The organism is Bacillus sp. AM 13(2015) (assembly GCF_001518755.1).
In the GTDB taxonomy this organism is placed as follows: Bacteria; Bacillota; Bacilli; order Bacillales; family Bacillaceae; genus Bacillus; species Bacillus safensis.
Genome location: NZ_LKCP01000085.1, coordinates 1 through 57,671 on the forward strand (window position 1 = coordinate 1; position 57,671 = coordinate 57,671).

50 protein-coding genes, 1 pseudogene and 1 riboswitch (1 of these 52 running past the window's edge) are annotated in these 57,671 nt (G+C 40.9%); of the genes and pseudogenes, 21 read left to right on the forward strand and 30 right to left on the reverse strand.

Annotation, left to right across the window (positions count from 1 at the left end; translation table 11 throughout):
• The first annotated feature begins 226 nt into the window (after window positions 1–226).
• The 6 genes from AOQ70_RS16060 to AOQ70_RS16085 all read left to right on the forward strand — a co-directional run bounded on the left by AOQ70_RS16060 (window position 227) and on the right by AOQ70_RS16085 (window position 8,644).
• On the forward strand, window positions 227–1,492 hold the full coding sequence (locus AOQ70_RS16060) for an extracellular solute-binding protein (protein WP_058838405.1): 1,266 nt from the start codon (window positions 227–229) through the stop codon (window positions 1,490–1,492).
• Between the two features lie 146 nt (window positions 1,493–1,638).
• Window positions 1,639–2,877: a carbohydrate ABC transporter permease gene (locus tag AOQ70_RS16065; protein ID WP_047203725.1), complete on the forward strand. Its 1,239-nt coding sequence runs from the start codon at window positions 1,639–1,641 to the stop codon at window positions 2,875–2,877.
• Window position 2,878: 1 nt separating this feature from the next.
• Complete coding sequence (locus AOQ70_RS16070) at window positions 2,879–3,721, forward strand: sugar ABC transporter permease (RefSeq protein ID WP_039182698.1); 843 nt, start codon at window positions 2,879–2,881, stop codon at window positions 3,719–3,721.
• Between the two features lie 11 nt (window positions 3,722–3,732).
• Entirely contained in the window at window positions 3,733–4,941 is a 1,209-nt protein-coding gene (locus AOQ70_RS16075) for a glycoside hydrolase family 53 protein (protein WP_039182699.1), read from the forward strand.
• A 23-nt stretch (window positions 4,942–4,964) separates the two neighbouring features.
• Entirely contained in the window at window positions 4,965–7,031 is a 2,067-nt protein-coding gene (locus AOQ70_RS16080) for a beta-galactosidase (protein ID WP_059377304.1), read from the forward strand.
• Between the two features lie 284 nt (window positions 7,032–7,315).
• Window positions 7,316–8,644, forward strand: a complete 1,329-nt coding sequence (locus AOQ70_RS16085; RefSeq protein ID WP_058838401.1) for a CitMHS family transporter — start codon at window positions 7,316–7,318, stop codon at window positions 8,642–8,644.
• Window positions 8,645–8,685: 41 nt separating this feature from the next.
• On the opposite strand, the gene AOQ70_RS16090 is transcribed toward AOQ70_RS16085, so the two are convergent.
• The 7 genes from AOQ70_RS16090 to AOQ70_RS16120 all read right to left on the reverse strand — a co-directional run bounded on the left by AOQ70_RS16090 (window position 8,686) and on the right by AOQ70_RS16120 (window position 15,439).
• On the reverse strand, window positions 8,686–9,114 hold the full coding sequence (locus tag AOQ70_RS16090) for a DUF4064 domain-containing protein (protein ID WP_039182706.1): 429 nt from the start codon (window positions 9,112–9,114) through the stop codon (window positions 8,686–8,688).
• A gap of 24 nt (window positions 9,115–9,138) precedes the next feature.
• The gene (locus tag AOQ70_RS16095; protein ID WP_059377306.1) at window positions 9,139–10,089 is read right to left on the reverse strand and encodes an ABC transporter permease subunit; all 951 of its coding nucleotides are present in this window, start codon (window positions 10,087–10,089) and stop codon (window positions 9,139–9,141) included.
• On the reverse strand, window positions 10,086–11,015 hold the full coding sequence (locus tag AOQ70_RS16100; protein ID WP_082700869.1) for an ABC transporter ATP-binding protein: 930 nt from the start codon (window positions 11,013–11,015) through the stop codon (window positions 10,086–10,088). The genes AOQ70_RS16095 and AOQ70_RS16100 overlap by 4 nt, the downstream gene beginning before the upstream one ends.
• Before the next feature lie 319 nt (window positions 11,016–11,334).
• Entirely contained in the window at window positions 11,335–11,673 is a 339-nt protein-coding gene (locus AOQ70_RS16105) for a zinc ribbon domain-containing protein YjdM (protein ID WP_024423969.1), read from the reverse strand.
• A gap of 92 nt (window positions 11,674–11,765) precedes the next feature.
• Window positions 11,766–12,905: a glycerate kinase gene (locus tag AOQ70_RS16110; protein WP_059377312.1), complete on the reverse strand. Its 1,140-nt coding sequence runs from the start codon at window positions 12,903–12,905 to the stop codon at window positions 11,766–11,768.
• A gap of 31 nt (window positions 12,906–12,936) precedes the next feature.
• On the reverse strand, window positions 12,937–14,208 hold the full coding sequence (locus tag AOQ70_RS16115) for a GntP family permease (protein WP_059377314.1): 1,272 nt from the start codon (window positions 14,206–14,208) through the stop codon (window positions 12,937–12,939).
• A 118-nt stretch (window positions 14,209–14,326) separates the two neighbouring features.
• Window positions 14,327–15,439: a CdaR family transcriptional regulator gene (locus AOQ70_RS16120; protein WP_059377317.1), complete on the reverse strand. Its 1,113-nt coding sequence runs from the start codon at window positions 15,437–15,439 to the stop codon at window positions 14,327–14,329.
• A 159-nt stretch (window positions 15,440–15,598) separates the two neighbouring features.
• On the opposite strand from AOQ70_RS16120, the gene AOQ70_RS16125 reads away from it, so the two are divergent.
• The 4 genes from AOQ70_RS16125 (at window position 15,599) to AOQ70_RS16140 (ending at window position 20,671) form a co-directional block, all read left to right on the forward strand.
• The gene (locus AOQ70_RS16125; protein WP_059377319.1) at window positions 15,599–16,249 is read left to right on the forward strand and encodes a TetR/AcrR family transcriptional regulator; all 651 of its coding nucleotides are present in this window, start codon (window positions 15,599–15,601) and stop codon (window positions 16,247–16,249) included.
• A gap of 69 nt (window positions 16,250–16,318) precedes the next feature.
• Window positions 16,319–17,572: an MFS transporter gene (locus tag AOQ70_RS16130; protein WP_059377321.1), complete on the forward strand. Its 1,254-nt coding sequence runs from the start codon at window positions 16,319–16,321 to the stop codon at window positions 17,570–17,572.
• A complete protein-coding gene (locus AOQ70_RS16135; RefSeq protein ID WP_059377323.1) occupies window positions 17,569–19,893 on the forward strand; it encodes an FtsX-like permease family protein in 2,325 nt (774 codons plus the stop codon). Before AOQ70_RS16130 ends, AOQ70_RS16135 begins: the two co-directional genes overlap by 4 nt.
• 16 nt (window positions 19,894–19,909) lie before the next feature.
• Window positions 19,910–20,671 carry an ABC transporter ATP-binding protein gene (locus AOQ70_RS16140; protein WP_059377326.1) on the forward strand — a complete coding sequence of 254 codons (762 nt, stop codon included), beginning with the start codon at window positions 19,910–19,912 and terminating at the stop codon, window positions 20,669–20,671.
• Between the two features lie 32 nt (window positions 20,672–20,703).
• Here the strand turns inward: AOQ70_RS16140 and AOQ70_RS16145 are convergent, their stop codons facing one another.
• Entirely contained in the window at window positions 20,704–20,916 is a 213-nt protein-coding gene (locus tag AOQ70_RS16145) for a hypothetical protein (protein ID WP_058838595.1), read from the reverse strand.
• Between the two features lie 411 nt (window positions 20,917–21,327).
• On the opposite strand from AOQ70_RS16145, the gene AOQ70_RS16150 reads away from it, so the two are divergent.
• Window positions 21,328–22,506, forward strand: a complete 1,179-nt coding sequence (locus tag AOQ70_RS16150; protein ID WP_059377328.1) for a Rap family tetratricopeptide repeat protein — start codon at window positions 21,328–21,330, stop codon at window positions 22,504–22,506.
• Between the two features lie 94 nt (window positions 22,507–22,600).
• Here AOQ70_RS16150 and AOQ70_RS16155 read toward each other — a convergent pair whose 3' ends face one another.
• The 5 genes and pseudogenes from AOQ70_RS16155 to AOQ70_RS16175 form a co-directional block, all read right to left on the reverse strand.
• Window positions 22,601–23,449 carry a PRD domain-containing protein gene (locus AOQ70_RS16155; RefSeq protein ID WP_059377331.1) on the reverse strand — a complete coding sequence of 283 codons (849 nt, stop codon included), beginning with the start codon at window positions 23,447–23,449 and terminating at the stop codon, window positions 22,601–22,603.
• A gap of 30 nt (window positions 23,450–23,479) precedes the next feature.
• Window positions 23,480–24,946, reverse strand: coding sequence for a glycoside hydrolase family 1 protein (locus AOQ70_RS16160; protein ID WP_059377333.1), 1,467 nt, complete (start codon window positions 24,944–24,946; stop codon window positions 23,480–23,482).
• A gap of 4 nt (window positions 24,947–24,950) precedes the next feature.
• On the reverse strand, window positions 24,951–26,810 hold the full coding sequence (locus AOQ70_RS16165; protein WP_059377336.1) for a beta-glucoside-specific PTS transporter subunit IIABC: 1,860 nt from the start codon (window positions 26,808–26,810) through the stop codon (window positions 24,951–24,953).
• A gap of 341 nt (window positions 26,811–27,151) precedes the next feature.
• Window positions 27,152–28,094 (reverse strand): annotated as a pseudogene (locus AOQ70_RS20135) (hypothetical protein).
• A 209-nt stretch (window positions 28,095–28,303) separates the two neighbouring features.
• Window positions 28,304–29,197, reverse strand: a complete 894-nt coding sequence (locus tag AOQ70_RS16175; protein WP_059377339.1) for a hypothetical protein — start codon at window positions 29,195–29,197, stop codon at window positions 28,304–28,306.
• Window positions 29,198–29,351: 154 nt separating this feature from the next.
• Here AOQ70_RS16175 and AOQ70_RS16180 point away from each other — a divergent pair, with 154 nt between their 5' ends.
• Window positions 29,352–29,903 carry a PadR family transcriptional regulator gene (locus AOQ70_RS16180; RefSeq protein ID WP_047203745.1) on the forward strand — a complete coding sequence of 184 codons (552 nt, stop codon included), beginning with the start codon at window positions 29,352–29,354 and terminating at the stop codon, window positions 29,901–29,903.
• 4 nt (window positions 29,904–29,907) lie between these two features.
• On the forward strand, window positions 29,908–30,390 hold the full coding sequence (locus tag AOQ70_RS16185) for a DUF4188 domain-containing protein (protein WP_039182747.1): 483 nt from the start codon (window positions 29,908–29,910) through the stop codon (window positions 30,388–30,390).
• Window positions 30,391–30,401: 11 nt separating this feature from the next.
• On the opposite strand, the gene AOQ70_RS16190 is transcribed toward AOQ70_RS16185, so the two are convergent.
• Window positions 30,402–31,025, reverse strand: coding sequence for an NUDIX hydrolase (locus AOQ70_RS16190; protein ID WP_059377409.1), 624 nt, complete (start codon window positions 31,023–31,025; stop codon window positions 30,402–30,404).
• A gap of 171 nt (window positions 31,026–31,196) precedes the next feature.
• Between AOQ70_RS16190 and AOQ70_RS16195 the strand changes: the two genes are divergently transcribed.
• Both AOQ70_RS16195 and AOQ70_RS16200 read left to right on the forward strand, forming a co-directional pair.
• Complete coding sequence (locus AOQ70_RS16195; RefSeq protein WP_003215336.1) at window positions 31,197–31,403, forward strand: helix-turn-helix transcriptional regulator; 207 nt, start codon at window positions 31,197–31,199, stop codon at window positions 31,401–31,403.
• Window positions 31,400–32,080, forward strand: a complete 681-nt coding sequence (locus AOQ70_RS16200) for a DUF3169 family protein (protein WP_059377341.1) — start codon at window positions 31,400–31,402, stop codon at window positions 32,078–32,080. The genes AOQ70_RS16195 and AOQ70_RS16200 overlap by 4 nt, the downstream gene beginning before the upstream one ends.
• 47 nt (window positions 32,081–32,127) lie before the next feature.
• Here AOQ70_RS16200 and AOQ70_RS16205 read toward each other — a convergent pair whose 3' ends face one another.
• On the reverse strand, window positions 32,128–33,474 hold the full coding sequence (locus tag AOQ70_RS16205) for an amino acid permease (protein WP_059377343.1): 1,347 nt from the start codon (window positions 33,472–33,474) through the stop codon (window positions 32,128–32,130).
• Window positions 33,475–33,636: 162 nt separating this feature from the next.
• Window positions 33,637–33,716, reverse strand: a riboswitch (glycine riboswitch).
• A gap of 264 nt (window positions 33,717–33,980) precedes the next feature.
• On the opposite strand from AOQ70_RS16205, the gene AOQ70_RS16210 reads away from it, so the two are divergent.
• The 3 genes from AOQ70_RS16210 to AOQ70_RS16220 all read left to right on the forward strand — a co-directional run bounded on the left by AOQ70_RS16210 (window position 33,981) and on the right by AOQ70_RS16220 (window position 37,541).
• The gene (locus AOQ70_RS16210) at window positions 33,981–35,000 is read left to right on the forward strand and encodes a LacI family DNA-binding transcriptional regulator (RefSeq protein WP_039182756.1); all 1,020 of its coding nucleotides are present in this window, start codon (window positions 33,981–33,983) and stop codon (window positions 34,998–35,000) included.
• A gap of 438 nt (window positions 35,001–35,438) precedes the next feature.
• Entirely contained in the window at window positions 35,439–36,620 is a 1,182-nt protein-coding gene (locus AOQ70_RS16215; RefSeq protein ID WP_039182759.1) for an MFS transporter, read from the forward strand.
• Between the two features lie 18 nt (window positions 36,621–36,638).
• A complete protein-coding gene (locus AOQ70_RS16220; protein ID WP_024423990.1) occupies window positions 36,639–37,541 on the forward strand; it encodes a shikimate dehydrogenase in 903 nt (300 codons plus the stop codon).
• A gap of 41 nt (window positions 37,542–37,582) precedes the next feature.
• Here AOQ70_RS16220 and AOQ70_RS16225 read toward each other — a convergent pair whose 3' ends face one another.
• The 7 genes from AOQ70_RS16225 to AOQ70_RS16255 all read right to left on the reverse strand — a co-directional run bounded on the left by AOQ70_RS16225 (window position 37,583) and on the right by AOQ70_RS16255 (window position 46,521).
• Complete coding sequence (locus AOQ70_RS16225) at window positions 37,583–38,776, reverse strand: MFS transporter (protein WP_059377345.1); 1,194 nt, start codon at window positions 38,774–38,776, stop codon at window positions 37,583–37,585.
• 306 nt (window positions 38,777–39,082) lie between these two features.
• On the reverse strand, window positions 39,083–40,558 hold the full coding sequence (locus AOQ70_RS16230; RefSeq protein ID WP_058838379.1) for a glycoside hydrolase family 1 protein: 1,476 nt from the start codon (window positions 40,556–40,558) through the stop codon (window positions 39,083–39,085).
• An 18-nt stretch (window positions 40,559–40,576) separates the two neighbouring features.
• On the reverse strand, window positions 40,577–41,419 hold the full coding sequence (gene licT / locus AOQ70_RS16235; protein ID WP_059377348.1) for a BglG family transcription antiterminator LicT: 843 nt from the start codon (window positions 41,417–41,419) through the stop codon (window positions 40,577–40,579).
• A gap of 35 nt (window positions 41,420–41,454) precedes the next feature.
• Window positions 41,455–43,332 (reverse strand): beta-glucoside-specific PTS transporter subunit IIABC, encoded by a 1,878-nt coding sequence (locus AOQ70_RS16240; protein ID WP_059377350.1) that lies wholly within the window; start codon window positions 43,330–43,332, stop codon window positions 41,455–41,457.
• A gap of 554 nt (window positions 43,333–43,886) precedes the next feature.
• Complete coding sequence (locus AOQ70_RS16245) at window positions 43,887–44,138, reverse strand: hypothetical protein (RefSeq protein ID WP_058838376.1); 252 nt, start codon at window positions 44,136–44,138, stop codon at window positions 43,887–43,889.
• Between the two features lie 2 nt (window positions 44,139–44,140).
• Window positions 44,141–45,745, reverse strand: coding sequence for a ribonuclease YeeF family protein (locus AOQ70_RS16250; protein WP_059377352.1), 1,605 nt, complete (start codon window positions 45,743–45,745; stop codon window positions 44,141–44,143).
• 356 nt (window positions 45,746–46,101) lie between these two features.
• Window positions 46,102–46,521: a MarR family winged helix-turn-helix transcriptional regulator gene (locus AOQ70_RS16255; RefSeq protein WP_059377412.1), complete on the reverse strand. Its 420-nt coding sequence runs from the start codon at window positions 46,519–46,521 to the stop codon at window positions 46,102–46,104.
• A gap of 170 nt (window positions 46,522–46,691) precedes the next feature.
• Here AOQ70_RS16255 and AOQ70_RS16260 point away from each other — a divergent pair, with 170 nt between their 5' ends.
• The gene (locus tag AOQ70_RS16260) at window positions 46,692–48,212 is read left to right on the forward strand and encodes an MDR family MFS transporter (protein ID WP_059377354.1); all 1,521 of its coding nucleotides are present in this window, start codon (window positions 46,692–46,694) and stop codon (window positions 48,210–48,212) included.
• A 38-nt stretch (window positions 48,213–48,250) separates the two neighbouring features.
• Here AOQ70_RS16260 and AOQ70_RS16265 read toward each other — a convergent pair whose 3' ends face one another.
• From AOQ70_RS16265 to AOQ70_RS16285, 5 genes are all read right to left on the reverse strand, one after another.
• Entirely contained in the window at window positions 48,251–49,120 is an 870-nt protein-coding gene (locus AOQ70_RS16265; RefSeq protein WP_047203423.1) for a class II fructose-bisphosphate aldolase, read from the reverse strand.
• A gap of 2 nt (window positions 49,121–49,122) precedes the next feature.
• A complete protein-coding gene (locus tag AOQ70_RS16270; RefSeq protein ID WP_059377356.1) occupies window positions 49,123–49,581 on the reverse strand; it encodes a PTS sugar transporter subunit IIA in 459 nt (152 codons plus the stop codon).
• Between the two features lie 15 nt (window positions 49,582–49,596).
• Entirely contained in the window at window positions 49,597–51,012 is a 1,416-nt protein-coding gene (locus AOQ70_RS16275; RefSeq protein WP_059377358.1) for a PTS fructose transporter subunit IIC, read from the reverse strand.
• 12 nt (window positions 51,013–51,024) lie between these two features.
• Complete coding sequence (gene pfkB, locus AOQ70_RS16280) at window positions 51,025–51,939, reverse strand: 1-phosphofructokinase (RefSeq protein WP_059377360.1); 915 nt, start codon at window positions 51,937–51,939, stop codon at window positions 51,025–51,027.
• A 130-nt stretch (window positions 51,940–52,069) separates the two neighbouring features.
• Entirely contained in the window at window positions 52,070–52,846 is a 777-nt protein-coding gene (locus AOQ70_RS16285; RefSeq protein WP_059377363.1) for a MurR/RpiR family transcriptional regulator, read from the reverse strand.
• 159 nt (window positions 52,847–53,005) lie between these two features.
• Between AOQ70_RS16285 and AOQ70_RS16290 the strand changes: the two genes are divergently transcribed.
• Window positions 53,006–54,412, forward strand: a complete 1,407-nt coding sequence (locus tag AOQ70_RS16290; RefSeq protein WP_059377365.1) for a phospholipase D-like domain-containing protein — start codon at window positions 53,006–53,008, stop codon at window positions 54,410–54,412.
• Window positions 54,413–54,419: 7 nt separating this feature from the next.
• On the opposite strand, the gene AOQ70_RS16295 is transcribed toward AOQ70_RS16290, so the two are convergent.
• Genes AOQ70_RS16295 through AOQ70_RS16305 form a run of 3 tightly spaced genes read right to left on the reverse strand, consistent with a single transcriptional unit; the run spans window position 54,420 to window position 56,046 of the window.
• A complete protein-coding gene (locus AOQ70_RS16295; protein WP_039179091.1) occupies window positions 54,420–54,905 on the reverse strand; it encodes a DMT family transporter in 486 nt (161 codons plus the stop codon).
• Between the two features lie 21 nt (window positions 54,906–54,926).
• Window positions 54,927–55,607: a Crp/Fnr family transcriptional regulator gene (locus tag AOQ70_RS16300; RefSeq protein ID WP_059377367.1), complete on the reverse strand. Its 681-nt coding sequence runs from the start codon at window positions 55,605–55,607 to the stop codon at window positions 54,927–54,929.
• A gap of 13 nt (window positions 55,608–55,620) precedes the next feature.
• Window positions 55,621–56,046: a DMT family transporter gene (locus AOQ70_RS16305; RefSeq protein WP_039183136.1), complete on the reverse strand. Its 426-nt coding sequence runs from the start codon at window positions 56,044–56,046 to the stop codon at window positions 55,621–55,623.
• A gap of 212 nt (window positions 56,047–56,258) precedes the next feature.
• Between AOQ70_RS16305 and AOQ70_RS16310 the strand changes: the two genes are divergently transcribed.
• Window positions 56,259–57,671: the 5' portion of an aldehyde dehydrogenase family protein gene (locus AOQ70_RS16310; RefSeq protein ID WP_059377368.1), read on the forward strand. 15 nt of this gene lie beyond the right edge of the window; 1,413 of the gene's 1,428 nt are visible here — the first part of the coding sequence; it begins with the start codon at window positions 56,259–56,261; its stop codon lies beyond the right edge, outside the window.

Sequence of the window (57,671 nt, forward strand, 5' to 3'; positions counted from 1 at the left end):
CCTAAAACTGTTCTGATTGCCTCAGAGCCTGTTTTTCGAAAAAGCACCATATAATCAACTGGAAGCCCCTCCTAATATGGAGGGCTTCTTTTCTCTCTATATGAGTAAAAAATTTTACTTAATAAATTTAATAAAATATGTTTACTTTTTTTACTTAAGTTGATATTCTCACATTAAGAAAGCGTTTTCTTATCATCTGTGAAAAAAGAACGAGAGGGGATTACCAATGAAAAAGGGAAAATGGGCGACATTATCAGCAGTCGTTGGTACTGCTGTGCTTCTGCTTTCAGCATGCGGGCCAGGAGATGACAATTCAAGCGGGAGTCAGCCAGCATCTACAGGTACAAAGACCTTGCTAGTATGGGAGGATGTCAAAAAGTCTGATGGGATTCAAGACGCTGTAAAAGAATTCGAAAAACAAAACAATGTGAAAATCAAAGTGGTCGAAAAAGCGTATGCTGACCAAATCGAAGCTCTCCGCCTTGATGGAGCAGCCGGGACAGGCCCAGACGTCATCACAATGCCTCACGATCAAATTGGATCAGCTGTCACTGAGGGGCTGTTACAGGAAATCAAGCCTGATCAAAAAGTAATCGATTCCTTTACAGACGAATCCATTCAATCACAAACGGTAGACGGCAAGCTGTATGGCCTTCCGAAATCCGTTGAAACGACTGTGCTTTTCTATAACAAAGACCTTGTCAAAAAGGCACCAACTACACTTGATGACTGGTATGACCTTTCGAAAAAGCTGACAAAAGACGGGAAATACGGTTTTGTTGCGAAATGGGATGAAATTTACTATGCACAAAGTGTGTTAGGCGGATCAGGGGGCTATATTTTCAAACAGAAAAGCGATGGCTCCTATGATGTGAATGATATTGGCCTGAACAACAATGGCGCCATCGAAGGCGGAAAATACATTCAAAAATTCTTTAGCGAAGGACTTTTCCCGAAAGGTATCATTGGTGAACAAGGAATCAATGTCCTCAACTCCTTATTCACAGAGAAAAAGGCGGCAGCTGTCATTTCTGGTCCATGGTCATTTGGTCCATATAAAGAAGCTGGAATTGACTATGGCGTAACAGAGCTGCCAACACTCCCGAACGGAAAGCATATGAGTTCATTCTTAGGTGTAAAGAGCTACAACGTCTCCTCTTATTCTAAAAATAAAGACCTTGCTGAGAAATTTGTTGAGTTTATCACGAATGAAAAAAATTCGAAGAAGCGATTTGAAGTAACAGAGGAAATTCCACCAGTGAAAAAGCTGATGAAGGATCCAATTATTACTGAAAACGTCAATGCGGATGCTGTTTCAAAACAAACGAAATATGCCACACTGACACCGAATACCCCTGAAATGGCAGAGGTGTGGAAGCCGATTGACAGCGCATTAGGCCTCATTGCAACCGGACGAACAGATGTGAAAAAGGCATTTGATGATGCGGTCAATCAAATCGACTCTCAAATTAAAGCAAATCACTCCAAATAATTATCAAACACGGGTAGCCTTTAAGTCTATCAAGCTGCCCGTATTTGATCTAATTTCATGTGAAGTAGGTGTTAGACGTGACGGGTAACCTTGAACTAGACCGCACACACATAGTGGAATCAAAGACACACCGGAGACGGGCGCTAATGTTCTCCCTTATACCCGGGATGGGGCAGATATACAATAAACAGTACGGCAAAGGGGCACTTTTTTTCCTATTCGGCGTCTCTTTTATCATCGTATTTTATGATTTATTTAATATTGGCTTCTGGGGGCTGTTCACACTAGGTACGATGCTGCCTCGTGACAACTCTGTTTTCCTTTTGGCAAAAGGGATTATTGCACTGTTAACAGCTGGTTTTGGTATCGGCTTTTACGTACTCATGATGCGTGACGCTTTTATAAACGGAAAAAAACGTGATCAAGGGGTTCCGCTCCATTCCATTCGAGCTCAATATCATCAGCTTATCGACCAAGGCTTTCCTTACTTAATGAGCACTCCTGCTTTCTTTTTACTTCTATTCTCTGTTGTCTTTCCTATTATGTTCAGCTTTGCGCTGGCTTTTACGAACTACGATCTATACCACTCGCCTCCTGCAAATCTGATTGATTGGGTAGGGATCAAGAACTTTCAAAATATCTTTTCAATTGATATTTGGAGAGACACTTTCATTGATGTACTTGGCTGGACCGTCGTATGGACGTTGGCTGCGTCGACCCTTCAATGTGCCATTGGCATCTTTCTAGCGGTTCTGCTCAACCAGAAGGATTTAAAGGGAAAACGGTTTTTTAGAACGATTTTGATTCTTCCTTGGGCTGTTCCAGGTTTTGTGACCATTTTGGTGTTTGCCGGACTGTTCAACGATACATTTGGAGCCATTAACAACACACTTTTTGCATCGATTGGGATTGATCCAAAACCATGGCTGACAGATCCATTTTGGAGCAAAATCGCCCTCATTGCGATGCAGACTTGGCTTGGATTCCCTTTTGTTTTCATTATGACAACCGGTGTTTTACAGGCGATTCCAGAGGATCTATACGAAGCTGCGACCATTGATGGGGCAAACTTCTTTCAGAAATTCCGGTCCATCACGTTACCGCTTGTCCTTTATTCCATTGCGCCTATATTAATCACGCAATATACGTTTAACTTTAACAACTTTAATATCATCTATTTATTTAATGGCGGAGGACCACCTGTGGCTGGCTCAACTGCCGGGGGAACGGACATCTTGGTTTCTTGGATTTACAAACTCACGATGCAGTCTTCTCAATATGCACTTGCTGCCGCAGTCACGATCTTACTTTCAATCTTTGTCATCGCCATTGCACTCTGGCAGTTTAAGAGAACGAATTCATTCAAAGAGGAGGACATGATGTGATATGGGATCAAAACAAAATAAGCTCATTCGCCTGAGCATCACTTATTTTATCCTTTTCATTGCCTCCATTTGTATTCTATATCCACTGCTTTGGACGATCGGTGCTTCCTTTAATCCTGGGAACAGCCTGATGAGTACCAGTATGTTTCCGAAGGATCCAACGTTCAGCCATTTCACCGAGCTGTTCTTCGGTCAGGGGGCACTTTATGCAAAATGGTATTGGAACTCAATGAAGATCAGTATTGCCACTATGGTTTTAACGCTGATTCTTGTTAGTTTTACAGGCTATGCCTTTTCCAGATTCCGCTTCAAAGGACGTAAAAATGGGCTGATGCTCTTTTTGCTGCTGCAAATGATTCCTCAATTTTCAGCGCTGATTGCGATTTTTGTTCTTGCTCAAATGCTTGGACTCATTAATAGCCACCTTGCCCTGATTTTGATTTATGCAGGTGGACAAATTCCGATGAATACGTATTTAATGAAAGGCTATCTTGATGCGATTCCGAAGGATCTCGATGAATCAGCCAGAATGGATGGCGCAGGGCATTTCCGGATTTTCATCCAAATTATTATGCCGCTCGCTAAGCCCATCTTAGCCGTTGTCGCGATCAACTCATTTACAGGTCCACTGGGTGATTTCATCATTTCCAGTGTCATTGTCCGCTCACCCGAAATGTATACGCTCCCAATCGGTCTGTACAATCTTGTGTCAGATAAAATGGGTGCCAGCTACACGACCTTTGCAGCCGGGGCTTTACTCATTGCGATTCCAGTCGCTTTATTGTTCCTTGTTTTACAAAAACAATTTGTGTCCGGCCTCACACAAGGCGGGACAAAAGGATAAGGGGAGATTTGATGAAGAAATGGTTGCTTGTCACTGTTGCCTTTTTCTTTCTGATAGGGTTAGGTGTTTTGCCTGAAGCTAAGGCAGATGCGATTTCTGTTCAGCCGATCAATGGATTGCAAGGTGATTTCATCAAAGGAGCCGATATCTCTATGCTTGCAGAAGTAGAGAAAAGCGGTGGCAGATACTACAACCAGAACGGACAGCAGGTTGATCCGCTCAAGCTATTAAAGGATAAAGGCGTCAACTATGTGCGTATCAGACTGTGGAACCATCCATATGACAATCAAGGCCGTGCTTATAACGGCGGGACAAATGATCTCAATACAGCCATCGCTTTATCGAAACGTGCAAAAGCACAAAATATGAAAGTGCTGCTTGATTTTCACTACAGTGATTTCTGGACGGATCCGGGTAAACAATTCAAACCGAAAGCGTGGGCGTCCCTCTCACAAAGTGATTTAGAAAAAGCAGTCGGCACTTACACAGGCGATGTGCTCAAAGCGATGAGAGCGCAAAATGCCTTGCCGAATATGGTTCAGGTCGGGAATGAGTTGAACTCAGGTATGCTGTGGCCAAACGGAAAAAGCTGGGGTGAAGGCGGTGGTGAATTTGATCGGCTCGCTGCTTTGCTAAAAGCTGGCACAAATGCCGTCCGCTCTGTCGATTCAAACATCAAAATCATGCTTCACCTTGCACATGGCGGAGACAATGGTGCATCCCGCTGGTGGTTTGATGAAATCACAAAACGAGGCGTCTCATTCGATACAATCGGTTTATCTTATTACCCGTATTGGGACGGCGGCTTTAGCGGTCTTACGTCCAATATGAATGATATTAGTGCCCGCTATAACAAAGACGTCATCGTGGTGGAAACTGCTTACGGCTTTACGACAGCAAACGGTGACAACCTAGATAACTCATTTAATCAAGACTCTGTCAACACAGCCGGCTATCCAGCCTCACCTCAAGGCCAGGCATCTTTTATACGAGATCTATCCGAAAAGATTTCAAAAGTAAACAACAACCGCGGAAAAGGATTCTTTTATTGGGAGCCGCTTTGGATTCCAGCGAAAGGTGCTCCGTGGTCTAGTCAATACGGGCTCGCTTATATTCAAACCACCGGTACTGTCGGAAATGCGTGGGAAAATCAAGCGATGTTTGATTTCAACGGAAAAGCACTACCTTCTCTTGATGTATTTAAACAAATGACACCGTAACTAAAAGGATAGGACGTGACAAAATGGGAAAGCGTTACCCACTCGTTCACCCAAATGTGAAAGGCTTTTTGCATGGTGGCGATTACAATCCAGATCAATGGCTCCATATGCCAGAGATCATTGACGAAGATTTTCGATTAATGAAGCTTGCACACTGTCAAACATTCTCCATCAACATATTCGCATGGAGTAAGCTAGAGCCAAAAGAAGGTCAATATGACTTTGCTTGGCTGGATGACATTATGGACCGCTTGGCAGCGCAGGGGGCACACGCCATTCTCGCTACGCCAAGCGGGGCAAGACCTGCTTGGCTGTCGCAAACATATCCAGAAGTATTGCGCGTCGAAGCGAATCGTCAGCGTAACTTACATGGACTGCGCCATAATCATTGCTTCACCTCTCCGGTTTATCGAGAGAAAACGAACACACTCAACCGGCTGCTTGCGGAACGCTACAAGGATCATCCAGCACTGATCATGTGGCACATTTCAAATGAGTACGGCGGCGAGTGTCATTGCGATCTTTGCCAGGAAGCATTTCGAGACTATTTGAAGGACAAATACAATCATGATCTTGAGGCTTTGAATCAAGCATGGTGGACAGGATTTTGGAGCCACACGTATAGTGATTGGTCACAAATCGAGTCTCCCGCACCACACGGGGAGCACATGATTCACGGCATGAACCTGGATTGGAAACGCTTTGTCACAGCGCAAACGATTAATTTTTATCAAAATGAAATTGAACCGCTGCGGGAATTGACGCCTCATATCCCAGTAACCACGAACTTTATGGGTGACTATCCACATATGCGTCCATTCCTTGGGCTGGATTATCATCAATTTGCTAAAGAGGTCGATGTGATCTCATGGGATAGCTATCCTGCTTGGCATAGCGGCAGAGAAACAACGGCCGAATTAGCATCAAACGTCGCCTTTGTACATGATTTGTATCGTTCATTAAAGGACGGACAGCCGTTTCTCGTCATGGAGAGTACGCCGAGCCTTGTGAACTGGCATGAAGTCAACAAGGTCAAACATAAAGGCATGGCACACCTTTCTGCCATGCAGGCAATTGCCCACGGATCAGACTCCGTGCTTTATTTCCAGTGGCGGCAAGGTCGAGGCGCCTCTGAGAAATTCCACGGTGCCGTTGTCGATCATTCTGGCCATGAACATACGCGCGTGTTTCAAGAGGTAGCTGATCTAGGAAAACAACTGGAGCAGTTGCAGCCAATTGCGGGCACATCCGTTCAGCCAGAGGTTGCCATCATTTACGATTGGGAAAACCACTGGGCCATTGATGATGCGCAAGGCTTAAATAATACAAACAAACGATATGTAGAGGCTTGTCAAACTCACTATCGAAGCTTTTGGAAAAAAGGCATCCCTGTTGACATTGTCGGGATGGAAAAGGATTTCTCATCCTATCGTGTGCTCATTGGGCCAATGCTCTACATGATCAAACCAGGCGTTGCAGAAAAAATTGAAGCCTTTGTCAAAGAGGGCGGCATTTTTATCGCGACTTACTGGAGCGGCATGGTCGATGAAAATGATCTCTGTTTCCTCGGCGGTTTCCCTGGTCCTCTCCGCCATGTACTTGGCATTTGGGCAGAGGAAATCAACACATTGATGCCAGATGAACATGTGTTAATGACGACAGGAAATGGACGCACCTATCATGTCGGACAATATTGCGAATCCATACATCCTGAAACGGCCTCTGTGCTAGGGCATTTTGAGAATGGCTGCTACGAAGGACAGCCAGCCCTGACTGTCCGTTCATTAGAAAAAGGGAAGGCATACTATATGGCCTCAGAAAATGAACAGGCTTTTTATGATGAGTTTTACGAAGACCTTATCGCAGGCATTGGCATACAGCCCGTCCTATCCACTGCAATTCCAGAAGGAGTCAGTGTACAAAAACGAACAGACGGTACGCAGGACTATGTGTTTTTGATGAATTTTTCAGAAGAGCAGCAGAACATGTCACTAGATTCAGAGGCAAGCTATGAGAATATACTGACTGGCCAACAAGTGCCTGAGCAGCTTCAACTTGATCCTTACGAGTACGTCATCCTGAAAAAATAATTGAAAGAAGCGTCCATTTATTGGGCGCTTTTTGATTTTAATGAGTATATATACCCATATTTATCGCTGTGAATTTATTAGTTATTTTTTATCTAAATTTTTTTGCAATATTTGATGCCGCATTACGACTGGTCACTCCATCCTTTTTTACCATTGTATAGGTATGAAAGCGGTTGCTTCATACTCATAAATTTGATAATCTTTTTTTTCAATGCACCTATGGGAGTGCATTGGATGAAAAGAATAGATAAATGTAAACGGTTTATTTGCAGGGGGAGGGGCTTATGTTAACGTTTGTTGGATTGTTGATTATTTTAACGATTGTTGTGCTGCTGATTTGGGGGAAAGCAAGTCCAATTGTCGCCATGGTCATGGTGCCTTTAATAGGGGCACTCATCGCGGGATTTGGGATCAATGACATTCAAACCTTCTTTGAGGAAGGGATTATCAAAGTATTGCCGGTGGCGACCATGTTTATCTTCGCCATTTTATTTTTTGGCATTTTGCAAGATACAGGGTTCTTTGAACCTGTAATTAAAGCTTTAATCAAGCTGACAAAAGGAAATGTTGTCACAGTTGCAATGGGAACTGCTTTAATTGGGGTTATCGCACACTTAGACGGAGCAGGGGCTACGACCTTTTTATTAACTGTACCTGCACTGCTTCCGCTTTATAAAAAATTACATATGAGTCCTTATTTGCTGCTGTTATTAATCGGGACGAGTGCCGGATTAACCAATATGATTCCATGGGCCGGACCGACTGGACGGGCAGCAAGTGTCCTGAATATGGATCCCTCTGAACTCTGGGTGCCACTCATTCCAATTCAGCTCATTGGCGTTGTGCTCGTATTAGGGATGGCATTCATTTTAGGAAAAAGGGAAGAAAAACGAATTCGGGTGAAAATTGCTGCAAATGAAATAGCTGCGGTTCAACTAGAAGGCGCAGATTGGGATCGTGCAATTCAGTCTATTAGTGAAACGGGAGATGCCTCTTTAAAGCGTTATCATCTCATTTGGGTCAACCTTATCCTATTTGTATCTGTTGTCGTGCTTCTCGTGTTGAACGTGATTCCTGCTAGTTTTATGTTTATGATTGGCCTGTCACTGGCACTATTGATTAACTTTCCGAATGTGAATCTGCAGATGGAAAGGATTAAGGCACACGCACCTAGTGCGCTGATGATGGCGGCTGTCATTTTCTCCGCAGGGTCATTTTTAGGAATTCTTGAAGGCACGGGGATGCTGAAAGCCATTGCTGTGGACAGTATTCACATTTTACCAGCCTTCTTGCTGCCATTTTTACATATCATTGTTGGGCTGCTTGGGGTGCCGCTGGATATGCTGACAAGTACAGATGCCTATTATTACGCCCTTCTGCCAATTGTTGAATCCATTACATCTGAAGTTGGCGTACCAGGCACTTCTGCGGCATATGCCATGATGATTGGGAACATCATCGGAACCTTTGTCAGCCCGCTTGCTCCCGCTGTTTGGCTCGCTGTAGGTCTTGCAGGGGTTGATATGGGGAAACACATCCGGTACTCTTTCTTTTGGATGTGGGGATTCAGTATTATTCTTCTATTCGTGGCGATGCTGATTGGCATCATTTAAAAAGAAAGACATGCGCGGATATGCGCATGTCTTTTCTATCATTATGAAGGATATTCACTTGTGTGAATGTCTGTATTCGGCTTTCTAATAAGAGACATTAATCCAATGATAAACAATAGAACCATTGGAACGAATGCAAGGCCAACTGTTCCAATTAAAAGAGTCACAGCAGAAACCAAGAAAAGAATACCTGATAGCACGGCACGGCGGTCAGTTTTCAAGAAAATCACGCCAACAATCGACAGCACAGCCGCAATTGCGGAAACGACCATGAACTGAGTACCAAATGCATGAACCGAAGCCTGAAGCGTTTCGATCGGCAATGTTTCTCCTTCCTCTTTTAACACTTCATTGATTTCATCATAAAAAGATGGACCCACAGAAAGGATTAATGCCCCAAACCCAACACCAATGGCATTGAGGACAATACTAATAATCCCCATAATTTTTTCACCTTTACGTTTCATCATGTGTAAACCTCCTAAAAAGTTAAATTAACCTGTTTTCACTTCACGCTTTTGGAAGACAATTAAGGCAATGGCTAAGAAAATAGCCCAATAGATGACTAGGACGATTAATGAGAATCCTAGAGACATACCTTCGATAAAAGTAGGTGTGTCCGCGAAATATTGTGCAGGATCGTTGGCAAACAATAAGTATTTCGCCCAATCAAAGAAGAACATCAAAATGCTTGTGATGGATGCTCCAACAATATAAGCTAACACACTAATCGCAATAGAAAGGGCCTCACTTCTAAATACCGTTGAAATGGCAAAAGAAAGTGTTCCTAGTACAACAAACATAGCACAATGTGCCAAATAATATGACACCATATTTGTAAGCTGAGATTGTTCAATGACTTTACCATTTTGATAGGACAAATACACATAATCATGATTGAGTCCAAAGAAGATCGCACCTAGAATAAATGACAGGATAAATAGGACCGCGATCAGAAATAGAGAGTAAAGTTGAACGGTAAAGTATTTAGATAAAAGAATTTTCATTCTTGATGGTGGACGGATGAGTAATAATTTAATTGTACCATGCTTATATTCAGCCGAGACAATCGTCGCTGCAATGATAATCACAAATACACCGACCAGCTGAAGCAAATCAGCATTGATCTTCACATAAGTCCATGCATTTTTACCGAATTGATCTACAGGAGGTAAATTATGCTTGATTCGATACTCATTGATTGCTATTTCGCTTTCAAGGGATCTCTTATAAAATCCTATATTATCCTCTTTCAATTCTTCCTTATTTGCTTTATTGATCGCTTGCAGTTCAGTCTTCCAATCACCTGAAGCTTGATCTTTGTCATTTGTTTTCACTGCAAAGATCAGCGTGGCAACCATACCTAAAACAAGAAGCCCAACCATAATCCAAGTACCAACACGATAACTGATCTTCATCCACTCGTTTTGAATGAGGCGAATCATACGTCTGCCTCCTTTTTACCTGTTAAGCTTAAGAACTTATCTTCTAAGGTTTGTTTTTCGATTTTGATTTCGTACAAATGAATAGACGCGCTGCTCAAATGACGAATTAATTCTGGCATTTTTTCTTCTAGCATAGAGAAAAATAAGTACTGCTCTTCTTCTCTTACAGTGATGCCTTCCTCAAATGCACCAATTAGTTTCTGTGCTTCTTCAAGCTCCCCGGCTGCTACCTTCATTCGATAATTAACCAAATCATCCTGCTTCGTCTCAGCACGTTGATCCTCAATGGCAACTAGCTTTCCTGTTTGGATAATTGCAAAGCGATCACACATCAATTCCATCTCTGACATGAGGTGACTTGAAACAATAACAGCAAGCCCTTCTTCCTTTGCAAGCCTTCTCAAGTAATCTCGTATCATTCGAATCCCCTCAGGATCAAGTCCATTGGTTGGTTCATCTAAGATTAGCAGTTTCGGTCTATGTATGAGTGCCTGCGCAATGCCCAATCGCTGTTTCATTCCTAATGAAAATGTACTCACACGTTTATGTTTCACATGCTGTAAGCTGACTAGCTCTAACAGCTCATCAATGCGCGCTTCATCCACTTTCCCATTCATTCTGGCAAAGTGAACAAGATTTTGTCTTGCCGTTAAGTGATTATACATTTCTGGGTTTTCAATAATGGCACCGACATCTTGGATGGCATGCTGATAGGAGGTTTGAATACTATGACCATTAATCAGAATGTCACCAGATGTAATGGGAGAAAGACCGACCATCATACGAATGGTTGTTGTTTTCCCTGCACCATTTGGTCCTAAGAAGCCAAAGACTTCGCCCGCTTGGACAGAAAAGCTCAAGTCTTGAACAATCTTTTTCCCGCGAATATGCCTAGATACATTATGCAGTTCTAAAACGTTCGTCACGTTACCTCTCCTTCTTTGTCTAAGTATCATCTATCATTCTATTTCCTGATAAACACCATGATCCGTCAAAAATAGAAATACACTTCCATATGGTACAGCAATGCCCAAAAGTTGTGAAGGGGATTAGCCAAAATTTAGCGAATCATCTGCCTTTTTTAAGGTGGAGTTAAGAAAACTACGGATTTTTATGTGAAAAGAGGCTTGATTTTTTTAAAAATGAACCTTTTTCAACAGGTATATATGTATGGAATTTTGTTTGAGATTATTCCTTTCACCTATAAATAAAGAAAAGAGGCCTCTTACAGCCTCCTTTCATACATTATATCTTTTTCACAAACTCTGATTTTAATTTCATTGCGCCGAAGCTAGGAATTTTACAATCAATGTTATGATCGCCTTCCACTAAACGAATGCCTTTGACCTTCGTTCCTATTTTCAAAACGGATGATGAACCTTTTACTTTTAGGTCTTTAATGACAGAGACCGTGTCCCCATCACTTAACAGGTTCCCATTCGCATCTTTGACAACAAGCTGTTCCTCTGCCGCTTGTTCTTGTTCAAGTGACCATTCATGCGCACACTCAGGACAAACCAACAGACTGCCGTCCTCGTAAGTATAAGGTGAGCTGCACGAAGGACAATTCGGTAGATTAGACATTTTTGTTTCCTCCAACTTTCTACATCATTTATATCGATTTTACCACATTTCTATAGAAGGAATGTGATAGAAAAGGAAACATTTTTCATCGTTTACTTTTTTATTCCAAATTCTAACACAGCCGCGATATTCCGAGCTGTTCTCTCTACATGGAGATTCGCATCGTGTATCGCCTCAGAAAGAGAGGTAATACCTGGAACAATACTAAAAAGTGCATCAATTCCATGATCATGTACGACTGCACTGTCTTTTGAGAGAGAGCCTGCGATGGCAATCACGGGTAGATTATACTGCTTCGCTGCTTTGGCTACGCCGATTGGCGTTTTTCCATAAATGGTCTGCCGGTCAATTCGGCCTTCTCCCGTAATGACAAGGTCTGCCTCCTTGATGATGTCATCAAAATGAACAGCTTTCAGCACAATATCGATTCCTCTTTGCAAATCGGCTTTTAAAAAGCCTAATAAACTCGCACCAAGTCCCCCTGCAGCTCCTGCCCCTGCTGCATCTTCAAAGGATATATTGAACTGCTTTTCAGCTACTCGTGCAAAATGAGCTAGGTTCTTGTCTAACACTTGAACCATTTCTTCATCTGCTCCCTTTTGAGGGCCGAAAACGGCAGACGCTCCTCTCTCACCTGTTAAAGGATTATCCACATCACAAGCCGCCTCCAGCCGGACAGATTGCAGCCTTGGATCGAGTCCAGATAAATCAATTGAAGCTAATTGATGAAGTGCCCCGCCGCCTGACGTCAGTGCATGTCCTGTTTTATCAAGGAAAGCTGCACCTAATCCTTGCATCATTCCAACACCGCCATCATTTGTTGCACTTCCGCCAAGCCCAATGATCACATGCTTCGCTCCATTATCCAGCGCTGTAAGTATTAATTCACCAGTTCCTCTCGATGTCGTCCATAACGGATTACGTTTTTCTCGCGGAACAAGGTGTAATCCAGAGGCTGCAGCCATCTCTATGACAGCAGTCTGACTGTCTCCTAACATGCCAAAAAAAGCATCCACAGGCTCACCAAGCGGGCCCGTGACCACTTGATGAACAATATGCCCACCCGTCGCATCAACCAACGATTGAACAGTTCCCTCTCCTCCATCTGCCATTGGCAGTTTGATATACTCTGCGTTTGGTAAAATAGAACGAAATCCTCGTTCAATGGCACATGCTGTCTCATAAGCAGACAAACTTTCTTTAAATGAATCTGGTGCGATCACAATTTTCATCCTATCAGCCCCTCATTTCTTATCATGTCCTTTAGCCAAACAGGTGGAAAACGCCAAAAATAATGGTCGATACAACGGTTAATGTCAAACCGATTAACGATTCAAAAGGCATGAGCTTTAAACGCTCTTTAATATCCATTTGAACACTTCCTGCTGTTGCATGGAAAAAGCTCCCGTGCGGCATATGGTCAAGCACTGTTGCGCCAGCATGAATCATGGCTGCCCCTGAAAGAGCAGATACACCAAGCCCAATCAGTGTTCCGCTAAACACACCACTCGCTACCGCCGTGCCAGCTGTTGTCGAAGCAGTAGCGGCTGACATAAATATCCCTGAAGTTGGTGCAAGTAAATATGGAGGTAAACCCGATGCATCAAGTGCCTGAATAAACACATCTTTTAAGGAAGAATTCGATACGATTCCTGCTAATGTACCTGTCCCTAATAACATAATCGCGACACCTGACATTTTATGAAGCCCCGACATCGCATAATCATTGAGAAATTTCCCTTTTTTCATGAAAAGAGCGCCTACAATCCCTCCAATTGGTAAGGCGATCATTGGATCTATATTGATTTGAAAAAGCGGCCTTAAAGCCAACAATAAAATGGTAACCAGTGGACCAGCCAGTGCTTGAAAAAAAGCAGGTATTTGAACTTTACTTTGTCCGGTTTCCTCCTCAAGAACAGGTGTCCCTTTGTTTGCAAGCTTTTTAGCTAATACATATGTAACCGCCAGCCCGAACACAGCCGGAATGACACCTGCAGCCATCATTGAAGTCAGAGGTACACCAAAAGCATCTGAAGCGGCAATGGCATTCGGATTCGGTGACATGATATTTCCTGCCTTCCCGCCTCCAATCATAGCAAGGAGAATTCCCGTTTTTGAGAGCTTTGCGCGTTTAGCAATGGCTAGTGCGATGGGCGCTACCGTAATAACCGCAACATCTACAAACACGCCCACTGCTGTTAAAATCATCGTTGCAAGTGCGAGTGCTAATAGTGCCCTCGCCTCACCAAGCCTTCTCACGATGGCCTCAGCGATCGATAACGCTGCACCCGACTCAATGAGAACACCAGCCAGTACACCTGCCGCCATAATTCTAAGGACAGCTGGAATCATGTCCTTAGCACCTTCCATCATGACGTTGACGGTCTGAACAATATCTACACCGCCAACCAAGCCGCCTATAAATGCACCTGCCAGCATGCCATAAGCAGGAGATACTTTTTTTAGAATGAGAACAATTGCGATCACAAGCGCCGCCATAGCTCCCAAAGTACTTACCGTTACATCTCCACTCATCCTCAATCCCCCTAAAAATATCTTTCTCCAATTGTAAGCGTTTACCCAAAGGGATTGTGTTGTGAATCTGGATGAACTTTTTTCATCTATCACTCTACTCAATTGTGCATTTGCACAATCAAGATAATTGATTCATTAGCTGCGCCATATAAAGCTCGATTAACTGTTTTACATGACGAGGGTCTTTTCCAGTCAATTCTTGAATTTTGTCTAAACGATAACGCAATGTATTCCGATGAATAAATAAACGATCAACAATGCTCTGCAAATCACCGCCCTCTTCAATGTAAACCCTTAATGTATGGGCGAGCTCTGCTTCTTGTGTCAGCGGCTTGTAAAAGTCAGTCCATCGACTTTTCTTTTCAGCAATCCCCGCAATCATGAATAAGCTTTCCAGCTGATAAGACTCAAAGAAATACATACTTTCTTCCGGATCAAGAGCTTTCCCTAATCTCAGGGCTTCTCTCGCATGCTGAAAAGAAATTGGCAGCTGGCTGATGTCGTCAGCGACAGTCCCTATCCCCACTAGCACCTTGCCTCCTATTGCTCTTTGCATTGTTCTTTGCAGATGACCTGCCATCTGCTTTAATTGATGTTCAGGTATGGAATGACTTAAAAGAATCAATTCATGACAAAAGGTCATACCAAGTAAATCATCCGCCTTCTTATCATATTGAATCGCATGCATCAATTTATGAACAGCATCCTCTGAGGATGGAACTGGCTGAAAAACAATAGCCCTTCGGCGCTTGTCTAAATCCATTCCCAGCCAAGCAGCTCGATTTTTCAGCTGATGATCCCCAACATCAGAATATGAAATCAACTGATTGACAATTTCACTTTCTATTCGATGACGCCATTGAACCCGTTCGAGCAGAAAAGATTGCTCTAACACCAGTTCAGCTGCCATCTTCACCAGCTCGGCATGATGCCGAATATCCTCTGGCTCACCAGTAATCCCAATCACACCAACTACTTGTTCATGAAAGCAAATAGGCAGGTTGATCCCCGGTCTCACTCCTTCTAAGCGCAAGGAGGTCTCATGGTCAATTTCCACACTGTTCCCGCTTGTCAGCACAAGTCGTGCACCATCATGTTTCTGGCCAATCCTGTTTCTTTCACCAGAACCAATAATGACACCATCTGCATTCATCACATTGATGTTTTTATGTAAAATATGCATCGTACGTTCAACCATTTCTTGAGCCAATTCTCTGGTTAAAAATTGCATGAGTCATCTCTCCTGAAGGTGTTTTCATTCAATGTATCATAGTGTCTTTGAACAATAAATGCAAAGTGTTTAAAACCAGCCATTGACAAAGACACCCTAAAAAGTGTTTAATCAAAACAAAGACCGACCGACAGTCTAGTTAAAAGAAAGGATGGCTTTATGAGAACCGTTAAACATCCTGAGGAACGTAAAAATGACATATTAAACGCAGCAGAAGCGCTTTTTTCAACCAAAGGCTATCAGAAAACAACGATTATTGACATATTAAAAGCCGTTGGCATTGCAAAAGGCACCTTTTATTACTACTTTGCATCCAAAGAAGAAGTAATGGATGCCATTATTGACAGGATCATCAAAGAAGATATCATAGTGGCAAAGCGTATTGCGGCTGATCCAGACCTTCCAGTCGTTGACAAACTATTTCGTATCATCATGGCGCAATCACCTCAGCAAGGAAGCCATAAACAGGGGATGATCGATCAGTTCCATCAGCCTTCTAATGCAGAAATGCATCAAAAAAGCTTAATTAAAGCCATTAAAGAACTATCACCAGTGTTGGCAGATGTCATTCAGCAAGGTGTAGAGGAAGGGACATTCAAAACGAAGTATCCGCAAGAGACGGTTGAATTCCTTCTCGCTTCTGCACAGGTCATATTTGATGAAGGCCTGTTTCAATGGACAGCCGAAGAAAGTATACAACGCGCTTTAGCTTTTATTGATATACTCGAATCCTCATTGCATGCAGAAAAGGGTAGCTTTTCCTTCCTGCTGAAGCGATTATCTGGTGAGCAGGATGAAAATAATCAGTGATTGGTCACTTCAATACCAATCCTGCATACATTATAGACTGACGGTCGGTCTAAAAGGAGAGTGATATTTATGAATGTATTATTCAAAAGAGATTCATCTCACTTTATCTACCTCGTTCTCGGACAGATTATTTCCGTTTTCGGATCTTCTCTCATTCGATTTGTTCTATCTTTACATGTGCTTGATATGACACAACGAGTTGATTTATTTGCCTTACTTTTCGCTTTATCCAATATCCCGTTCCTTCTCTCCCCATTAGCTGGTGCAATCGCTGACCGGTTTAACAGAAGGAACTTGATGATTTTATTTGACGTCCTCGCCGGCATCATGATTCTTGCTTTTTATTTCTGGTTATTATCTGGAAATGATTCACTCTACATGATCGGAGCTGTCATGATACTTCTTGGTGTGATGAGTACGTTCTATGCACCTACTGTGATGTCCAGCATTCCACAGCTAGTGAAAGAAGATCAATTAGAACAAGCGAACGGCATCGTCAATGGCGTTCAGGCACTTTCAGGTGTTCTCGCACCTGTTATCGGTGGTGTTCTATACGGAATGATTGGAAGTCAATTCATTATAGGTGCCAGTGCCATCGTATTTTTCCTATCTGCGTGCATGCTCTTACGATTAAAAATACCCTTCTCCTCTAGTCCGCTGACAGATTCTATGGGCAAAGTGCTCATAAAAGATATGAAACAAGGATTTTCTTATATCGGCAGCCAGCCGTTTCTAAAAAGAACCATGCTGCTTGCTGCAATGTTAAATTTCATCCTTACACCATTTTTTATCGTAGGTGGCCCAATCATTTTAAGGGTCACAATGAAAACCAGTGACATCATGTATGGAGTAGGAATGGGCTTGATTGAGTTCGCTGTCATCGCAGGTGCTCTGCTAGTTGGACTTGTAGCGAAGCATTGGCGCATTCCTACTTTATATCGCTGGATGCTTGTCATCGCCATCATCCTGCTGCCTGTGGCGTTCTCAACATCGACTATGGCTCTACAATTTGGCACTTATCCAGCTTATTTTCTCTTTTTAGCAGGATGTCTTCCAATTGCTATGCTGCTTACAATGATCTCGGTCGTTGTGATATCACATATTCAAAAGAAAACTCCAAATCAGCAATTAGGAAAAGTGATGGCCAATCTAACAATGGTTTCTCAATGTGCAGTTCCGCTTGGTCAAATGATGTATGGGTTCTTGTTTAATACGTTTTCAGCCAACATGTATGTGACTGTGTTAATCGTCAGTGTTTTCATGTTTGCCCTAGCCTACCTAACAAAAAATATGCTTCAACATGAAGGGGAATCAGCCTCATGAGATTCGCCTTTATAAAGAAAGACTTAACCCGCCACCGTCTTATTTCAATTGGTTTAACTATTTGCATCATGATGACTTCATTTCTCGCAGCAAGTGCCGCTCAAATGACAGTACAGCTGAATGGATCCATTTCTGGCCTGCTCCATTCTGCTAAAGCGCCAGACTTTGTCCAAATGCATGACGGCGACCTAAATGAAAAAGACATTGAAGCATTTTCAAGTAAGCAGTCCATGGTAAAAGCTCATCAAATCGTCCCTATGATACCAATTGAACATGCAAACATCAGGTTCGGACATGAGCCTGCCAAAGCAGGTGTGATGGATCATTTATTTGTGAAGCAAAATCGCAATTTTGATTTTCTTTTAAATCAACAAAACGAGAAGCTCATTGTCAATAAAGGTGAAGTGGCTGTCCCAATTTATTTTCAACAAAAGTATCATCTCAACATAGGTGAAACATTACTGATTGAGAAAAGAGCTAATCAATTCACCTTTCGCATTAAAGCGTTCTTGCGAGATGCACAAATGAACCCCAGTCTAGTCAGTTCAAAAAGATTTCTTCTTCATAACGAGGATTGGGACGCAATAAATCAAGTGTTTCAACAAAAAGAGTACTTAATCGAATTTTTACTGCATGATGCCGCGCAGACAGATGCTTTTCAAGCAATCTATCAATCATCACAGATGCCACAACAAGGCCCAGCTGTCACACTGCCTTTGCTGCGCATGCTGAACGCATTGACAGATGGAATGGTGATTGCCATTCTTTTGCTTGTTTGCCTGCTGCTCATTAGTATAGCCCTTCTCTCACTCCATCTTGCTATGACGGCTTCTATAGAAGAAGATGAACGTGAAATTGGCATACTGAAGGTACTTGGGATTCCTTTAACAAAAATTAAGCAATTATACGTTGGAAAGTATGCCGTGCTTGCTTGTGCAGGATGTATAGCAGGCTATGTGTTAACACTTATATTTGGTGATATGTTTACGGCCAATATTCAGCAATACATGGGGAATCAGCCTTCTTTTGATCATTTGTTAATCCCGCTTTTTGTTTCTATTGTGACTGCAATGATCGTCATCTCTTGCAGCTATGCTGTCCTAAGAAAGTTTGGTCAAATATCAGCTGCTCAAGCCCTTCAAGGTGGTATCCATTCATCGAATCATAAGAAAAAAATACCTATGCACCTCAAGAAAAGCAGGTTCTTACCGATCCACATTTGGCTTGGTTTAAAAGACCTGATATCACGAAAGAAGTTGTACACAACGATTACTTGTATTATTGCACTTTGTACATTTTTAATGCTGATGCCTATTCAGCTATGGCATACCTTACAATCACCGAATTTCATCACCTACCTTGGCTCGGGTAAAAGTGACCTTCGAATTGATATACGCCAAGGAAATCAACTAACGAAAAATACAAACGAAATAGAATCAATGATTCGTGAAGATAGGAGCATTCAAACAGCAGCCATCTATGAGACTGCTTCTCTTCAGGCGAAATCAAAGGAGAATTCATTAGAAACGCTCTATTTAGAAACAGGTGAGCTCTCAGCATTTCCCCTCACCTATTTACAAGGCCGGCAGCCTTTAAAGAATGATGAAATTGCCTTATCCGTGTTAAATGCAGATTCACTTCAGAAAAAGATAGGAGAAAGAATCACTCTCGTAACTAACGGGCATGAAACCCAAAGAACGGTGACAGGTATTTATCAGGACGTCACCAATGGAGGCAAAACAGCAAAAGCAATATCACAGCCATTTCCTCAATCAGCTCTTTGGAAAACCATTCAAATCCAACTAAAACCAGGAGTAAATATTGCAGAGAAAAAGGCGATATTTGAAAAAAAGGTATCTCCTGCAAAAGTGACAGATATGAAAGAATACGTTCATCAAACGATCGGCAGCACAGCAGCTATCGTAAAAGTCGTTGCATTTTTTGCTACATTAGCTGCTTTTGGGACCGCCAGCTTAATGCTGTTCATGTTCTTGCACATGTTAAAAGCTAAAGATTCAAGCCGGAACAACATGTTAAGAACAATTGGGTTTTCTATAACAGATATAACAGCACAATATATAACAAGTTTTATCGTTGTTCTCTCTTTTGGTGCCTTTATTGGAACAATCGCGGTCAATACAATTGGTCCTGCTTTGATGAGTGTCGGTGGAGCTTCATTAGGGGCGTCGAGCCTTCAGTGGCTGTCATCGCAATGGGTGTCGGTTGTGTATCCACTCATACTATTTATTGTCAATTTAGCTTTGATCGCCTGGTTATTGAAGACGTTTTTTTCTAGCCAAACGACAAGGCATACACTTTAATAAGGAGTTGTTTCACATGGAACACTTGATTGAAACGAAGCGATTGTCATTGCATATCAATTCATTAAAAGGACAGAAACAAACGATTCTTAAGGATATTCATTTATCGATAAAGCGCGGGGAATTCGTGACCATTATGGGACCTTCTGGATGTGGAAAAACATCCTTACTTTATCAGCTTAGCGGCATAGAAACAGCTTCAACAGGAGAGATCAAATATAAAGGCCGAACACTATCAGAAATGACAGAAAAACAGTTAAGTGCTCTGCGCTTAACTGAGATGGGATTTGTCTTTCAGCACAGCCACTTATTAAAAAATCTTAATCTATTTGACAACATCATTGCAGCAGCTTATTTAGCAAAGAAAAAGCCAAGACAAAAAGTGAATGAACGAGCTCAATATTTAATGGAAAAACTTGAAATTGATCATTTGGCAAATAGATATTTGACAGAAGTATCGGGAGGACAGCTTCAAAGAGCCGCTATCTGCCGAGCGCTCATGAATGAACCAGACATACTTTTCGCTGATGAACCAACAGGTGCTCTTAATTCCAGTACAACAAAGGAAGTGATGAATATTTTTTCAAGAATCCACTCTGAAGGAGCAACACTGCTGCTTGTTACACATGACCCCAAGGTGGCTCTTCGTTCTGAAAGAATCATGTTTATGAATGACGGAGAAATGGCAGACAGTTTACAATTAGGAAGATATGATCGTTCAACTGCCGAGAACCGAGAAATGAGATTAAATCAATGGCTGCAAAATTTAGGTTTTTAATTTGAGTAAAATCAGGCAGGAAACTGCCTGTTCTACTTTTTCTGGCACTCAAACGAGTAATCCATAGACAAACTATTTGTTTCTAAGATGATTTTGCCGCCAGCTTGTTGACAAGATTCTGTCAGCAGCTCAATTTCTTTGCTATAGAAGTATCTCTTTGACATATATAGAGTCACTAAAACAAGTAAAAGAGTCGTGATAATGACTGTAATTTGTCTGTTTAAGCTTTGAAATCTTTTTTTCATTTCAACATCCTTTCTAAAAGGTCGTAGTTTGTGTTTAATACTTACTTTTGTCGTCATCTATCAGTTTCTTATTTCATGATCTAGCAACATCATACCTGATTTTCTTTCCTAGATCGACCTTCCATTTTCCCTCTGAAATAGCTAAAACTTCTTTATTCCAAATATACGAGTGATATTTTCGTTCATTATTATAAAACCCATTGTATATATCCCTTTTTTAGATTTCCAAAAAGAGATTTTATTCATTTGTGTTAACAAGCATTCTCCCTTACAATATCGTACATCACATGACCTTAGGTCCTTTTTATTACCCCTTGTCAATCGCCTTACCGAAACGATTATATTTTACCAAAAATTGTGATATCGTTTTTTATGAAACAGGTGAAAGGATCTTAAAGAGGTGAAATTTCCATGGCTATCATTTCTGCTGAACAGGTGGGGAATCGTTTAAATGATTGGAGAATTGCAATTCGCAAGCACGATGTACACAGTGCAAAAGCAATGTATACAGAATTAAAGGAATTACTTCAAAAAATGGAAAAGAATCAGGAGGTCTTGACCTATTACTCATTGCTAGAAGGCAAGTATAAGCTCATGTTATATGAACGGAGAGGTACGAAACTGAAGGAACAGCTAGAGCCAGATTGCCCCTCTAAAACAAACGACTTAATTGAATACTATTTTTACCTATACAAAGCCCTTTACGCGTCATATAAAAGAGACTATGCATCAGCCATTGGACTGTTTAAAATTGCCGAGAAAAAACTACAACACATTCCTGATGAAATAGAAGTAGCAGAATTCCATACGAAAATCGCCAACTTATATATGCTGCTTCGTCAAAGCCTAATTTCTCTACACTACATTCAGAATGCAATTGATATTTTCAAAAGCCATGAAGGATATGAAAGAAGACTAGCTGCCGCCTTTGTCATCGCCGCTGCTAATTATATGGACATTGGCGACTTTATAAGGGCAGAAAATTATTACAAAGAAGCATTACACATCGCAGACAGTCTCAATGATCATTTTCTAACATCACAGCTTTATCATAATATCAGTATTTTGTACGCCGAAGCTGGCGAATCAAAAAAATGTATCGATGCCCTAGAAAAGGCTCTTAGTGACGAAGACTATCTCTCATCGTGTTACTTCCATCACTCCATGTACATGTTAATGAAAGAGCTGCTCTCTATCGATGAAAGGACACAAGCTCTCTATTACTTCGAATTGGTTAACCAAAAACATGAATCAGAGAAATGCCCCATCTATACAGCAAAAATGAATTTGCTTTACCATCTATATTTCACTGAAGATATGGCTCAAAAAGCTCAAGCCTGTTTCGATGAAATCAGCATTCTTAAAAAATTAAAAGATGCTGAAGGAGTCTGTGAATTAAGTGCATTAGCAGCAAAACACTTTGAAGAGCTGGGAGCAATTCATCAAGCCTATCTCTTTTTAAAGGAAGCTGATCGCATGAAACATCCTATCATTGACTGGGGGAATTCTAATGAAAAAAATGAGTTTATTGATTATCACTTTGACCATCGTTGTTTTAGGACAAACAGGGACTTTCAATTCATTAAATGATGAAAATGGTACAACAGAACGACCTATCGGAACTTAATATAAACATTTGCCAAATAAAGAACCACTCGCCTCATCAAGGCAAGTGGTTCCACATTTATTTTAGTTGCTGATAAGAAATGAGGCGGTGTATATGTACCGCAAGATAAGTCAGCTCATCATTAGGAATGACGATACTATGCACCTGTTTAATATAGTCTTTGATCTTAAAAGCAACATCCATCGCTTGAGGATATAAATGTGCAATTTGTTCAAATAACTCATTTTCCTGATCTGATAATAATTTATCAGCATAAAACCTTTCTACAAAGAATTTCACATGTGTAATGAAACGACTATAATGAATATTCTCTTGATCCATTTTCATATTCAACGTATAGCGCACAAGATTAACAATACTTCCGATCATCTTGGCGTATTTCATACCATCTTTCGACTCGGACTCTTCACCTAATGCATTAATCAAGTGGAAGGCGATATTGGCAGCTTCTTCTTTTGGTAATTGTATGCCCAATGTGTCATTGACTAACTCAAGTGCGTAATTCCCTACTTCAAATTCTTCTGTATAGTAATTTTTGATTTCCCAATACACACGATTCGTAATATTAATATTCTTTTTATGACGTTCCACTGCAAAATTCAAATGATCCATTAAGGTAAAATAAACACCTGAATTTAAAGTTGAGTTTAAACGTTTTTCTGCATATTGGACGATTTGCTGAGTTAAATCGATAAACTCCTGAGCCATTGAATCTAACAATTGAAGAAATTCTTTTGCTCTCATGTTATCGACTGACATAAAGACTTGGTCCGCTTTTTTCTCTTCTATCATTTGACCTGGTTTCTGGCCATAGCCAATTCCTCGGCCGAACAAAACCATCTCCTGTTGGTTCTGATCTTCAGCCAGGACCACGCTCGAGTTTAAAACTTTTTTGATTTTAAACATCGTCATCACCTGTTTTCATGATTGTGGTGTTCAATCAAGCGATTCACCATTTGTCTCAATGACTTTTTGGTACCAATAAAATGAATCTTTTCGAGATCGTTTTAATGTCCCGTTCCCGTCATCATCTTGATCTACGTGAATGAAGCCGTACCGTTTTGACATTTGCGATGTACCTGCACTAATAATATCAATCGAGCCCCAGCTCGTATATCCAAAGAGGTCGACGCCCTCTTCAATGGCTTCTCTCATTTGACGGAAATGCTCCTTGAAATAGTTAATACGATAGTCGTCATGGATTGAGCCATCACTTTCAACTACATCCTTTGCACCCATGCCGTTCTCGACAATGATAAGAGGTTTTTGATAGCGATCATACAATTCGATCAAAGAAATTTTCAGACCAACCGGATCAATTTGCCAGCCCCAATCAGTTGAAGGAAGATAAGGGTTTTTGACTCCACGAATGGTATTCCCTTCTGTCTCTTCTAATCCTTCTTGGGCTGATTCCGTTAAAGACATATAGTAGCTAAATGAGATAAAATCTACTGTGTTTTCTTTTAAAATGGTAAGATCATCTGCTTCCATATGAATATGAATATCTTTTCTCTCAAGCATACGCTTGATAAGTGGCGGATACTCGCCAAACACCTGAACATCTGCATAGAAATAGTTTTCTAAGTTTTGTTTCAAAGCTTGTTCTACATCATTGGGGTGGCACGTATGCGGATACGTTGTCAATTTTGTCAGCATACATCCTACCTGACTGCCTGGGATGATACGATGGCAATCTGCTGTTACGAGAGCAGATGCGACAAATTGATGATGAAGTGCTTGGTACACCGTCTCTTCTACTTTTCCTTCTGGGCAGCGATCAGGAATAATTCCCGCTGTAATGAAAGAGTGGCGGTGAATACTATCAATTTCATTAAAGGTAAGCCAATATTTCACATCATCTTTATAACGTTCGAAACAAACATTGGCGAATTTCACAAAGAGGTCAATTACTTTTCTTTCAACCCAGCCGTTATATTTCACACTAAGGGCTAAAGGCATTTCATAATGAGAGAGAGTCACGATCGGTTCTATGTTGTGTTTTTTCATTTCTGCAAAGACACGATCGTAAAATTGCAGCCCTTTTTCATTCGGTTCCGCTTCTTCTCCAGTAGGGAAGATACGACTCCATGCAATAGAAATTCGAAGTGTTTGAAATCCCATTTCAGCAAAGAGAGCCAAATCCTCTTTATAGTGATGATAGAAATCGACACCTCTGCGTTTTGGGTATTTTTTATCGTCTGGATCTTTCATCGCACGATCTATATTTTCAGTGGTAACTGCAAGATGGCCTTCATAATCTTCTACACTCAAGTTGGAACGGTACATTGCAATATCTGCAACAGACGGCCCCTTTCCATCTATATTCCAGGCGCCTTCTGCCTGGTTAGCAGCAATGGCGCCGCCCCATAAAAATCCTTTTGGAAAACCTTTGATTTTTGTCATATGATTAGCCTCCTAATTGTGTAACAACCATCAATGTATCTTGACGATTGACCTCTTGTAATGGCTGTACCTTAATATCATATTGATCTGTATTTGTGACTACAGCAAGTGTTACTGGATCATATCCTGCTTCCATGATTTTTTCTAGATCAAATTCAATCAATAAATCACCCGCTTGAACACGATCTCCAGCCTGTACTTTTGGATGGAAATACTGCCCTTCCAACTGAACGGTGTCAATGCCGATGTGGAATAATACTTCAACTCCATGGTCCGTTTTCATACCAAGTGCATGGTTTGTTTCGAACAGCAAGGTTACCTCTCCATCTACAGGTGCATAAAGTGCTCCTTTTGAAGGTACAATGGCAATTCCTTCTCCCATGACCTTTGAAGAGAAAATATCATCTTTCACTTCGGATAGAGAGATCATTTGGCCAATCACAGGGCTCTTGAATGTTTCGCCTGCTCCAATTTTTTCAGCAAACCCAGCTTGATCCTTTGTCTTTTCTTCTACTGTTCGATCTTTACCTAATACAAAAGCAGCGATAAAGGCGACAATAAACGAAATGACCGCTCCAATGATAGCAAACATCAGATTTCGCGGTAGCTCATCTGATATAAACATCGACATGCTTGCTAAACCAGGACCAACAAGCACAAAGGCTTGTATACCAACTAATCCAATGAAAATTCCGCCAACAAACGAACCAATCATGACACTTCCTAGAACTCGCTTATTTTGCAGTGTCACACCATACAGCGCTGGCTCTGTGATGCCAAAAAAGGCTGATATCCCTGCCGAAATGGCTGTTGATCTAAGTACCTTGTCTTTTGTTCGAAGTGCCACAGCGAAACACGCTCCACTTTCCGCAATATTATGCGCAAGTGATGCCGGCAAATAAAGTGCTTCTTTCCCAAGGGTTCCCATCGTTGTGACTGCATAAGGAACCATTGCTTTATGCATGCCTGATGCCACCATGAATGGGAGGACCGCTGCTAAAATGGCGACAGCTACCCAGCCTACCGTATTAAACATCGAAAGAATAATAGATGAAAAACCTTGCCCCGCTGTAAAACCAATCGGTCCTAACAGAAGTAGCGTAACTGGTACAGTAATGACCAATGACATCATCGGAACGAAGAAAATCCGAATTGGTTTTGGTGAAAACCGTGTAAAGAATTTTTCCATTTGCGCGTAAAGCAATACAGAAAGGATGGCCGGAAACACTTGATACGCATAAGCTATATTTTTCACATCGAATGACAGTAATTGTGCACCTTCTGTAAGCATCGCCGTCATGTTCGGCAGAAGAAGCGCACCGACTGCTGATAGTGCGACCAGTGGGTTTACTTTTAGTTTATTCGCCGTCGTTACAGCAACTAGTAAAGGCAGAAAGTAAAGTGGTGCGTCACCTACCATGTTCAATATTTGATAGGTTTGTCCCTTTGCATCCATCCAGCCTAATAAAGAGAAAAGGAGAAGAAATGATTTTAAAATTCCTCCGCCTGCGATAGCTGGTACAAGCGGCTGGAAGACACCGACAATGAAATCTAACAGAACTGTGCCTGCTTTTCTTTTTTCATTTGGCTGATTGGATGGCACATTCTGGCTTGATGAGCTGCCGCCTATTAAACTTGTTACCTTTTGATACACTTCAATGACGTCATTCCCAATGACTACTTGGCATTGTCCTGTCATTCTAACAGCTATGACACCCGGTGTTTTTTCCAGTGCTGGTACATCTGCTTTTTTCTGATCAATTAGTGTGAAGCGAAGTCTTGTTGAACAATGTTCAAGGTGCGCAATGTTTTCTTTGCCGCCTACATGCTGTAAAACGTCTTTGGCAACTTGTGTGTAATTCATTTTTTCTCCCCCTTTTCTCATACACGAGACCTATATTTCGGCAATAAAAAAAGGACCTAAAACGACAAATAAAAGAAAAATTCATCGTTTTTAGATCCTGCCTGCATGACCAGTCACATGTCTAATTTATTCATATTGGATTTGTTTTTAGTATATATGCATTATATGAAAGCGTCAACATTTATTTTTCTAAAAATCATTAGGGTCTATATACCTAAAATACTTTTCTCTATTCACTTATAGGAAACCTCCTACTCTTTTGTTCCTTCTATCATCAATCAACAATATTTTTCTCTACAAAAAACCAGATAAGTTGATTCACTCATCTGGTTTAAATTCATCTATTTTTTCTTTTCTTCTGCCCTCTTTTTAAATGCTTTCGCTTGTTTTTCATACTCCTTTTTCGTGACAGCTTTTAACTCTACTGAATCGCCTGTCATGATATATGGTTTAGGAATTTCTTTATATTCCTTATCCGTGAAAACTTTTAACTCTACTGTACCGTCTGTCTTTTTAATTGGCAGCTTTACTGATTTTGCATCTCGATCAGTCGAACCTATAATGACACCATCTTCAATTATAGGATCATAGCTCATTTCGAAAAATCCTGCCCCATCAGTAAAGCCCCCGACCTCTATTTTCATTTCTTTATAGGGCTTACAACCTTCTTCAGAAACAGTTGTTATTAAAACTCCATTCTCAACATGCATGCTTTCCACTTGTAAAAATAGTTGTTTATCCTCTGCCGTATATAGAAAACCATATACTTTCGCCACTTTATCCCTGAAGTGTCTCATATTTTCATAATATCTAGTTTCTGATGAATCAACTAGATTTTGATGTCGATTTTGAATCTTTTTGTTGATACGTATCTAGCTTTTTTTGATTGATTGCTTTATAAATCGTGCTTTGCTTCTCGCCTTGTTTTTTCACAGAAAGGTTTTTCCCCGAAAAATGAACTTCGTATATGATCGTTTCTTTTCCTTTTTTCATTTGAAATTCATACCCATTTTCTTTTGAATGGCCGGTTATGACATATTGTTTTTTATATAATTGAGGGTCCCACCAAATTTCTTCTATATAGCTTTCATTCAAATGACCTGTTACTTTGCCTTTATTCTCAGATATCTCGAACCAGTTCAGTCTATCCTTAGTTTTATACGCAAATGCATAGGAATGATTCAATGAATTTTTTTGTGCGATTGCTTGATATGCTGTCCAGCCGACTCCACCCAAGATGAGTATGGCTAGGATAGACACGACCCAGATTTTCAATTTGCACATACGTACCTCCTCTAATATTTAATTTGAGAAATCAACATCAACAATATTTTACCATATATTCAACTAAATTCTTATTCACTTAAAAATAGATTCTAGAAAATTTAGATAAGTATTTTCTTAATAATATTTTACATCTATGCAAATAATATCCTTTTTTCATGGAGAATTCAGATATGTTATTAACCCTTATTCACCTGGTCCAATACGATCTATTTTTTCTTTTCTTCAGCCTGCTTTTTAAATGCTTCCGTTTGCTCTTGATATTCCTCTTTCGTGACAGCTTTAAATTCTATTGTACCGCCTGCCATTTTAAAGGGAAATCTAATTGATGTTGCGTCTCGGTCAGTTTCCCCTAAAATAAAACCCTTTTCAATTGCAGGATAAGTACTCAAATCAAACATTATCCCATCTGAAACACCCCCGGCTGTATGTTTCGTTTCTTTATAAGGTGCTCCACCATCTCCTGGGACCGTTCTCATCAGAAAAGAACCTGCCCATTCAGACTGCATATACATTCGTTTTACTTTTAGAAATAGCTGGTATGAACCATCCTCCGCCGTATACAGATAACCATAAGCGCCTGTTACTTTCTTAATGAAGTTTCTTACATAATCATGAAATCTATTTTCAGTGTCCTCCATCAGTTCTTCATATAGGTCATGAATGTCCTTTTGAACAGCACGTAGTTTTGTTTGATCAACTGCTTTGTATGTGATGCTTTGTTTTTCACCTTGTTTTCTCACAGAAAGATCTTTTTCAGCAAGGTGAACTTCATATGTGACCGTCTTTTTCCCTTGCTTCACTTGAAATTCGTAACCGTTTTCAATCGTTTTGCCGGTTAATTTATATTTGTTGATAAATAGATTAGGATCAAAATGCCTTTTTGGGTTTTCCTCCAAAATGGTTTCATTCAGATGACCTGTTACTTTCCCTTTTTTCTCCGTTACTTTGAACCAGTTCACATGATTCTTGGTCTTATATGCAAAGGCGTAAGATTGATTCAATACACTCTTTTTTGCATTTGCTTGATATGCTATCCAGCTGACAGCACCCATGATTAGTACCGCTAGAATTGCCACGATCCAGATTTTCGATCTATTCATACATACCTCCACCGACAGAATTTCATTTTTTCTATCAATATATGAGTGAGTCACCTCCTTTATCGAATTTATTTTTCAACAACCCCTTGTATCTGCCACTCCCCATCATATATTATATATCTAAATGATATATCTTTTAGATAGGTGTGCTGATATGAAAAAATACAATGATACGACGTATGCGATTTTAGGTATTTTAACGACAGATTGTAAGTCAGGGTACGAAGTGAAGCAATTAATTGATAGGAGCTTGCATCATTTTTGGAAAATCAGTTATGGACAAATTTATCCAGCTTTAAAGCTAATAGTCGAGGAAGGCCTTGCGGAGGTTTCACCTGCTGCTAGCTCTGGTCGCTCAGACAAGCGGGAATATCATTTGACTGAAAAAGGACTGGACACGTTAAGAGAATGGCTGGCGCAGCCGCTCGATCAGTTACCAACAGAGCGGAATGAGGTGTTATTAAAATTATTCTTCGGTCAATATCTTTCGTTTGAGAAAAAACTAGCGCTTTTACAGGATTATGAGAGGCAGCTCCGTATTCGTTATGAGACATATGTTGCGATTGAACAAAACATTCAAGAGCTGTACCCAGATGAAGCGGATGCGAAGTATTGGCTGTTTACTTTAGATTATGGGAAAAGAGTGGCTCAAGCTGGAATTGATTGGTGCGTGGAGACATTCCATTCGATGAAGAAGGAAGGGTAAATGAATGAAAAAAGACATACGTGCTGGCAGATTTACAACGGACAATTCTGATTCGATTGTGGTGTTCATTATCGGAATGAGGATCAACAAACGCTGGGCCATTCATCAATGGATGCCTGTGTTCATGGCGATGCCTGGCATGATCAAGGAGCTGTATACCCATCAAGAGGAGCTAGGGTTTCTTGGAACAGAGAATTACTTTGGATTACGCACGACAGCGATGATTCAATATTGGAAATCAACAGATGACCTCCTTGCCTATGCCAAGATGGAGAAGCATTTGGCTGCTTGGAAAAGATTTAACCAAATGGCACGAAATAATGATGCGGTCGGCATTTATCATGAAACATATCAAATTCAAGCCGGCTCGTATGAATCCATCTACGTGAACATGCCTTCCTACGGACTGAGCCAAGCGAGAGCGCCTATTCCAATTGATAAAGGAAAACAAACAGCGAAGGAACGGCTGAATACAACAAATTCCTAGAGAGCGATTCTCTAGGAATTTCTTTTTGCAACAGATACAAAATGCTTTAATATGCGGGCTGTTAATCCCCATATGGTGTAGTTTTCATAATCATAAAACCATTCCTCAATCGACCGGCTCCCCCAGCTGTATTTTTCACCATTCATGATTTTTTCATAAGGGAAGTCCTCTCCTGGTGTTGGCTGAACGGATACATGATGTAGGTACGGCTCATATTGGCTGAGCCATGATAGAGGCACGGTAAAGGTCTCTTCTACTTCTTCTTGATTATAGGAGTGTTTCACTTTTTGCTCATCAATGATACCGACATATGGGTATACGACGAAGGATGGAGAAGCGATATAAGGACTGAGCTGTCCAAGGACATCGACCGATTCTGGCGGAATGCCCAACTCTTCATGTGTTTCTCGCAGTGCAGCCTCCTGTGCTGTTTCGCTGCCGTCGAGCTTGCCCCCAGGAAAGCTAATATCCCCCGGCTGTTTTCTCATGGTGAGCGATCGTACCTCAAATAATATATGCCATTCTCCATTTACTTGTACTAAAGGGATCAGGACTGCTGCTTTGAACGCTGTCTCTTCTCCAATGAACAACGGTTGTGATTGATGTAAGTCATTTTTTAATTGATCAATGAACACGGCCATCACCTGTTTTCTGTTTCTCTTTCCTTTAGCGTATCATGGTTCACCTTTTCAATAAAGATGATCTTTCTGACAATTATTTTTATCAACTTGACAACTTTACTTGTCAAATTGAATATAATACTTTACAATCAAGGAAAGATTTCAATTAAAACTTGAGGTGACAGAATGAAAAATCGGTTAAAAGAGCTTCGTGCGCGTGATGGTTTAAACCAAACTGAGCTTGCGAAACGTGCAAAGGTCTCTCGTCAAACCATCAGCTTAATGGAACGTGATGAATTAATGCCGTCTCTCTTGCTCGCTGTTAAGCTTTCACGAATTTTTCAGGAACCCATTGAACGTATTTTTCTATTCGAGGAGGATGAACTATCATGAAAACTGTATACAAAATGCTCTTAGGTGCTCTCCTTGGCTTTCTCGGTGCTTACTGTCTGCTGGCAGCCGAATTTGAGTTGACACTTCTTGATATTGCATTTGAAGCGACTCTTGTCATCAGCGGAGTGACAATTTTATTGATTATTTATTGTTTTTCAGGGATTTCACGTATGAAAAAAAGAGTGTCTCTTTCGGTCTCTGGAGATGAGGAAGATGAACTGGAGGCAAAGCAATATCGGACCTTTACTGATTCGACATTAGCCAATACGGTGAGTACGATTTTGTCCATTATTGCCATCGGTATAACCATCGTCACCGAGCAGCCACTCTGGTTGATTCTGGTCAATGCTGCTTTATTTATCGTCACCATTATTAGTTCTTATGCAGCGATATCCGTCCTCAAACTTGTCTATCCTAATCGCAATCTACCAAATCCGTCCGACAAAGACTATAGTAAAAAGCTGCTCGCCATTTCAGACGAAGGGGAAAAGCATGTCATGCTTGGCGGACTGTTTCACACGTATCAAATGATGAATATCCTCTTGACCGGTGCCATGTTTATTTTGATTGTGTATTCCCTCGGAGCCAATCACTCTCAACTCTTCTCAATCGTGGTCATTGGGGTTGTTTTGATCATTTTGAATGCAAATTATGTGTTGAGGATTAGAAATCGTTAAATGATAAAAAGCACAGCTCTGTCAAAAGGCTGTGCTTTTTCCGTCCGTTACGATGCACGGCGTTTCTTTCGTGCATAAATCAAAAATAAGAAACCAAACCATACCGGTGTCAATAGCAGCGCAGGACGTGTTGCATCTGCGAAGAGCATGATCACGAGAATGGCAGCAAAGAGCGCAAGAACGCAAATATTCACAAAAGGTGTGAACGGTGCTTTAAAGGTAGATGCTGCATGCAGTTCAGGCCGTGTTTTTTTATATTTCAAATGACAAATTAAAATAATACTCCATACCCAAATGAAACAAATGGCACTGATCGTCGTAACAATCCCAAAGGCTTGTTCGGGAATCAGCTTGCTTAAAAGTGCACCGACCGATACTACAATCGTTGAAACGAATAGCGCATTACTCGGGACAGCGTGCTTGTTCAAACGTCCAAAGGAAGCTGGCCCCTGCTTTTGATGACTGAGATTATACAGAATACGGCTTGTCGAGAACATGCCGCTATTACAAGCTGATGCCGCAGACGTCAACACAACAAAATTGATAAGCCCCGCTGCTACTGGTATCCCAATGAGCCCAAAGGTTTTCACAAAAGGACTTTCTGATGCACTGAGCTCAGACCATGGGTTGATACATAGTAAAACAAAGATCGCACCCACATAGAAAAATAGAATTCTTAATGGAATCTTATTAATCGCAGAGGGAATGTTTTTTTGCGGATTGGCTGTTTCTGCTGCGGATACGCCAACCAGTTCAACTCCCACATACGCAAAAATCACCATCTGGAATGACAGCAAGAAGCCTGTGACACCATTTGGGAATAACCCGCCATGAGACCATAAATTCGTTACTGTCACCGGTCCGGCATCGGTTTGAAAACCAATGATTAAAAGAACAATTCCAACAGCGATCAGTAATAGAATCGTAATCACTTTAATAAGTGCAAACCAAAATTCCATTTCTCCGAAAAGCTTCACCGTTAATAGATTCAATCCTAGTAAAATCAACAAACAAATGATAGCAGGAATCCATTGCGGGATATTAAACCAATACTGCACATACACTCCGACCGCAATGACATCCGCCATCGCTGTCATAATCCAGCAAAACCAATATGTCCACCCTGTCACAAAAGATGCCCACGGGCCGAGATAGTCCTCTGCAATATCGGTTAATGACTGATAGCCCGCCTTCGATAAAAGCAATTCTCCAAGTGCCCTCATGACAAAAAAGATGGCCATTCCGACAATTAAATAAGCAAAAATGATTGATGGACCTGCCAATTGAATGGCTTTTCCAGAGCCTAAAAACAGCCCTGTTCCAATGGTTCCGCCAATGGCAATCAATTGCACATGACGGTTTGATAAATCTCGTTTTAATTCTTGTTGTGCCAATGCTAACACCCTCCTACGACACGATCTTATACTGAAATAATGAACTCTTTAAAAAGTCCATAAAAAAGAGATTGGATGCGCTCCAATCTCACGGTCATAAAAGAATAGCAAAATAGAGAAAAGTAATACACGGCATCATCCATGCATCACAAATACAATATTTCGTACTCTTCTGTCCTTTTGCCTGAGATTGTGAACCCTTCGGCGCCGCACACACATGCGGTCTCTCCAGAAGCTGCTCCTGCTATAGTGTGACCCACAGCAATCATAGCCTTCGTTATTTAATTAAAATGTTGCTATTTCTGAATAATTTTATATTTTACGCCTCAATCAGAAAGCTGTCAATGGTAATCTTTTATGATTTACAGTGATACCCATATGTCTTCACTTCATCAATCCCCCCTAATTCATGTATAATAAACCAAAAGATGTTCGGCTCGTCTGATGGAGAAATCCCTCTTGATCATGAACAAAGTTAGGCAATCCATTGAAGTTGGTGAAGATAAATGAAAAAAATGAACAAACAGCGTGTCACATTACAGGAAGTCGCCAAGCATGCCGGTGTCTCGACTTCAACGGCATCACTCGTTGTTCGAAACAATCCTAGAATCTCTGAAGCCACTCGAAACAAAGTACTGCAATCCATGGAAGACTTAGGATACGTATATGACCGCGTTGCTGCCAACATGCGGTCAAAAAGCTCAAATATCGTTGGTGTGATTGTCACAGATATTTCTAACACCTTTATTTCGGAATTTTTAATCGGCGTGCAAACCACGCTTGAATCACTAGGCTATACCGTTTTACTTGGTACAACCTTTGACAGTGTCGACAAACAGGAGCGGCTCATTTCCACCATGGTAGAGCACCGAGTGGGCGGAATTATTTTAAACCCAGCTTCGAAAAGCTCTGCTCGAACCGTCAAACAATTAAATCAAATTCGCACCCCAAAAGTACTTGCAAATCGTGAGTTATCAGATGTGCAATGTGATTATGTCGGTGTTGATTATGAACAAGGCACTTGGATGGCCATTCATCATCTTCTTCAGAAGGGGCATCGACGTATCGCCTTCTTAGGCGGCATCAAGACCTCATCGACTTGGATTGAGCGGATGAAAGGTTTCAAAAGAGCTCATGACGATGAAAACCTGACGATTGATGATTCCCTTATTATTGATATCGTACCTACTCGTGAAGGCGGGAAAGAAGCACTCGCTCAAGTGATGGATCAACCCGAGCCTCCTACCGCTATTTTTTGTTTTAGTGACTTAGTTGCATTTGGAGTCATGCAAGCACTGTCAGCACGGGGCATCCAGCCAGGTGAAGATATTGATGTGGTTGGATTCGATAATGTTCCTGAAGCGGAGATGTACCATCCGCCGCTCACCACTGTTTCTTCATTCCCCCGATCCATCGGGGCAAAAGCAGCGAACCTTTTATATCATAAAATGAACGATCAGGATGAAGAGCTGCAGAGATTGATTTTAAAGCCTCAACTTCATATTAGAGAAACCTCTCCATCATGATGAAAAGAGAATTGTGTGCAGCAATTCTCTTTTTTTATTGAACAAGTCAACTATTTCTTTGTTTCATTTTTCTTTTTTTAAATCACAAAGTCATAAACTTGACACATTTAAAATGCAGGAGTATATTTATCTCGTTGCTTCTTTTAGTATATCGTTATACCTATTTAGTCCTATCGTTATTTCTATCAAAAAACAGTTAAAAGTGATTTTTTATGATTCTGATCAAATCATGAAGTTTCACTTCCTAATCAAGGCTGTTATTATTTTTTACATTTTAGTAGAACGATGTACTTGATTGAAGAACAGATGTATATTCATTATTTTTCATCAATAAGGGGTGTTGTGATGGGCTTCATATTATTCATTTTGAAGGAAACAATAACAAAGGGTATACAAAGAATTTGACCTTAAAGGGGTTTCAAATATAGGAGTGGGAACATGAAAAATCCTTATATTAAATCGTCACTTGGCATGTATTTAAACTACTTCATGCTTGGCATGATCAATATTATTGTAGCTTCCAACATGGACAGCTTATCTGAGCGCTACCATGTAGATATTCCGAAAATCAGCTTGCTTGTATCGGCGATCGGAATTGGTAAACTCATTGCTCTCTTTTTCTCAGGTCGGTTAGCCGATAGCTGGGGACGTAAGCCTGTCATTATTACAGGAAATTTTCTTTACTTATTATTCTTAATCGGTATTCCAACGACAACGAGTTATACACTGGCATTTATCTTTGCGATTTCAGCAGGTATTGCCAACTCACTGCTTGATTCAGGAACCTACCCTGCTTTGACAGAGTCATTTCCGAAAAAAGCAAGTTCGGCTTCTGTTTTAGTAAAAGCGTCTGTATCCATTGGGGCGACTGTTCTTCCATTTATCTTGGCGTACCTAGTGGCACATGACATCTTCTGGGGCTGGGCGTTCTTTGGACTAGGGCTTCTTTATTTACTTGTAGGAATTTACTTAATCTTTATGCCATTTCCGAACCATAAGCAAGTTTCTTCACAAGACGCTCTTCCAGTACAAGACCAGCTGAAGGAAGAACCAAAAATGCTTGGCGAAGGCTTAGCTGTTGTACTGATGGGATTCACGTCGACTGCATTGTTTGTCGTATGGCAGACATGGCTTCCGCAGCTCGGGTTAAAATTAATCGGACTTGGCACAGGACAAGCCACACAGCTTCTATCTTATTTTAGTATTGGTGCACTCGTATCTGTTCTCTTGCTTTCGATCGTCTTAGATAAATTCATTTCACCAATTATGGTGGCAATCATTTATCCAATTGGTGCGTTCCTTGCGATGCTTTCATTATTCCAAATCGAAACGTACAGCATTGTCATTGTCAGCACATTTTTCTTAGGATTATTTACAGCAGGGATCTTCCAGCTTGCGATGAGTATCATGATGAAATTGTTCCCGACAAACAAAGCAACGGCTTCATCCTATGTCAACATTGCGGCAAGCTCAGCGTTTATTCTCGTGCCGCTCATTACAAGTGGGCTGGTCAGCACGTACGATATTAAAATGACGTTATTCTTCGATATGATCATTGCGGTTATTAGCGTATTACTAGCGGTCTTTGTTCTTGGACGCATGAAAAAATTATTTAGATAACTAAAGGAGATGTCAATCATGACAAACATACATGAACGAAATATTGATGGAAAAACAAAATTAGTCGGTCTTCTTGCTACACCAATCGGACACAGCCTTTCACCACGTATGCATAACCTTGGCTATACACTAACAGGTATCAACTATGCTTACCTCGCATTTGAAGTAGGGAATGATGAACTAGAAGCAGCCGTAAACGGTATGAAAGCAATGGGTGCAGCTGGATTTAACGTCTCTATGCCGAACAAAATGAAAGTACTAGATTACTTAGACGAACTAGATGATTCTGCAAGATATACACGTGCAAGTAACACTGTAGTAAACAAAGATGGTAAGCTCATCGGCTACAACACAGATGGTCTTGGATATGTGAGAAACTTGATTGAGCATGGCGTTGAATTAGCCGGCAAAAAAGTCACACTTGTTGGCTCTGGCGGCGCGGCAACTCCGATTGCGATTCAGCTTGCACAGTCCGGTATTCGTGAAATTAGTATTTTTGCTCGTAATGACCAATACTTTGTTCAAGCAGAAGAAAATGTAAATTACATCAACAACGAAATGAAATCTTTCGGTGTCAAAGCAAACATTTTCCCACTTGAAGACAAAGACGCGTTCCGCCGTGAAGTAGCAGAAAGTGCGATCCTGGCAAACGGGACAAGCCTTGGCATGAAACCACTAGATCAACTCAGCATTATCGATGATACACTTGATGTACTTCGTGAAGATTTGATCGTGACAGATGTCGTATACAACCCGCAAAAAACAAAGCTTCTTGCACAAGCACAGGAAGCTGGCGCCAAAACGATTAACGGTCTTGGAATGATGTTATGGCAAGGAGCACTTGCTTACAAACTCTTTACTGGTGAAGATATGCCAGTTGATCAAGTAAAACAAATTCTTTTTGAAAATGACCGTTTCTAAAACAAAAAAAAGACGACTTCCTAAGCGGAGGTCGTCTTTTTTTAATCATGTACCATAACTTGACGGTAGCGATACAGGATATACAGTGCGCCGATAATGGCCGCAACAGCCACCACTGCATCGAACATAAAGATTTGTAAAATGGACGCGTGACTCTGAATTAACCCTGTTACGACCGGGATGACGATAGCCGACACGCCGCCTGCTGTGGAGATAATCCCTGTCATCGTCCCTTTGTTTTTCCAGAAGAATTCAGCCATCACAGTTAACGTCAGCTGAAAAACTCCTGCTGTTGAAAACCCTAATACAAAAGCATTGACGGTTCCTATGACTGGCGATTTCACGACCAAGAGTACACAAATAGAAACAAGTGTAATGATTGGATAAATCAGCAGTACAGTGACCGGACGGACAAAACGGCGCAAAAGAAACGCGAGCAACACAACAGACAGCAGCCCGCCCATGCTATAGTAACTGAGCAGTTTCACAGCACTGCCCGATGCCATCCCCAAGATGGCCTCACCGTACGTAGGAAGCCAAATTTGCGGCAGCGCATACAGCCCATTTGATGTAAAGCTGATTAAAATGAGTGCGATCCCTTCCCTCCAAAATGTAGGCTCTGTCGAGAAGCGCGGAAGTCCATCATGCTCCGTTACCTGGACTTGCTCCACCTTGCGATGATTCGGAAATGGCAAGGTCCACAGCATCAAGACATTCACAAGATAGATCAGAGCAGGAACAAAAAATGAAATTCCATAAAACAAATCATGCTCTGCTAAAAAGTAAATCGCCAGTGGCAAAATGGTTGCCCCAATGGAGATAAAGGCCTTCACCATCACATTCGCAGATCCCGAGTTTTGCGGAAAAGCCTCCATTAACGCAGGATACGTTCCTGCATCCATTGCCGAATTCGCGACCCCTGCCAAAATCGCAAACGCAAACGCGATTTGATAATTCGGTGACAATGGGATTCCGATGAGGAACACCGCCATCAGCACACCAGAAACCAAAATGACCGGCTTTCGCCCAAAACGATCTGACAGTACGCCTGATAAACCATACGTGAGCACCCTGCCAATGCCAAGCGCCGAAATCATATAACTAATTCCCGCACTATTGGTATCTAATTGTTTGATTAAAAATGGCATATTTGAAGCCAAAATAATATTGACCATACCTAATAAAAAGTAATTAATATACAGACTAGAAGCCGTTCTCACATACGGATTCCTCATCCTGACACACCCCTCAACACCATCGCAATGAAGTGACAAATAATGGTTACGCTTACAAGATCTCATATGTGAGGAAGAACAGCTTTGCAGCCTTCACGTTCATACATCTCATCATGTCATGCAGCTCACAGCTTACACGCCCTTCATGTATCAAGCATTTCTTCAATTTTTCACTGCTCTTATTTTATACGAATGAGAAAGGTAAAGATAGTGAATTGCTTAAATTTGAGGGGAATTCACCGATCAAGCGTATGACACCATCGATCGAAAAAAGGAGTGGTTAGCTGCCACTCCTTAACTGATGTCTCATTTCTGTTCATCGTTCATTTTCAACCCATTTTGACGAATGACTTCTTGATACCAGTAAAAGCTTTTTTTAGGTGTTCGATTTAACGTTCCGTTTCCATCGTTATCTTGATCAACATGGATAAACCCATATCGCTTTTCCATTTCAGATGACGAGTAACTAATTAAATCAAGAATTCCCCAGCTGGTGTAACCTATTAATTCGACTCCATCCTCAATGGCTTCCAGCATCTGCTGGAAATGCTGCTCATGATAGCTAATCCGATAATCATCATTTATCTTTCCATCTTCCACCTTGTCGTATGCACCTAATCCATTCTCAACTATAAATAGTGGTAGTTGATAGCGATCGTATAAGTCATTTAAAGAGATACGAATTCCAATCGGGTCGATCTGCCAGCCCCATTCACTCACTTCTAAATATGGGTTTTTCACTCCACCTATTGTATTGCCGCTGACAGTTTCCATGCCTTCACTATTTTCAGTAGCAACCAAGGAATTGTAGTAACTGAATGAAATAAAATCAACCGTATGCACCTTTAATAATTCGTCATCTCCCAGCTGTTTCTCAATGTGAATATTTTTTTCTTTAAACAGTCGATTGATAAAACGCGGATACTCACCACGCACCTGTACATCTGTGAAAAACATATTAAACTGATTGTTCTTTGATGCCTTCAGAACATCCTTTGGATTACAAGAATACGGATATGTTGTTAATTTCGTCAGCATACACCCTATTTTTGCCCCTGGGATCATTTCATGACAATATTTAACGGCCAAAGCACTTGCAACAAATTGATGATGCAATGCTTGATAAACTGCCTGTTCTACATTGTCAAAGCGCTCTGAAACGATTCCACCACTTGTAAATGGATGTCGGACAATACTATCAATTTCATTGAAAGTCAGCCAATACTTGACTTTATCTTTATATCGATCAAATACAACTCGACTAAATTTCACAAAGAAATCAACGACAATGCGATGAGACCATCCTCCATATTGATTCACTAAGTATAGCGGCATTTCATAATGAGATAACGTAACGAGTGGTTCAATATCATGTTTCTTCATCTCATCGAATAGGCGGTCGTAAAATAATAATCCCGCTTCATTTGGCTCTTCTTCATCACCGTTTGGAAAAATACGTGTCCATGCAATCGAGACACGTAACGTCTTCAATCCCATTTCTTTGAACAGCGCCATATCTTCAGGATAACGATGATAAAAGTCTACACCTCTTCGTTTCGGATAACCTTCAGCGGTATCTGCACGCATCGCTTGCTGAATTTGTTCTTCATCCACTTTGTTGTGCTTTTTATAATCAGACTTACTGAGACCTTTTTTAAAGATCGCCACATCAGCAGTCGATAGCCCTTTTCCGTCTACATTCCATGCGCCTTCTGCTTGGTTTGCCGCGATGGCGCCTCCCCATAAAAATCCTTCTGGAAATTTCCTGATTTGATTAGACATGTTTCTTCCTCCTCAAGACTATGCGTTATTTCTTTGAACCACTCGATTGACATGAATAATTAAATACATTTTTTCGTCACTGGAAATCGTGTAATCCACACTTGTTTTAATATATTTCTCGATTTTCTCCACACATTTTACTTCTTCAGGATACTTCCTCATGATTTGATCAATTAGATCGTGATCATCTGTTTCAAGCATTTTGTTCTCCAGCAAACGCTGAACAAAGAACTGTAAATGTGTTAAAAACCTGGAGTAATTAATCGTATCTGTCGGAATGTCGATCTTATAATGCATTTTGATAATATTTAAAATGTCTTTGACCATATTAGTCATCATCACGATTTGATTTAAATTATCTTTGGTCTGCTGCGCATTTACTAGATGAAATGCAATATTCGCCGCTTCTTCTTCAGGCAGCTGAATGCCTAACTGTTTTTCAATCAGCTCTAGTGCATGCAGACCAATACTGAATTCTTCGGGGTAAAATTTCTTCACTTCCCACAGCAGGCGATTTTGTATCGTTAAATTTTCCTTAAAGCGCTTCGTAGCCATGAAAAGGTGATCGGTTAAAGAAATATAAAGATGCTCATTTAAGTGTGTAGATAAACGGCGCTTCGCATAGGATATAATCTCATCTGTCATGATTAAAAATTCCTCTGGGGTCTCCCTCATAAGCTCAGCTAAATCATTAGACGTGCTTTGATCTTCTAGCACATAGATCTTTTGAATATCAGACTCTTGAATAAGACTGCCTGGCTTATTTTTAAATCCAATCGCCTTACCCATTACGATGATTTCCTTACCGTCATCTCTTTTAGCGAGAACCACACTGGTATTCAGCACTTTTATAATTTCCATACCATATCACCTTCCTGGATACATTCAAAATCGATTTATAAGACCGTTAAAAGTGGCTGCTGATGACCAGAAACAGGATTCGTTTTTCCCTCTTGGGGTAAAATTTCTAAATAATCAGCTGTATTTGTAATAATGACTGGTGTTGTTGTATCATAGCCAGCCTTTTGTATATTCTGTTGATCAAATTCAATCAGAAGTTGACCTTGTTTCACTGTATCACCTTTTTGAACATGTGAAGTAAAATATTGTCCATTTAAGTTTACAGTATCAATACCAATATGAATCAGAACTTCCACACCAAGGTTGGATTTTAAACCAATGGCATGATTTGTATGGAAAATCATTTCTACTTGTCCATCAAAAGGAGCAAATACTTTCCCTTCACTAGGTTGAATTGCTGCCCCTTTCCCCATCACTTCTTCAGAGAATACTTTATCATTCACTCTGGCTAAAGGAATGATGTCTCCTTTCATCGGTGCATAAATGACTTCACGATTTCTTGTGCTTTCTGATGTGGTGACAGGCTCATTTTTCTTCTCGATGTTTTCAGTTTCTGCATCTTTAAAGCCGATGATGTAAACAGCAATAAACGCGATGACCGCTGCCATGACTGCACCAATAATAGCAAACGTAAAGTTTGAAGTCCCTTTTTCAATAAAGATTGGCATTGTTGCAATACCAGGTGAAACCATGACAAACGCCTTTAGCTTAATCAATCCAACAAAAATACCTGAAACCCCTGCTCCAATCATACATGCGAGTAATGTTTTCTTAAGTTTTAAATGAACGCCGTATAATGCAGGTTCTGTTATACCAAATAAAGCAGAAATTCCTCCGGACATTGCAATTTGTTTTAACTTAGGGTCTTTGGTTTTAAATGAAACAGCCAAAGCACCTCCACCTTGCGCAAAGTTCGCTGCTAGCATAGCCACTCCGATAAGAGCGTCGTATCCTGGTGAAGCAAGAGAGGCGATAACAACTGGATAGAACACCTTCTGCATCCCAAACATGACGATAAAAGGTAAGAAAACGGCTAAAATAGCAACAGCTGCCCATCCCGCAGTTTGCTGGATCCATAAGACCCCTGCAGCTAAGCCTGCACCAAGATACATACCGAGCGGCCCTAAAAACAGTAAACCAATCGGAGCGACAATAATCATCGTAATTAAAGGAACCATAAAGATTTTGACAGGTCCCGGTGATAATTTATCTGCCAGCTTTTCTACATATGACATCAGCCAGACAATGAGTATGATCGGAATAACCGATGCACCATAAGAAACAGCTTTTAGTGGGATGCCCGCAAAGACAACTGGATCACCACTGCTAAACAGGGCTGTTAAGTTCGGATGTAACAAAACTCCAGCCAAAGCCATTGATACCATAGGGTTTGTGCCAAATTTTTGTGAGCTTGTATAGGCTAACAAAATTGGCAAGAAGAAAAACGCTGCATCTGAGATGATTTTCAATACCAAATAGGTTTGGCTGTCTTCTTTCATCAAATTCAGCATCGGCAATAAAATTAATAGAGCCTTCAACATTCCTGCACCAGCGATCGCAGGGATGATCGGTGCAAAAATGCCAGTGATTAAATTGGCAAAACGATTGAAATATCCTTTCAAGCTATGATCTTTGTTCTGTACAATCTGTCCGCTTGCTTCCGGATTTTGATCAATCAGTTTTGCAAACTCTTTATAAACATAACCCACATCATTTCCAATAATAATTTGATACTGACCTGCTGTATCTGCTACTTGAATGACGCCATCAAGACGGCTAATTTCTTCAGAGTTTGCGCGTGAAGAATCTTTTAAAGTCAGCCTTAATCTCGTCATACAGTGGATGGCATTTTGAACATTTTCGCTTCCGCCAATATGTTTTAGAATGTCTTGAGCTAAGTCTTTATGATTCATTAAAGTCACCGCTTTCATTTTTGATTATAGGCGCTCAGGCAACAAAAAAAGACCTGGATTGGGTGGGAATATACAAATACAGATATCCCATCCAATCTAGGTCTTGCCTGCCGAACAGTAACACGCCTTATTGAATGTACGCATTATTCTATTTTTAAATTTTCATCGTTTCATGAAACCGCTTTTAACATGTTAATATCTTTATAGTAATTAATTATCTTCACAAAAGCAATGTTTTTCTTACAAATCAAATCATAAATTTATTAAATATAGATCAAAGAGCACTAATATATCATCTAATCGTACCTTTTTAGGATTCATATTGAAGGCGAGAGGTATTGTTTTAACTAGAACAGTCAGGTGTTACATTTTTTCAGAATCCAATAAGATTTACACACTTATATTTTATCTTTTGAAATTTCTTCCTTCCATTATCACACAATCAATTAAAGTACGATCCCTTTTATTTAATTACCCTTGAAACCAAAATGAATTTTTATTTCCTTAATGAAAAAACCTTGAAAGGATATTATCCGTCAAGGTTTTTTGGAGTACTAAGATTCAAAAGCCGTTTTTTCTGGAAATATGCCACCTTCTCTTACAAGGCATACTGCCAACCTTTGAGCCGCTCGATCAAAATAAAACTCATTAGGAATATTTTGATCTGGTAAGCTCTCTAACTCTCTAAACTTCCTAGTTATTTTACTTAACTCTATTTTACCCATTATCTCTTCATTAGGTCCAAATTTGTAAACTACAGTCTCTTCATCCTCATATTCCTTTAATAATAAAACATAAGAAGCCAATTTTATTCCTCCTTTGGTGGATACCAAGGACGCCCAGATTCAACTGTTTTATCATGTGCGGTCCTGTAATCTGTCTTGAATATCCCTTCAAACTTTGATTCAAAAAGTTCGTGATTTAATAAGTCAATATCATTTTTTTTATAAGTACCTTTTTGTAACCTGTCCCAGGCTTGTGCAATTTGATAATCTGAGTCAAAACGCCCAACCCCATGTTCTTTTATATGTTCTTTTATAAATAAATGCTCCTTTATTCTTTGTATCCTGTGTTCGGGCATTCCGGTATTCTTAGATATAGGCTTTATATCAGCTTTTGTCTTTCTAAAAGACTCATACATTTCTTCTGCTTTATCAAGTTGTTTTAGATATGCATCTATTGAAAGTTCCCTACCACCTGTTTGAACTCTATCAGCACTCTTAAATCCTATTTTACCATTAAATCCTTTTGTTCCAAACGGCAAAAGCATTCCAAGTGCCGCGTTCATACTCGCTTCCTGCTGTTCTTTCGAGACCTTATTTCCAAACATATCGCGGCCTGTGATTGCTTCGCTGAAGCCGTTGGTCGCGGTGAGACCATATAAACCTTTTTGAGATGTTTTCAGGGCGTCAAAGGATTTTTGTGATGTCTTGTAGATGTCGACTGCTCTGACTGCGGCTGATGTGGCTTGGGTGGTTTTATAGACAGCCTTTCCGCCTTTGAAAATGCGTCCTGCCCAGCCAACGATTGGGATGTAACCGGCTGCTGCCATGCCTCCTGCCGCGACTCGCTGACCTGCGGTGAGTTCCTCGCCTGTGATCGGATCAACACCTGTTGCGGCACGTTTTGCATCGTTCACACCTGTCAGTTCATTGACGATATTTCCACCGTAATCGAGCGCTTTTTCATACCAAGGACGGTTGGCGAGGGCTTCTTGTTCTTTTGCGATCTCTCGGGCTTCTTCTTGTTCTTTTTTGATTTTCAGATATTCAGAAGTTTGCTTTTCAATATCGCTTTTTGCCTTGTAGATTTCGCTATTGTGATACGCTTTCTTGTCAAAATTCATAGGCGAAATCGCTTTTCCATCATTTGTCGCATTCATCATTTCAGCGTACAATGCCATTGTAGCTTGCTGCTCTGTCTCTGACAAAGCATATTCATCTTTTAAATTTTGATCAAGCTCTCTTAAATCTTTGACTGTCTTTTTTCGTTCATCTTCCGCATCTTCTATTTTTTCATCAAAGGTTTGACTATCAAATACTTCTAGAGAAATGAGATCATCAATGTCTTGAAAAATCGTTTTGAGTGCCTTTTTTTGATCCTTTACAATGCTTTTGGCATTCTTGATGCCCATATGTACTGCGTTGTCTAAAAAGTGTTCCTCTACAAAGGTATCGCCGCCAAAGCTCGTATCATCAAGTGTCCCAGAAACACCGTCATGAAAGGCTTTTTGCTTATCAATGAAGCTGATAAACATGTCTACATTTCCGGAGAGCTCTTTATAAAAGCTTTTAATGTTATCGGCACCTTTCCCAGTAAAATCATCACCAAGATTGGCAACACCTTGTAATGCCTTTTTTAAATCTACCATTTGTTCACGGAGTTCCTGATAGTGTTTTGCCCTTGTGTCCATGGCACTTGTTAGTGCTTTTGCATCAAGTATCTTGCCCAGAAGAATTCACTCCCTCCCATTCTTTGACAAGGCCAATTTTACCAATACAAAGTTTATCATTAAATAGGCATTAAGATACAAAAACAATACTGATTATGTAAATGAACATTGTTTCAATTGAAAAGCAAACTATAGAATTCATTAGCTCCACTTTTGTCATAACAATTATAATGTAGTTTTTAGAACAATCTTTTAAATAGAACATTTTTTTGAGCTACTCCATTATAAAAAAGAGTTATAGAGCACTTTTATGGTAAGGAAGATGTCACTAGTCGAGGCAATCACTTAGAAAAAGCACACCCGCATTAGTGTACTTTTTACGATTTAGACTTAAGCAATTGAAGTTCTTGCTCCATGATATCTGCTGCTTCAGTTATAAATTGAATAATTAAGTCTAATTCTTCTGGTTTGTATTCATTTGTGAGTTCCTTCGTTGATGTTGATAAGGATCGAAAGAGTTCTTTCACCTGTGATTTCCCTGCCGTTAATGGAACGATGATAACTCTTCGTTTGTCTTTTGGGTCCTTTGCTCTTTTGGCGTAGCCCGCTTTTTCAAGCCGGTCAATGAGAGCTGTGACTGCACCAGAGCTAAGACCTGTTTTTTCACTTAGTTCTCCTGCTGTAAGGGGGCCGAGTTCATTTAATAAATCAGCTGATTTGAGATCTGTTGGAAAAAGGCCTAGTGATTGGGCGGCCGCTTGGTGGAATAAAACGGTTCGTGTGGCGAGGCGCCTCATTGTATGGATGATCTGGGTTGCTCTGTCTTCAGCCTCGTTCTTTATTGACAACTTGTTCTCCTCCCTTTAAAATCAATTTATCTTGATCATCAAGATAAATGTTCTCTTACTTTATGGTTAAGTTGATCATAGCAAAAATAATGAGAGAACGTAAGCAGGAGGTAAATGAAATGAATCATGTGGATAAAGGCAAGGCATCCACTCGCTTTGTTGTCATCGGTTTGCTGTTAGGGATTTTTATGGCAGCGATGGACAATACCATTGTTGCAACAGCGATGGGAAGTATCGTAGCAGATTTGGGCAGTTTTGATAAATTTGCTTGGGTGACGGCTTCTTATATGGTGGCAGTAATGGCTGGAATGCCGATTTACGGAAAGCTTTCTGATATGTATGGTCGAAAGCGTTTTTTTCTGTTTGGACTTATTTTCTTTTTAATTGGATCAGCGCTGTGCGGTATCGCACAAACGATGGATCAGCTCATTATTTACCGAGCCATTCAAGGGCTTGGAGGCGGTGCACTTCTTCCGATCGCATTTACGATTATCTTTGACATCTTCCCCCCTGAAAAGCGCGGAAAAATGTCTGGTATGTTTGGCGCAGTCTTTGGTTTATCAAGTGTACTCGGACCGCTCTTAGGTGCTATTATTACGGATTCGATCGGCTGGCATTGGGTTTTTTATATTAACGTGCCAATCGGTATTGTCAGTGTCTTCTTGATCGCCAGATACTATCAGGAATCGCTTGAACATCGTAAGCAGAAAATCGACTGGTCAGGTGCTATTACGCTTGTCGTTGCGGTTGTCAGCTTAATGTTCGCCCTTGAGCTTGGCGGTAAATCTTATGCTTGGGATTCGGTGCAAATCCTCACACTTTTTGCTGTGTTTCTTGTGTTCGGTACGATCTTCTTTATTGTTGAGCGTAAAGCTGAGGAACCGATTATCTCATTTTGGATGTTTAAAAATCGATTATTTGCGACATCTCAAATTTTGGCGTTTTTATATGGTGGGACATTCATTATTCTTGCTGTCTTTATTCCTATTTTCGTGCAGGCGGTGTACGGTGAATCTGCGACAAGTGCAGGGTTTATTTTAACACCGATGATGATTGGATCAGTCATTGGCAGTATGATTGGCGGAACGATGCAGACGAAAGTGCCTTTCAGACGTCTTATGACCATCTCTGTCATTTCATTTTTCGCTGGGATGCTGTTGCTTGCCAATATGTCACCAGATACAGCAAGACTGTGGCTCACACTCTTTATGATGATATCAGGCTTTGGGGTAGGGTTCAGCTTCTCCCTTCTGCCGTCAGCTTCAATGAATGATCTTGAGCCGCGCTACCGAGGCAGTGCAAACTCGACCAATTCTTTTATGAGATCACTTGGGATGACACTCGGTGTCACGATTTTCGGGACAATTCAAACCAATGTGCTGACAAATCGTTTAGCTGATGCCTTTAGTGGAATGAAAGGAGCCCCTTCTCAAATAGGCGATCCACAGGCTATTTTCCAAGAAGGTGCCCGCTCACAAATTCCGACTGATATTTTAAATAAAGTCATCGATGCAATGTCACAAAGTATTACGTATGTATTTTTGCTTGCTTTATTCCCGATTGCACTTGCGGCGATTACAGTCATATTTATGGGAAATGCACGAGTACGTACATCAAATGAAATGAAAGAAAACGAATAATGTAAAAAAGCAGAGCAATTGCAGCTCTGCTTTTTTTCTTATTGATATAGCGGATGGGCTTTGCCCTCACTGCCAACGATTCGTATTTTCGATTGGACCATGTCTTTTGCTGCTTGTTTTGCTTTTTGTAAATACATACGCGGATCTAAGCTTTCAGGTTCATTTGAGAAATGATCACGTATGGCCTCGGAGTATGCATTTTTCAATTCAGTTGAGACATTCACCTTTGCCATACCAAGTGCAACGCATCGCTTCACATCCTCATCCGGTACAGCAGAACCACCGTGGAGAACAAGTGGTACATCGACCAGGTCCGCAATTTGTTCAATGCGGGCAAAGTCTATATCCGGCACCCCTTTATAAATGCCATGGGCAGTACCAATCGCAGGTGCTAAAGTGGGCACCCCAGTTTCTTCTACAAATTGGCGGCATTCTGATGGAACGGCTTTTTCAGCATCCTTTTCATCAACGACGATATCATCTTCGACACCACCTACCTTGCCTAATTCTGCTTCAACGTTCACCCCTACTTTTAATGCGAGGTCCACAACTTCTTTTGTACGGCGAACATTTTCTTCATATGAGTGCATAGATGCATCGATCATAACGGATGTATATCCGGCCCTGATACAGGTGAGAATCACATCAAAGTCTGTGCAATGATCGAGGTGAAGACCAATTGGGATTTGATATTGATCAGCCGCCGCCTTCACTGTATCTGCAATCGCTTTTGCTCCAAGAGATTGAACCGTTCCAACCGTTGTTTGCAATATCACAGGTGACTTTAATTCTGCTGCCGTTTCGAGTACCCAATAGATACTGTCAAAGGAGTGTACATTGAATGCCACAATTCCGTATTTTTCTTTTTTCGCAGCCTCAAGCATTGGTGTTGTTGAAAGTAAAGGCATGATCAAACATCCTCTCTCGTTAAAATATCCGTTTCTAATACAGCCAGTATGTCTTCATTTGTTCTTGTTTCCAGCAGTTTTTGACGTTTCGTTTCATCCATTAAGCCTCGTGAAAGGGCAGAAAGAGCCTTTAAATGAGTCGTACCTGCTTCACTTTTAGGAATCAATAAGGATAAGAAGAAAAAGCAAGGCTTCCCATCAAAAGCGTCCCATTCAATGCCTGTTTCCGTGCGGACGATCACAAGTGCTGGTTTCGTGATGGCTTCTGTTTGTGTATGCGGAATGGCAAATCCATCTTGAAAACCGGTTGTACTCAGAGCTTCTCTTTCCGCTAAGCCTTTTTTGACTTCCTCTGGTGAGGTGCAAATACCTGCTTTGTAGGCAATGTCAGCAATGGCTGCGAACACGCCAGCCTGTGAAGAAGCTGTTTCGTGAAGATTCATATAGATATGTTCCATTATTTCTCTTCCTCCCTCTTAAACTGCGGGTTTGTCTATTTTTTTACGGTAAAGTCCGTATAGAATCGCACCTACAATTGATCCGATTAGTATGGAAAACACCCATTGGAATGCACCTGTGACAACTGGAAGGACAAGGAATCCACCATGCGGAGCTGGAACCTGCACGCCAAACAAATATGTCAATATAGCAGAGATGGCGGAACCAAACATGATAATTGGCAGGACAACGACTGGGTTTTTTGCCGCAAATGGGATGGCTCCTTCTGTAATATGTGTCGCCCCCAGAATATAGTTGATTGCCCCAGCATTTCGTTCTTGTGGCGTGAAATGTTTTCGGAAAATGGTTGTAGCAATCGCAATGATAAGTGGTGGTGTGATACATGCTGCAGACACACCTGCCATAAAGTAAAGGTTGCCTTGTGCAAGTAAAGCCGTTCCTGTAACATAGGCTGCTTTGTTAAATGGTCCGCCCATATCAAATCCACACATTGCTCCCACAATTAAGCCTAAAAGCAGCGGATTTGTGGATTGTACAGATGAGAGAAAATCCATTAAGGAATTATTTAACCCTGTGATGGGAACCAATAGCGGGGTCATGACAGCCCCAATTAAGAAAATACCGATGACAGGATAGATGAAGATCGATTTTAATCCATCAAGCGATGCTGGTAATTTTTGAAGCAAGAATTGAAGCAATAAAATGATATATCCTGCTGCAAAACCTGCGATTATACCGCCTAAGAAGCCAGCACCTCCATCATTTGCAAGGAGCCCTCCTATAAAGCCGACGACCATCCCTGGGCGTCTTGCAATTGAATCAGCGATAAATGCTGCTAAAATTGGTACCATTAAGCTAAAGCCAAGTCCGCCAATGCTTTTCAAATAGGCAGCAAACGGATGATACGTTTCGTGCTGAGGATCAGCAGAGTAGATTCCGAATAGGAAGGAAATAGCTATTAAGACCCCGCCTCCAACGACAAATGGCAGCATGTGTGATACACCGTTCATTAAGTGCTTATAAATGGTGTGTATCCATTTATTTGCCGATTTTTGTTGAGAGGATGAAGGAGCAGATGGTTTCTCTGTTCCAGAAGCTCTTCCTTTCACTTGATGAACGGGAGCATCTCCATTGATAATGCTCTGAATCAGTTCAGTCGGCGTGCGAATGCCTTTGGCTACAGGCACTTCAATCAGTGGTTTGCCGTGAAAACGGTCTGTATGCACATCTTTGTCGGCTGCCACAATGACTCCATCTGCTTCCATAATGTCTTGATCAGTTAAAGCGTTTTCAATTCCTACTTGACCATGCGTTTCGACTTTGATGTCGACCCCTAGTTGCTCAGCAGCGATTTTTAATGCTTCAGCTGCCATAAATGTGTGTGCAATGCCTGTTGGACAGCCGGTTGCAGCGACAATTTTTTTACGGCTCATGTGTATTCCCCCTTATATTTTCTGTATGTGTACTTGCTCAATCAATGAATCAATGTCATGTAAATCACTTAAGCCTTTCGAAAATGCGGTAGAGGCTCCTGTTGCAATGCCGTAGCGTAAGCATTCTTCAGGTGAATGTCCTTCAAGCTGTTTACTAAGAAAAGCTGCAAGCATCGCATCTCCTGAACAAGCTGTGTTTACTACAATGCCTGTCGGTGCGTTTCCTTTTAAGACGGCGTTTTTCGTAATGAACAAAGCCCCTTCTCCCCCGCGGGAAATAAGCACTTGCTCTGCACCCATCTCAATAAGCTTTTCTCCTGATTGAATGAGTTCTTTTTCTGACAGAGGATGTGTTTTGCCGAAAAAAGCAGCCATTTCTTCTTCATTCGGTTTTAATAAGTACGGCTTGTATTGAAGCGTCTCAAGAACCGCTGCAGAGCTTGTGTCTAAAATGAACTTGACGCTTTGTTGATGGCAAATAGCTGCTACTTCTGAAAAAATGCTGGCAGGAACGCCCTTTGGCAAACTGCCTGACATGATGAGGATGCCCCCCTGCGGGATAGCTGCAATTTTCTCACGAAAGGCGTGAAGCGCTTTTTCTTCAATCGCAGGGCCCTGGTTCACGAGCTTGTATTCTTCTGTCGTATTAATAAAAACATTAATGCGTGTAATTCCCTCAACCGAGATAAAATCGGTCTGAATAGAGAGATCCTTTAAGGATTGTTCAATATAAGAGCCTGAAAACCCAGCGATAAACCCTAATGCAGTGCTGGTGAAGCCATATTTCTTTAGCATAATCGACACGTTCACGCCTTTTCCATTCGGCTGATAATCTTCATCTTCCGTACGGTTGACTGCATTTGCCCGCATTTCTTTTAATGCAATATATAGGTCAATAGCAGGATTTAAGGTGCAGGTATAAATCAATTGGTTTCACCTTCTTTCTTTTCTCTAAAGAAAGTATCTCATACGATTCAGTGAAAATGTTTTCAGAATGTGTAAAGGTTTTCATGAGAAAAAGCCTTCCAGATCAAAGTCTCGAAGGCTTTCTTATTGGTTATTTCATTCGGATCACATAGGCATCGAGTAAAATGCGGGCAATGACATGGAGAGACAGGCGGGATCTGACTTCATAATCTGGGAAGAAAGATTGTTCCCCTTTATATCCGACTAGTGTCATATCTGATATTTTGCTTAATGTAGAATCTATTCTTGTCGTGACTGTAATAGTTGTCACTTGCTTCATGCTGAGATTTTGACACGCTTCAACGAGCTCAGACGTTTCGCCATTTAATGAAACAAAGATGGCAAGCTCACTTTTTTCAATGTCTCGCGATTTCAGCCGAATGATATTCGGATCGTCGTGTACTTCACATGTTTTCCCGATGAGCTGTAACTTGATGGTCATCTCTTTGGCGATCATCTCTGAGAAGCCTCTGCCGAAAATATAAATTTTGTCTGCATTATGTATTTTTTGAACGGCATCTTCAATTTGTCCAATACTTTGCAGCTGTATCGTCTTTAAAACCTCTTCTTCATTTTTCCGAATCGCTAGTTTGATGTCTTCATCAATATTCTTGAGCTGGTCGCTTGCATCTGTCATTTTCTTTTCTTGTTTCAATCGATATTTAAAGGATGTATAGCCATTATAACCAATTTTTTTCATCAGTCTGACAATTGTGGCTGTCGATACATTGGCTCTTTCGCTTAAAGTGACAATGGATAAGGTGGAGATATCCTCTAAATGCTGGTGAATATAATTGAGTAAATAACGCTCTGTTTCACTTAACGTTTGATATACATCGCTTGGGATGTTAAATAATGATTCGTTCAATTCGATTCCCCCTTACTCATTTCATACTATAATTAAATGCCCAATAAAAACAAGATGATTCTTTTGTCATGTATTTAGGTGCAAGGCGAAAATGAGTGAAATTTTATTTTTGACATAAACTAAGGAAAAGTTGTGTCTATGTGAAAGGAGCTGATCCGTATGCTTCATCTTTTGTTTTATCTGATCCTTCTCTATGTCGTTTATGTCTTTTTGACCGCATTTGTTTTGTTTTATTTACCGATTCAAAAAACATGCAAAGAACATTGTATCTATAAAGCCTCTTCCATCTCAGGAGACGATCAGGGCACAAATCAAGTGATGCTTCTTGACGATGGATTTGAGTCTGGCCAGGCCAGAATTCAAATGATTCGTGAGGCAAAGAGGATGATCCGTCTTAGTTATTACTCCATTCAAAAGGGAAAAACAGCCGAATGGGTACTAGGTGCTTTGATTGAAGCAGCTGATCGAGGGGTGAAAGTTCAGCTGCTTTTAGACGGCATCTGCCATAGTTTGCGTGGACCGCTGAAGCATTTAAGGTATGCCGTGGCAAATCACCCGAACATGGCCATTCGTTTTTATGAGCCCTTTCGGTTATTTAAGCCATGGACGTGGCATAACCGCCTTCATGATAAGCTGCTGCTGGCAGATGGCCGAGTAGCTGTCATGGGCGGAAGAAATATCGGTGATAAATACTTTGCAGATCAGCCGCCGAAAGACTTTGCATTCGACCGCGATGTGCTGCTTTATAACGACAAAAAAGGAAAAGTATTAGATGAAATGGAGCAATATTTCGTTTATTTATGGAATCATAACTTTACGAAAAAAACAAAAGCCGTGTTCTCCAAGCAAAAAGCAAAAAATGGCTTAAAACTAAGAAAGAAACTGCTTAGGTCCTATCAGGAGGCAGTGCGTACGAAAGAACCTTTTGTGATGTCGTCCTTTAATTGGGCAGCAGATACCACCTCAGTAAAACAGATTGCATTCTTTACAAATCCAGTGGAGCGCTTCAATAAGCGTCCTCTTGTACTGAAAAAATTAAACGATCTTGCTCACCGGGCAAAGCGATCTGTGCTCATACAGACACCTTATATTATCCCGACACGACCCATGAAGGAAGGCCTCACTCCATTAGCTAGCGAGATTCAAACAACAGTTGTCACGAATTCTCTGACAGCCACGCCAAATCCTTTAGCTTTTGCAGGCTATTTAAGCACGAAAAAGGAACTGATGAAAACAGGCGTTCATTTGTACGAATATGAAGGTCCGTATTCCATTCATGCGAAATCGATGGTCATTGATGATTATTTAAGTATTATTGGGACATATAATTTAGATGCGAGGTCTAGTTTTTTAAATACAGAGTCAATTTTGGTCATTGATAGTGCCCCGTTTGCGCTATCACTTACTCAGGCAATCGAACGTAAAATCGCCTATAGTATTCTCGTCGCGAAGGACAAAGCAGCCTATAAAGCGGACGCCTATGGGCAGAAAAAAAAGCCTTTGATGAAAAGGCTCCTTTTAAATGGTTTATCCGCGATAACCGTTTTATGGCGGCGGTTGATCTAAAGGGCAGCTACTCTTGTGGCAGCCCTTTTTCTTCTGATTGCTCTTCTTCTGCTGGTTCCAATTTGGTCAATTTAAACACCAAGATCCCTGCAACAATCACAATGACACCTAATAGTTTTGCGGGCGAAAATTCCACTTTCTCTAACCCAAGCCAGCCAAGCGAATCGAACAAAAGCGCGCAGCCAAGCTGTGAAATCAGGACAATTGAGATTCCATAAGTCGGACCAAGACGTTTGATTGCTTGAACGAGGCAGATGACCACCCCTACTCCAATGGCTCCGCTAATCCAGTACCACGCTTCCATATGTCTTAATTGAAACATGCCGGTTCCTTCTAGCAAAAGACCCATCAAAAGTGAAGCAATAAAGCCCATACCTAGAACGAGAGTGGTTGTTGACCAAGAGCCTGTCTGCTCATTGACCTTACTGTTAAAAATGGTTTGTAAGCTGACGAGTGCGCCAGCCGCGATGGCTAATCCTATTCCTATGATCATGTCTGAATCCCTTCATTTCTTCTATTCATAAATGTTGTGCTCGGCTATTTCTAAGAGCCCTTTCCGGTCAAGAATCGTAATCTCGCCTCTTTGCCTCTCTATCAGCCTTTTTTCACAGAATTGCTGAATCACCCGGTTAATATGACGATAGCTTGTACCAATTAAGCTCGCCGCATCGGTAAGACGAAGTGCGCTCGCGCTGTTATCACCTGTTAATACAGACAATAAGTAGCTTGCGAGCCTGACCTCTACAGGATATAAAAGGTGGAAGCTCAAATCGTTTGATTTCGTATAAAATTTGTTTGTAATCCCTTTTAATAAAAAGGTTAATATGCGGGGGTCATCCTTTGCATATCGCATGAGTGCTTGATGAGAAATCCTTAGCATATGTACTTCTGTGACAGCCTCCACTGTATTGACCATATCTGTCTGCTGAACGTATTCAATATCTCCAATGGCTTCAAGAGGATGTTTAAAACAAAGAATAAAGGTCTTCCCTTCCTTTGTGGTGGTGAAAATCTTTAATTTCCCTTTTACTAACAAGTACAAGTGCTCCCTCTGATCTCCCTTTGAACAAATCAGCTCACCTTGCTCATAGCGCCATAAGCTGACATGTGATATGAGTTTCTGATGAAAGACGTTTTCTAATTGATGTGCCTTGAGATAAGAAGAAAATAGACATTCATCATGAATCTCTTCCATCTGACGCCCTCCTTTATAGCTTTAAAATGATTACACCCGCGATCATCAATAGAATTCCTGCATAATGCGGCCATTTCATTTTCTTCTTCTGTACACCAAACCATCCTTTTGCATCGATTGCAAAGGTAAATGCCAGCTGTGCAATGAGTAAAGCAGCGATGGTCAGTGTGACACCGATCATTTGAATCGCAGTGACTTCATTAAAAATAATAATGGCTGCAAATGCGCCGCCTACTAAATAAAGCGGCTGCACCTTTCGATATTCTCGAACGTGTCCGTCACGTACGATCAGTAAAATGATAAGTGCGATAACAAAACCGGTCAGCTGCGTGATGGTTGCCGCCTGCCATGTCCCGATATCTTGGCTGATTCTTGCGTTTGCTACGCCTTGCAGTGTAATACAAGCGCCTCCTAATAAAGCGAAAATAACACCTTTCATTCGTTCAAATGCTCCTTCTTTTTTCAGTCTAATTCCATTAAATGATAGATGCCCTGATGTTGAAAAGGACATATGTCCCACTTTGCGTATTATATCAGAAACTTTTTCTTTTACAGTTTCATCGTTTTAGATTTTTCACAGTGGGTACAGTTTTATATCACCTGAAAACAGAACATTGAATGGAATCACATATAAAAAGGAGACATGTCAGAATGAGAAATCAAGAGAAACATTTTATTAACGGAGAATGGATCGCATCAACAGGAAACGAAACGACGAAAGTCATCAATCCTGCTACAGAGGAAGTCATTGGCACCATTAGTTTAGGTACAAAAGAAGATTTAGATAAGGCAGTCAAAGCTGCTCGTGCCGCCTTCCCTTCTTTCTCAAAAACATCTCGAAATGAACGCGTGAAGATGCTTGAAAACATTGTGCGCGGCTACGAAAAACGTAAGGATGAACTGATAGAAGTCATGACACAAGAGCTCGGTGCACCGCTGAAAGTATCAGAAGAGGTTCATTACAAAATGGGACATGAACATTTTTCTAAAGCAGCGGAAGCACTTAAATCTTATACATTTACTGAGGACCGCGGCGGGCATACCATTATAAAAGAAGCGATTGGTGTCAGCGGATTGATTACACCTTGGAATTTCCCAACGAATCAAACATCACTTAAAATCGCAGGTGCCATTGCAGCAGGTTCACCAGTTGTCTTAAAGCCTGCGGAAATTACACCTTTTGCCGCAATGATTCTTGCAGACATCATTGATGAAGCAGGCGTACCAAAAGGAGTCTTCAACCTAGTAAACGGAACTGGTGACGTCATTGGTGACGGCATTAGCTCACATCCTGATATTGACTTTGTTTCATTTACTGGATCAGGTGCTGTCGGCTCTAAAATAATGGAGAACGCTGCAGACAATATTAAGAAAGTGGCTCTTGAGCTCGGCGGGAAATCCCCTCTTATCGTCTTAGATGATGCAGATGTGGATGAGGCAGCCGAAACAGCCGTTCATCATATCGCGATGAATACAGGTCAAGTATGTTCCGCAGCTACACGTGTGCTGATTCCTGAATCAATGAAAGACGCATTTGAAAAAGCGCTGCTGAATGCCCTGCCGAAGTTTACAGTTGGTGATCCGCGAGAAGATCACGCCACTGGCCCGCTTGTCTCCAAAAAGCAATGGGATACCGTGCAGTCTTATATTGAAAAAGGAATTGAAGAAGGTGCTAACCTGCTTGCTGGGGGAACTGGGAAGCCGGACGGACTAGACAAAGGGTATTTCGCCAAGCATACTATTTTCACAAATGTGAAAAATGATATGACCATTGCACAAGAGGAAATATTCGGACCCGTCATGAGTGTGATCACATATCAAGACCTTGATCATGCCCTTGAGATTGCCAATGATACAGTGTACGGTCTTGCTGGGTATGTGGTTGGAAAAGATGAAAAAACATTAAAATATGTAGCTGAACATATTCGTGCTGGTCAAATTACCATTAACAATGCCGAAACAGATTACTTTGCCCCGTTTGGCGGCTTTAAGCAATCTGGTATCGGAAGAGAATGGGGCGACTTCGGAATCGAGGAATATTTAGAAGTGAAAGCTGTGATGGGA

Excerpts from the sequence above, each read along its gene's own strand:
- AOQ70_RS16060 (WP_058838405.1), top strand. The coding sequence starts at position 227 with ATGAAAAAGGGAAAATGGGCGACATTATCAGCAGTCGTTGGTACTGCT.
- AOQ70_RS16065 (WP_047203725.1), top strand. The coding sequence starts at position 1,639 with ATGTTCTCCCTTATACCCGGGATGGGGCAGATATACAATAAACAGTAC.
- AOQ70_RS16070 (WP_039182698.1), top strand. The coding sequence starts at position 2,879 with ATGGGATCAAAACAAAATAAGCTCATTCGCCTGAGCATCACTTATTTT.
- AOQ70_RS16075 (WP_039182699.1), top strand. The coding sequence starts at position 3,733 with ATGAAGAAATGGTTGCTTGTCACTGTTGCCTTTTTCTTTCTGATAGGG.
- AOQ70_RS16080 (WP_059377304.1), top strand. The coding sequence starts at position 4,965 with ATGGGAAAGCGTTACCCACTCGTTCACCCAAATGTGAAAGGCTTTTTG.
- AOQ70_RS16085 (WP_058838401.1), top strand. The coding sequence starts at position 7,316 with ATGTTAACGTTTGTTGGATTGTTGATTATTTTAACGATTGTTGTGCTG.
- AOQ70_RS16090 (WP_039182706.1), bottom strand. The coding sequence starts at position 9,114 with ATGATGAAACGTAAAGGTGAAAAAATTATGGGGATTATTAGTATTGTC.
- AOQ70_RS16095 (WP_059377306.1), bottom strand. The coding sequence starts at position 10,089 with ATGATTCGCCTCATTCAAAACGAGTGGATGAAGATCAGTTATCGTGTT.
- AOQ70_RS16105 (WP_024423969.1), bottom strand. The coding sequence starts at position 11,673 with ATGTCTAATCTACCGAATTGTCCTTCGTGCAGCTCACCTTATACTTAC.
- AOQ70_RS16110 (WP_059377312.1), bottom strand. The coding sequence starts at position 12,905 with ATGAAAATTGTGATCGCACCAGATTCATTTAAAGAAAGTTTGTCTGCT.
- AOQ70_RS16115 (WP_059377314.1), bottom strand. The coding sequence starts at position 14,208 with ATGAGTGGAGATGTAACGGTAAGTACTTTGGGAGCTATGGCGGCGCTT.
- AOQ70_RS16120 (WP_059377317.1), bottom strand. The coding sequence starts at position 15,439 with ATGCAATTTTTAACCAGAGAATTGGCTCAAGAAATGGTTGAACGTACG.
- AOQ70_RS16125 (WP_059377319.1), top strand. The coding sequence starts at position 15,599 with ATGAGAACCGTTAAACATCCTGAGGAACGTAAAAATGACATATTAAAC.
- AOQ70_RS16130 (WP_059377321.1), top strand. The coding sequence starts at position 16,319 with ATGAATGTATTATTCAAAAGAGATTCATCTCACTTTATCTACCTCGTT.
- AOQ70_RS16135 (WP_059377323.1), top strand. The coding sequence starts at position 17,569 with ATGAGATTCGCCTTTATAAAGAAAGACTTAACCCGCCACCGTCTTATT.
- AOQ70_RS16140 (WP_059377326.1), top strand. The coding sequence starts at position 19,910 with ATGGAACACTTGATTGAAACGAAGCGATTGTCATTGCATATCAATTCA.
- AOQ70_RS16145 (WP_058838595.1), bottom strand. The coding sequence starts at position 20,916 with ATGAAAAAAAGATTTCAAAGCTTAAACAGACAAATTACAGTCATTATC.
- AOQ70_RS16150 (WP_059377328.1), top strand. The coding sequence starts at position 21,328 with ATGGCTATCATTTCTGCTGAACAGGTGGGGAATCGTTTAAATGATTGG.
- AOQ70_RS16155 (WP_059377331.1), bottom strand. The coding sequence starts at position 23,449 with ATGTTTAAAATCAAAAAAGTTTTAAACTCGAGCGTGGTCCTGGCTGAA.
- AOQ70_RS16160 (WP_059377333.1), bottom strand. The coding sequence starts at position 24,946 with ATGACAAAAATCAAAGGTTTTCCAAAAGGATTTTTATGGGGCGGCGCC.
- AOQ70_RS16165 (WP_059377336.1), bottom strand. The coding sequence starts at position 26,810 with ATGAATTACACACAAGTTGCCAAAGACGTTTTACAGCATGTAGGCGGC.
- AOQ70_RS16175 (WP_059377339.1), bottom strand. The coding sequence starts at position 29,197 with ATGAATAGATCGAAAATCTGGATCGTGGCAATTCTAGCGGTACTAATC.
- AOQ70_RS16180 (WP_047203745.1), top strand. The coding sequence starts at position 29,352 with ATGAAAAAATACAATGATACGACGTATGCGATTTTAGGTATTTTAACG.
- AOQ70_RS16185 (WP_039182747.1), top strand. The coding sequence starts at position 29,908 with ATGAAAAAAGACATACGTGCTGGCAGATTTACAACGGACAATTCTGAT.
- AOQ70_RS16195 (WP_003215336.1), top strand. The coding sequence starts at position 31,197 with ATGAAAAATCGGTTAAAAGAGCTTCGTGCGCGTGATGGTTTAAACCAA.
- AOQ70_RS16200 (WP_059377341.1), top strand. The coding sequence starts at position 31,400 with ATGAAAACTGTATACAAAATGCTCTTAGGTGCTCTCCTTGGCTTTCTC.
- AOQ70_RS16210 (WP_039182756.1), top strand. The coding sequence starts at position 33,981 with ATGAAAAAAATGAACAAACAGCGTGTCACATTACAGGAAGTCGCCAAG.
- AOQ70_RS16215 (WP_039182759.1), top strand. The coding sequence starts at position 35,439 with ATGAAAAATCCTTATATTAAATCGTCACTTGGCATGTATTTAAACTAC.
- AOQ70_RS16220 (WP_024423990.1), top strand. The coding sequence starts at position 36,639 with ATGACAAACATACATGAACGAAATATTGATGGAAAAACAAAATTAGTC.
- AOQ70_RS16225 (WP_059377345.1), bottom strand. The coding sequence starts at position 38,776 with ATGAGGAATCCGTATGTGAGAACGGCTTCTAGTCTGTATATTAATTAC.
- AOQ70_RS16230 (WP_058838379.1), bottom strand. The coding sequence starts at position 40,558 with ATGTCTAATCAAATCAGGAAATTTCCAGAAGGATTTTTATGGGGAGGC.
- licT (WP_059377348.1), bottom strand. The coding sequence starts at position 41,419 with ATGGAAATTATAAAAGTGCTGAATACCAGTGTGGTTCTCGCTAAAAGA.
- AOQ70_RS16240 (WP_059377350.1), bottom strand. The coding sequence starts at position 43,332 with ATGAATCATAAAGACTTAGCTCAAGACATTCTAAAACATATTGGCGGA.
- AOQ70_RS16250 (WP_059377352.1), bottom strand. The coding sequence starts at position 45,745 with ATGGACACAAGGGCAAAACACTATCAGGAACTCCGTGAACAAATGGTA.
- AOQ70_RS16255 (WP_059377412.1), bottom strand. The coding sequence starts at position 46,521 with ATGAGGCGCCTCGCCACACGAACCGTTTTATTCCACCAAGCGGCCGCC.
- AOQ70_RS16260 (WP_059377354.1), top strand. The coding sequence starts at position 46,692 with ATGAATCATGTGGATAAAGGCAAGGCATCCACTCGCTTTGTTGTCATC.
- AOQ70_RS16265 (WP_047203423.1), bottom strand. The coding sequence starts at position 49,120 with ATGCCTTTACTTTCAACAACACCAATGCTTGAGGCTGCGAAAAAAGAA.
- AOQ70_RS16275 (WP_059377358.1), bottom strand. The coding sequence starts at position 51,012 with ATGAGCCGTAAAAAAATTGTCGCTGCAACCGGCTGTCCAACAGGCATT.
- AOQ70_RS16290 (WP_059377365.1), top strand. The coding sequence starts at position 53,006 with ATGCTTCATCTTTTGTTTTATCTGATCCTTCTCTATGTCGTTTATGTC.
- AOQ70_RS16295 (WP_039179091.1), bottom strand. The coding sequence starts at position 54,905 with ATGATCATAGGAATAGGATTAGCCATCGCGGCTGGCGCACTCGTCAGC.
- AOQ70_RS16300 (WP_059377367.1), bottom strand. The coding sequence starts at position 55,607 with ATGGAAGAGATTCATGATGAATGTCTATTTTCTTCTTATCTCAAGGCA.
- AOQ70_RS16305 (WP_039183136.1), bottom strand. The coding sequence starts at position 56,046 with ATGAAAGGTGTTATTTTCGCTTTATTAGGAGGCGCTTGTATTACACTG.